The sequence below is a fragment of the Pseudophaeobacter sp. C1-32P7 genome (genome assembly GCF_041008775.1).
Lineage (GTDB): Bacteria > Pseudomonadota > Alphaproteobacteria > Rhodobacterales > Rhodobacteraceae > Phycobacter > Phycobacter gallaeciensis_A.
In genome coordinates, this window is record NZ_JAXGFR010000012.1 from 115,343 (window position 1) to 166,021 (window position 50,679).

Below are 50,679 nucleotides of genomic sequence, written 5' to 3' on the forward strand. Positions count from 1 at the left end.
GCGGGCGGCGGAGGCGATATCACCCGGCAAGACGGGCCGCCTCATGTTAGCGCCGCCCCGGCAGCAAGCCCGGCGCCGAACCGGTCAGAAACCTGCGCCACCTCAACCCGGTCCCCGGGCAATGCCCCATCCGCCACCTGCATCGCTACCGAGTAACTCCAGCCCGGCGCTGATAGGGTTACTTCCCGCAGAACCACGGGCCCGCGCAGGACGCGCAGCAGATATTCCTCACGCGCCTCTCCCAGCGGCACCTCCGGCAGGTCCCAGCTGTCGCCCTCGATCCGGGTGCGGCGGATCCAGCTGACCTGTATCGCCCCGCCCAGCGCGCCCTCTAGGCGCAGATGCACCGGCGCATAGGGGCGCAGGCCGTTGCCGTCAAAGGCCTCGATCCGGTGCACATAGCTTGGGTCTTCATAGCCTCGGCGCGCGGTTCCGATCCGGTAGTGACGCGCCCTTCGCCGCTGCGCCAGCGGCAGGTCGAGCTGGCGCAGGGTATCATCCAGCAGCACCACGAATGAGCCTTCGGGCCAGATATCGGGCATCAGCCCATCGCTGCCCAGCTGGCCGCGCAAACGCCCGCGCAGCAGATAGGTCTCGGGCGCCACCAGTTCGGCACTGCGGAACTGGAAAATCTCCCAATTGCCATTGCTGCCATCGCCGATTGCAGCCGCATTGGCCCCATTCAGCACGGCCAGCATATCGCGGCTTTGCAACTGCCTGAAGATCAGCTTGACCTGCAGGTCGGCGCCCAGATCCCAGCGCCCGACCGGCCCGCGCAGCAAGGGCGCCTGGGTGATCCCGACGACCGACCGGGCTGCGATCACCTCTTCCAGCGTGTAGCCTTCGTCGGCCTGCGCGCCGTAGACCGCGACACTGCCTGGCCAGGGCTGGGCGGTGATGGCCAGGTGCGGCGCATGCGGGGTTTCCTCGCCCGTCAGCAAGGGCAGATCCATGAACAGCGGCAGCACCGGCACGGGCGCTGCGAATTCATTGATGCCGGGCAGCTCCTCGGCGCTGGGGGATGGGATATAGACGCCGGGATCGATCCGCACCGCCTCTACCAGCTGCGCTTCGGCCATGTCGATACGATCCACCCGGTAAAGGGCGGGTGCGGCCTCGGAGCTCTCATTGCCCTGCCTCGCGCTCTCCCCCTCAGCGCCAGGGTCAGCAAAGCTCAGGGCAACCACATCCCCCACCGCTATATCCAACCGCGAGGGCGGCAGCACAAAGCGCGCGCTGTCGCGGGCGATGCGGGCCTCGATCAACCAGCGCTCTGCGATCTGGCGCGCTTCGGCGCGGGTGAGCACCATCGGCAGGTCGTGCTGGCTGATGGCATGGGTCGCCTGATCGGGCAGAACCGCCTCTTGTGCGGCGAGATCGTAATTGGCGCCCCATTCGGCATAGCGCAACCGTACCCTGCCCGTCAGCTCGGCCTCGGCGGCGCGCTGATGGGCAATCTTTCCTTCCACCTCGGAGCTGTCGACCAAATGCTGCGGCTCCAGCAGACACGCATCGGTGCCCGTGCGTGGCAGGAAGCGCAGGAGCCCATCCTGTTCGATCACATCAAAGCCATGGCGCAGCATCAGTGGTTGCAGCGCGGCGCGGGCAGTCTCTGTTCCTTCAAGGCTATAGCCATGCACGATCCCGTAAAGCGAGCTGACATCAGTCTCCCTCACTCCGGAGCGGTCGCAGATCTCACTCACCACCGACGACAGCGTGCGCTGGCCGACACGCCCGTTCAGCCAGTGCCCCCGCAGGTAGTTCTCCCCGTCACTCCAGACGTCGCTCGCGGCGGGAAAGACCGGAAAGGGCCGCGCGTCCCAGGCCCAGACATAGGCGTTATCCATATCCAGCATCGGCGCGTCATATTCTGCCGAGATGGGGTTGTTGGCCGGATCACTCCAATACCCCAGCATTGCGCGCAGGTATTGCAGCTGCATCAGGTCGTCCCGTTGGCCATTGGAATACTTCGGCAGTCTCGATTCCGAGCTTTTGGGATCAAGGAACTTGTTGGGCTGATTGGTACCCCGGTCGATGGCCGCGCAGCCAAGTTCCGTGAACCAGATCGGTTTGCTTTGCGGCTCCCACGCCGTGGGCAGCGGCTGACGCACGCCGCCGATCCGTTCGTGATGGGGATGGCCCCACCAGTTGCGCAGATCCTTGTAGCGCCAGATCCAGGGTTCCTGATGGGCGCCATCCGTGATTGGGGTGCGGATCTGGGCGGCTTCGGCCTCGGGCGAGTGGTAATACCAATCGTAACCTTCGCCGCCCTCGATATTGCCACGTAAGTAATCAAGATCGTAGATCGCGGGCACACCCGCGCGCGCGTCCAGATGGTCCATGCCCTGCCGCCAATCGGACAGCGGCATGTAATTGTCGATCCCAATGAAATCCACCTCCGGATCGGCCCAGAGAGGATCCAGGTGGAAATAGCGGTCGCCTTCCGGGCTTTGGTAGCCCCAGTATTCCGACCAATCCGCCGCATAGCCAATCTTGACTTCTGGCCCCAGGATCAGGCGTACCTCGGCGGCCAGCGCCCGCAGGGCCGTCACAGCCGGAAATCCGCTGACGCCCCGGATCTGGGTCAGTCCCCGCATTTCCGAACTTATGCAAAAAGCCGCCACCCCGCCCGCTGCGGCGCAAAGCGCGGCATTGTGCAGAATGAAGCGTCTCAGCCCCCAGTCCTCGGGTCCACTATAGGTGACCGTGCCATCGCCAATGGTGAAATCACCGGCCGAGGCCTGCCCCATGAAGGCGGCGACTTCGGCATCGGCAGCGGCGCTTTGATCCGGGCTGCCCTCGCGACCCGGCGCCACCGACAGTGTGATGCGGCCCCGCCAGGGCAGATGCGGCTGGTCCGGATTATCGCTCCATGGATCCGGCAGACCATTGCCCTCGGCCTGATCCATCAGGATGAAGGGATAGAACATCACCCGCTGCCCGGCAGCGTTCAGCGCATTGATCGCCTCCACCACCGCCGCATCGGCTGGGGTGCCGCCATAAAGGGGATTGTCGTCTTCGTCCTTCGGCACCTCCTCGGCGCTGCTGCGATCCTGTCCTGAGACTTGCCAGGGCATTCCGACGCCCTCGGCCAATTTCTGCTCCACCTTGGGTTTGATCCGGCACTCTCCGCAGCGCAGGTCATCGCCGAACCACGACACGATCAGCGAGGCGGCCCCGCAAGCCGGGAGTTCTTCTTCAAGCGCCGCAAGCGAGGTCAGAAGGTCGGTCTGCCCCGATGGCGAGTGGGTATTGGCAGCGCGCATATCACCAGGCCCACCGGAGTAGTTCACTGCGCTGCTGGCCAGCGCATATTCGCCCGTCCCGGGCATCAGCGCCACGCCCCGCACCAACTGCGCCGGATCAAGGGCGAATTCCGCACCGCCAGGCTGTGCGCCACGTATCACCTCAAACGAGAACTGCGGCACCCGGTTGCCAAAGCCATCCAGCGCGATGTTCTCCATCACCACATAGGCGGTGCCGCGATAGGCAGGTACCTTGCCCGCGCCCTCGATGGCCTCCATCACTGGATCGGGCGCTTGATCCGGGGTGCCGCGATAGACCGTCATGTTGAGATCCAGCGGCGAGACTTCCTCCCCATCGGCCCAGATCCGCGGCACCGAGGCGATCTCCCCTTCACACAGGGCAATCGCCAGCGAGACCGAATAGCTGTAGCGCGTGACGCTGGGCTGCCTTGGCCCGCCCTTGCCGCCGCCCGTGGTGGTGGTACTTTCCTGAAAGTCAGAAGCCCAGATCACCTGCCCGCCAATACGGGTGCGGCCCAGAACCTGCGCGATGGGTCGGCCTTCGCTGGCCTGGGTCAGGCGGAACTCGCTGACCTTGCCGGTTTCCACCGGGTCCGACCCGGCGCCAAGCAACCGTTCGTCAATAGCCCTCCCCAGCGTTGCGCCCACAGCCCGGCCAATCGCGACCGAGGACAGCCCCGCCACCGTGCCACCCACGGCCCCGCCGATTGCGGCGCCCGCCGCAGAAAGAAGAATGGTCGCCATCAACTCACCTCATCGGGAAATGCAAAACGCGCCACAATACGGCGCTGCCAGGGGCCGGTCAGCGCGCTCTCAACGACGCCGCGCGCGCTATAGGCATGAATGAAACGGGGCTGCCCCTGTGGCACCTCTGGCGCGCCCGTTGCGGATTGAATGCCAAGGTGTTTGGCCACGGCCCCGGCGCGCATGCGAAACAACAAGACATCGCCGACCTCGCAGGCGGAGAGCGGTTTTGCCCGCAGATAACGCTGGGCCGCCTGCCATAGGCGTTCCTCGGCCTGCGGTTCGAACCAGTCCATCGTATAGGGCGGCAGCGGCGCCGGTTCCTGCGCGCAGTGTGCCCGCCAGATCCCCCGGATCAGCCCCAGGCAATCGCAGCCCGCACCCCGGCAACTGGCCTGATGCACATAGGGCGTACCGATCCAGTCCCGGGCGGTCTTGGCAATATCCGCGCCTGTCACCCTTCCGCCCGTCATCGGCGGCTGCCGCCGGTATTGGCGCCAGTCGAGCGCGGCACCGACATCACCCAGTCCTCTCCGGGGATATCGGGAAAGCCCTGAAAGTTGATGAGGTTGTCGAATTTGAGGCGGCAGGTCTCCATCCGCTTGTCACAGCCCGCATCAAGCCGCAGTAGATCACCAGGCGCCACCGGCGCGCGCAGCGGCTCCCACAGTTCGATCAGGCGGCCCGTGGCATCGCTGCGGTCCTGTTTGATCGCGCTCCACAGCCCCTCAGCCGCGCCCGTCAGCACCGTCAGGCGCCCACGGGTAAACCAATCGGGTTCAAAGCCTGCCAGATCCTCCCAATAGAACAGGCGACCTTCCTCGTTGCGCTCTATCGCGCGGGTCTCGCTATAGCCGGGCAAGTCCAGATCGAAGCGGCAGGTGTCATCGCCCAGAACCGCGCTGCAAGGTTTCTGATAGACCCGGCCCAGCGGGCGGTTCAGTGCCTCGCTCAGCCCGCGCAACTCGGCCTCAAAGGCACTGCCCGCGCGGCGCAGCTCTCCGATCGATCCGCGAAACTGCAGCCAGCGCAGCGACAGGTCCTGCCAGTTCACCAGCCAGCAGCGCACATCCGCCGGATCAAACCGTCCCGCCTCGATATCCTCGGCCCGCAGCGTGGTATCGGACAGCGCCCCCAGCGCCTCGGTATTGTCCACCGACAGGCCCGTCGCCTGTTGCAGCGTTCGTGCGGTCAGCCCGCTGCCCGCCTTGAACGTCATCCCGTCAAAAGCCAGATCGCAGTCGTGATCGGTAAAGCCAAAGAATTCGCCATCCCGGCAGGTCAGCCCCCAGGCGCGGCAGAGGGTTGTAACACCAGTGGCGAGGTGATCCAGAAAGGGTTGCGAAGGCCCGGCCATCAGATCCGCACCTCCACAATCGGCACATCCGGCACATCGCCCGCCTGAAAGGAGGCGACGCTGGTCAGGATCTGATCGGTGTCAAACCGCACCGGCACGTCGAATTCAAAGCCCGCGACGACCTCCAGCCCGGATTCGGGCGGATAGGCCAGCGTGATTTCACCCGTCGCGGTGTCGAGTTCGTAATCGACGCTCTCGCGCAATTCCTCCTGCTTCACGCCCACGCGCACCGTTCCAGCCACCGGTTTGGCAATCGGGCGATGATAGAGTGATGTGCCGGAGCGATAGGACTTCACCAGCTGGAACCGCGTGGTCTGCCCGTCGCCTGTGCCGATCACCTCGTCCCGGAAATCGACTTCTGCGCTCGCGCGGGCGGATTTGTAATCCGACCAGTCCTTCCAGCGAAAGCCGTACATCTGCCCCTGACGCGCCTCGAAAAAAGCGATCAGAACCTCGATATCCTCAAGCGAGCGCAGACCAAGCCCGGCATCATAGCGGCGCCGCGAATGCGCCCAGGGGGTGTTGCGCTCCTCATGGCCATTGGCGAGCGTGACGATATCAGTGCGCCGCTGCGGACCGCCGACCGAGCCGAAGCTGAGCGAGGCCGGAAAGCGGACATCGTGGAAATTCATCGGAATACCCCCTTTTGGGATCTGTCGTTGGGTAGATCAGGCGGCGCGCAGATCAGCGATTGCGGTTGCCTCGCGACAGGGCGCGGGACAGGCGCGCGGCGATCTGCCCTTCGCTGCGGCGGAACCCGGCCACATCTGGCGTGGTAATGTTCATCACCACCTGCGTTGCACCGCTGCCGGAACTGGTGACGCCAAGCGATCCGTCGGCGGTGCGGCGCAGTGGCAGAATCGCCTCTGGCCCCGCTTCGCCCATCAGCCCGGTGCCGCCACGCATGGGAAACATCGTGGCGCCACTGACCACGCCGCCCCGGGCAAAGGGCATCACCCGCCCCTGCGAAAAGGCAGCGCCATCGGCAAAAGGCAGTATGTCACTGACCAGATTGCCGACACCGCTGGCCAGAAGCCCACCCACATGATCGGTGACCGGGCGAATAGCGGCGTTATAGCTGGTTCGGATCATCGAGCGCGCAACGGTATCCAGCGCGTCCGACAGGCTCTTGCCATCAAACACCAGCCCCTCAAAGGCGCGACGCAACCCACGTGACATGCCGCGTTCAAGGCTTTGCACATCCTTGCCCGTCGCGGCAAAGGCCTGGCGCACCCGGCGCAATTCCGTGTCGAAACTGGCCGCCATGCCGGCGGCATCCCCCAGCGCATCGCCCAATGCCTCGCTACGCAGTTCCAGTTCGGCGATTTCACTCTCCGCCATGGTCAGGGTCCTTTGCTCTCGGAGTGTCTGGAAAGGCGGCCATCAGATCCTCAAGCCCTGCACGGTCCAGCGCCCCGCCAGCGCCCGCAGGAGTCAGCATCAACCGCAACTCGGCCGGGGTCAGGCGCCAGAAGGTATCGGGGCTAAGGCGCAGACCAACCAGGCCGACACGCATCAACGCGGGCCAGTCAAAGCCGCTCATGCCTCTGTTCCGGGAAGCGAGAAACTGCCCACCAGCAGCTGCGCCGCCACCCGCGCTGCACCCATCGGTCCCGCCGCGATATCGGCCTGGGCCAGTTCCTCGGTGCTTAAGGAATTGCCGCCGCCCTCAAGACCCGCCACCAGCAGGGCAAGGATATCGCGGGCGGAAAACCGCCCCGCTTCGAACCGTTGCACCAGATCGACGAGGCTTCCCTCTGCAAGGCTTTGCTCCAGCCCGGCCAGGGCGCCAAGGGTCAGCTTCAGCACGTAAGGCGCGCCGTTGATGGTGATTTCCACCTCGCCTCTGTAGGGGTTCGCCATGGGTCACACCGCGGTAAAGCTGAGCATCCCGGCGCTGGCCAGCGCCAGCTCGTAGGTTGCCTCGCCATTGTGGGTGCCCGCATAATCCAGCGAGGTCACCTGAAACGGGCCTTCGATGATGCCGAAATCGGGGATCACCACCTTAAAATCCGGGGTGATCCCGTCAAAGAACAGCTGCCGTGCCCGCTCATCCGTTCCCGCATCGCGAAACACCCCAGAACCCGAAATATTAGCCGAGCGCACCCCGGCGCCAGAAAGAAGCTCCCGCCAGCCGCCCTGGCTTTCAAGGCTGGTCACATCGACGCTTTCGGCGTTGAAACTGATGCGGGTGGCGCGCAGTCCCGCGATGGAATCGAATTGCCCATCGCCGGTCATATCCACCTTGATCAATAGATCCTTGCCATTCTGTGCACCCATTAGGTCACTCCACTATTGTTTAAATTAAAGAACCGGCAGAGCAGCGTTCAGCTGTCTTCGACCCGGGCGGAAAACCGCAATACGATGCTACGCCCGCCGCCACTGAGCCGCTGTGCCGCGGCACGGTCGAACCAGAGGCCCACCAGCCGCCCCCGGCTCAGCAGCAGCGGCGCATCGCTCAATGCATCACAAACCGCCGCCGCCACGGATTTTGCATGGGCAAATCCGGCGGTGTCAGAAAACACACGAACCGTGAACCGGTGCCGCGCCCCGGCTCCTGTAGCATCCGAGCGATCCTCGACCTCCTCTGGCCCCAGAGCCACGTAGGTCTGTGGCAGGGTACCCGACGGCAGTGCATCATAAAGATCGCTGCCGATGAGAGCGCTTAGCGCCGGGTCCGCCAGCAGATGCTGATAGACCGCGGCCTGCAGCGCGGCGGAAATGGCATAGCTCATGCGCCCAGCTCCTCGACCGCGAAACAGGTCAGATAGCGCGCGCCGGGATCGGATTCGCTTACCGCATCGATGCGAAACCGGCGGGTGCCTTCGCGAAGCCGCTGATCGGGACGCGGCCGCGCCGTCGCCCCCACCGGGGCGGCCCGGACAGTGATGCGATAGCGTTGCAGCGACAGGCTGCCGCCCTGCTGGTCTGCGTTGCGCCCACTAAGCGCCGTGACCTCGGCCCAGAGGGTGCCAAGCGCACTCCAGCTTTCGACATATCCACCGGCGCCATCGGGCAGACGCCGCGGGTCCTCCAGCACCAACTGCCGGGACAGATGCGGGCGGCGCGACGCCCCGGTCATTGCACCGCCCCCAGGGACAGGCGTATGGCGCGATAGCGTTCGATCAGGCTGGTGACACCAAATGGCATGCAACCGCCGTGCAGGCCGGTATCCCCGCGGTATTCGTAGTAATGCGCCGCCAGCATCAGAACCGCCTGCGCCAGATCGGCAGGCAAGCCGCCCCAGTCCGGCGCCAGCCCGGCCTCGAAAACGACCCGCACCGAACCGCCCTTGACCACGATGGGCAGGAACCCGCGTTGCGGGCAGAGTTTGGGATGATGGGTGTCGCGCTCCAGCCGGTAGAGTGCGGGGTCCACAATCATTTCGCCGCCCTCGGCATCCCGCATCACAATCTCGGTCACCGAGGTCACCGGCGCGACCGGCAGGACCTCTGCCTCTGCGTTGCGCCAGCGCGGCAGCTCCCAGGTGAAGCTGCGTGTTATCAGGACCTTGCCGCACCGCGCCTCGATCGCAGAGAGAGCCGCGCGCAAGAACCCGTTCAGAACACCATCCTGAAGGCTGTCTTCGGAAAACCCGGAGCCCAGCCGCAGGTGCGCCTTGAAGGCCTCCAGCGGCAAGGCGCTGTCCGGCAGCGGCGCCACATCGGTCAATATCATCACATTTCTCCGCACTTCCCGGCGTCCTTATGGCTTTGTCTGATCGCTGCAGCGGGCGCACATCCTCCCTGCCGCTCGGACGGAGGGGGAGCAGCTGGACGACAGGGAGTATCTGACATGCGCCCGCCGACGGGTCCGGGCTGCCGGTCCCGTCATCGGTCCCGGGCGGTTAGCTCAGGCCGAATTTCATCAGTTTGATGGCCGCAAAATCGCTGACATCACCGCCGATGCGTTTGGTGGCGTAAAACAGCACATGCGGTTTGGCGCTGAAGGGATCCCGCAACACCCGGAGGTCGGGCCGCTCGGCAATGGTGTACCCGGCCGCAAAATCGCCAAAGGCCACCGCGTAGCTGTCCGAGGCCACATCGGGCATGTCCTCGGCCACCAGCACCGGATAACCCATCAGCCGCGCCGGTTCGCCCGCCGCCAGACCGTCGGACCACAGGAAGCGGCCGTCAGCGTCCTTCAGCTTGCGGATCACCCCGGCGGTCTTGGAATTCATCACGAAGGTCGCGTTGGCCCGGTAGCGCGCCCCCAGCGCATAGACCAGATCGACAATCGCATCTCCCGTGCCGATGCTGCCATCGGTGCCCGTCGCCACATAACCAAGGCTGCCCCAGCTCCAGCTGCTATTGTCGACCGCCGGGTGCGTCAGAATCCCGGTGGGTTTGTCGATCCCGTCACCGCTCAGAAAGGCCGCCGCCTCGGAGCGGGCGAATTTGTCGGCGATACGCCCGGCCAGCCAGCCTTCGATGTCAAAGGCGCTGTCGTCCAGCAGCCGTTGCGAAGCCTTGGGCAAGGCGCTGAGTTCATGCAGCGGGATGGTGATCCGGTCAATGGAGGGCGTGCCGGTTTCGACCGTGGGATCAGTCTCACTGGCCCAGCCTGCCTCCACATCCGTATGATCGATCAGCACATCGAACGAGGTCGCCTCGACATTCACGACCGAGGCCACGGCCCGGATCGAGGCTGTCGATTGCAGCACCGATTTCACCGTGTCCGCCGTTTGCGGATCCGCCAGGTAGCCGCCATCGCTGTTGACCACGGTGGACAGGGATTTACCGTCGAGATCCAGCCCGCGCAACGCGCTCTCATCCCCTGATCGCAGATAGCTGCCAAAGGCCTTTTGATGCGGGGCGCCAATGTCTTCGCCTGCCGCCAGTTGCGGTCGGTTCACCACCTGAGATTTTCGATCCAGCATTGTCATTCGCGCATCCACCTGTTTCAGTTTTTCCTGCACTTCACCCCGAAACCCCCTGAAGTCTTTGACAAAGCCGGAAACTGCCTGCCGGACTTCCTGCGCCAGAGGCGCCGTTTCTCCGGTGTCAGCCGGACTGTTGTGATTGCTCATCTGCCTGTCCTGTGTTGTGAAAGTCTTGCGAGCCCGGGATCCCCTCGGCTTCCGCGCAGGCACCGCGCAGCTCAGCCGCGAGGGTCCGCAGAGCCTCATCTGCGCCACGCCGCGATTTTGCCGACACCCGGGCCGTCGCCAGCATCGGGAAGGTCACCAGCGAAACCTCCCAGAGATCCAACTCGGTCAGATGCCGTCCGCCCCCGGCCCGCCGGATCGCCTTGACCGTGCGATAGCCAATCGACAGCCCGTCAATGGCCCCGGCCGTGATCAGGGACACCGCTTCTGCGCCGCGGCGGGTATCGGTCAGGACCCGGCCGCTGACCCAAAGGCCACGCGCATCTTCGCGTACCTCGTCCCAGACCCCAATGGGCTGCGCAGGATCGTGCTGCCACAGCATCTTGACCTTGCAGTCCCGCGCGGCCAGCGCCTGTAACGAGGCACCATAGGCCCCGGGCATCACCACATCGCCTCCCTGATCGACCTCACCAAACAGGCTGGCGTAGCCCCGGATGACATTGTCCGCCGCAAGGGCAAGCCCGCCGCCGCCTTGGGCAAACTTATGTTCCAATTCCATTTCAGGTGGCATGCAATACTCCCGATAACACTCTGAATTTGTGATCAAAGACCAACCAGAAAGGATTGAAACGCCTGCGCCAGGATCACCGCGGCGACGCCGTAAACAGTCAGCCACAGGCGTTTTTCCAACCGTTCCATCATCTGCTCCATCCGCTCCAGCCTGCGGTTCATCGCCTGGTTCTGAATCTCGGTGACGCGTTCATGGGCCGACAGCCGCAATCCCGGAGAACAATCAAACGGAGGCAAGGGTATCTCAGACATCCGTCTCTCCCTCTGCTAGCGGCGGCAGGCCCAGCAGGCGGCGTTTTTCATCCCGGCTCAGGAAATCGGCGCGGGAGATCCGGCGCCACTGCGCCTCGCGCTCGGCCGCAAGGGCCGTCACCTGATCAAGATCCGGTTTCAGCACCAGCGCCTCACCCGTGAATCCCGACAGCCAATCCGACAGCGCCGTTGCCACGCGACCCGCAAGCGGCAGCACGGTCAGCCGGTAAAAAGCGCGGTTTGCCTCTTGATAATTGGCGTAGGCAGCGTCACCGGGCAGGCCCAGCAGCATCGGCGGCACCCCGAAAGCCAGGGCGATTTCCCGCGCGGCGGCTTCCTTGGTTTTCTGAAATTCCATGTCCGAGGGCGAAAACCCCATCGGTTTCCAGTCAAGGCCGCCTTCCAGAACCATCGCGCGGCCAGCATTGCGTGCACCCTGGAAATTCGTTTCAATTTCATCGCTTAACCGTCGAAATTGATCCTCAGGCATCATGCCTTGCCCATCGCTGCCGGACCAGACCAGCGCCCCGGATGGACGCGCAGCGTTATCCAGCAGCGCCTTGGACCAGCGCGAGGCGGCGTTGTGAACGTCCACAGCCGTCGCGGCGGCCTGCAAGGGTGCAAGCCCGTAGTGGTCGTCCTGCGGGTGGAAACTGCGGATGTGGCAGATCGGGCTGCGGGTGCCAGTGGCGGCAAACCGGTGCTTGCGCCCGCCCACCGCATAGTCATAGGCCACCGGCCAGCCATCGCCCCCGGGAACGACGCTGATCCGGTCTGGGCGCAGCACGTGCAGCTCCGCCGGTAGTCCCTCCTCCCCGGCTACCGCCTCAACGTAGGCATTGCCAGACAGCAGGATATACCCAATCAGCGCCTCGATCAGGTCCGAGCGGGATTGCGCCGGGTTCGGCCGTGCGAGCAGGGTCAGCAGCGGATGGTGATCATAGCGTTGCGTCGCATCCTGCAAGACCAGCGGCAAAGACGCGGCTGCCTCGGCGATCAGTTTGACGGCGCGAAATCCCACTGGATTGCCTGCAAAACCGCTGCGGGTCAGCGAGACGGCGTCGCGCGGACTCCAGCTGACACCGCCCAGCCCGTGCCAGTTCACCACGCGGGCCGCCGCGCTTGCTTTCTGCTGCACCGGTGGTTCGGCTGCCCGTGTCTTGCGCCGCAGGAGGTCAAAGACCATGCTGCACTCCTCATGCTTGATCGGGCCAATCCGCCCTTTGCTGAGAAACAGTTGTGCCTGAGGGGAATGAAGATCCACGAAGTGCCGCGCCCGCCGGGGGCGCAACACCCCGGCCCCCGGATCAGAGCAGACGCGCCCGTGGCAGGCGCAGAGAGGCGGCAGGACGGATCATCAATTCGTGCAGGGCCCAGACCAGCGCATCCAGCCGGTCAGGCGATCCCTGGCCCAGATATCCCCGCGCCGTCATCTGGCACATCTGATCTTCCAGCGCAGCGAGCCCCTGCAGATGCGCCACCCGTCCCTGTTCATAAAGCGCCGCCACCGGTTCCGCCCGCGCCGCCTTGCCGCGCGCGGCGTGCAGGGCGCGAAAGGGCACCATTGGATCCACTTGCCGCAATACGCTTTCGACCAGTGCGCCGCCCTGATTAACCTCGGCCACCAGCCGGTCGGCGTCGAATTCCTCGCGCGCACGGATCGCCGCCTGGGCCCAGGCCAGCGGCTGCGCGCCCTCCTGTGTGCGGTCGGCCAGCACGAAGGCGCGCCAATCCTGCGGCGGCCCGTCGGTGATGGCACCGGCCACCACAATCCCACAGGCGTCCGAGGATTTTCCGGCGCTGACAGCGGGGTCCACCGCCACCACCACCCGGCTCAGCCGCGGCGCAGTCTCGACCCGGCCCCTCTCCAACTGTTCCGCCGACCAAAGCGCCCCCTCCACATCCGAGAGCAGCACCCCGTCCAGTTCCTGCCGCCCCAGCCGCGACCCGGCATAGCGCGCCCGTACCTCCGTCAGGAATGAGGGCGCCAGATGGGCCCGGTTAGCCTCGGTCGCGGCGTGGCTTTGTACCGTGCTGTCCCGCGCCAGCAAGTCCCGCAGCAGCCGTGTGTTGCGGGGCGTTGTGGTGACGCAGACCTGCGGGTGCGTGCCAAGCCGCAAGGCAAATTGCAGCATGTCCCAGCAATCCCGGCCCTTCTTCCACTTGGCCAGCTCATCCGCCCAGGCCGCATCAAACTGCGGGCCGCGCAGCGCCTCGGGATCATGGGCGGAAAAGGCCTGCGCCATCGCACCATTGGCCCAGATCAACTTGCGCTCGCTCGGCTTCCACGTCGGACGGCGATCCGAGGGAGAGCAAGCCAGCAACCCGCTGTCGCCGTGGATCATCACATCACGCACCTGATCGTATGTCTCGGCAATCAGTGCAACGCGCCGGGACTTTCCTTCGGCCAGGGGCGTCGCCCCCTCGACCTGCGCCCGCAGCCATTCTGCGTCGGCCCGCGTCTTGCCCGCCCCGCGCCCCCCAAGGATCACCCAGCACCGCCAATCCCCCTCTGGCGGCAGCTGATGGGGATGGGCCCAGACCTCAAACAGATAGGGCAGCGCCCGCGTGGCCTGATCACTCAGTCCCTCCAGAAGGCGGCTCTGCAACTGCAGCGGCACGGAGGCAATCCAGGCGGCGGCAGATTTCAGCCCGGGCCTTTTCAAGGTCGAGTTCAGCATCGCCTGCGGCAGTGTCATGGGTTCGCTCTGCAATCAACTTCTCCACTTTCTGGCTGTCCCGGATCAGGCTTTCGAGCTTCGCCACCTGCTGCCGCTCTCCCTGTGTCAGCGCAACTGCACCGTTCTGCATCAGGGAGTCGTGCAAGCCCTCCGCCTCGTTGCGCAGCCGCAGCAGCGAGGCCTGCAAAGACCGCAACAGATCGCGGACAGGCCGATACTCATCGGCGGAGTCTGGTGTTGTCATGGGAATAATCGGGCCTCATACGGAAATGCTCCGGATGAGAGAAAGAAAAGACGGCCGCCGACATGCGCTGCGGGGCCGCCAAGTTTCCTTCCAACTGCAGCTCAACTTATACGGGTTTCCGCCCATCATGTCAAGCGCTGCAGCAGGTTGGCAGAACGGCGGCGCCAATCCTTGTTAGGCTTTGCGGCCCGTCGGATGCAAAGCGACCGGGTATGCCGCGGTACGCACGCAAAGAAAAAGGGCACCGAGGCGCCCTTTTGTATCACTGTGAATTTGTCGTCCGCCGCTGGGTGCCAGCGTCAGATAAAGGACACCTCAATCACTGCTACGCTCTGCCTCGATCTGACGCCACTTGACCACGTTGCGGTTGTGCTCGGCCAGGGTTTCGGCAAAGGCATGGCCGCCCGTGCCATCGGCGACGAAGAACAGGTAATCCGTTTCATCCGGATTGACCGCGGCCTCCAGGCTGGCAAAGCCAGGATTGGCGATCGGGGTCGGCGGCAACCCTTCGATGACATAGGTATTCCAAGGCGTTACCCGGCGCAGCTCGCTTTGACGCAGACCACGTCCCAGCACGCCCTCGCCCTGGGTGACGCCGTAGATCACCGTCGGGTCGGTCTGCAAACGCATGCCGCGTTTCAGACGGTTGGTAAAGACGCTGGCCACCTGCCCGCGTTCCTCGGCAACACCGGTTTCCTTTTCGATGATCGAGGCGAGGATCAGCATCTCTTCGGGCGTTTCCACAGCAGCATCCGCAGAGCGGCCTTCCCAGGCGGCATTGATGCGCAGGACTTGACGTTCTTGCATTGCTGCAAGGATCGCTGCCCGCTCATCACCGGGCGTGACCTCATAGCTGTCCGGCGCCAGCATGCCCTCGGGCGGGCGCTCACCGGGATCACCTTCAAGGATATCCATGGACTTTAGCGCCTCGGTCACCTGCCAACTGGTCACACCTTCGGCCAGTGCGATGCGGAACCGGGTATCGGCTTCGGCCTTTTTCTCAAGGTATTCGGCGGGCGCTTCGTCCTCGGCGGGGTTGAACTCTGCCCGCTCCACGAACCGGTTGCTGGCCGGATCCAATTCGCGCACCTCAGCCAGAACCCGGGTGACGCCGACGCGATAGACGATCTCGGTGCCGCAGGTGCTGGCGCCGCCACGGGTGATCTGATCGACGATCTCCTCCATCGAGGCGCCGGGTTGTACCAGGTAGCTACCTGCCTTCAGCAGCGATGCCTTGTCGCTGTATTTAACACCAACCCGGAACAGGGCCCCGGAGGTCACCGCGCCCTGATCCTCCAGCGTGCGGGACACGCGGGTCATGTTGGAGCCGCTTTTGACGCGCAGGCAGATGGCCTGCTCCAGCGGTCCCTCAGAGGTGTATTGCGACTGGCCCCACATGATGACGCCGCCCAAGAGGAACAACGCCACGATGAGGACCGTCAGCATGTTGGAGGCCAGTGCGCGCCACATTTATTTCGGCTTTCCGAAGATCACCGAAGCATTGGTGCCGCCAAAACCGAAGGAGTTGGACAGGGCCACGTCGATCTTGCGTTCGCGTTTGGCGTTGGGCGCCAGATCGACCCGGCTTTCGATGGCGGGGTTGTCCAGGTTGATGGTCGGCGGTGCCACCTGATCGCGGATCGCCAGGATCGAGAAGATCGCCTCGATCGCGCCGGCCGCACCCAGAAGGTGACCGGTCGACGATTTGGTGGAGGACATGGTGACATTGCCCGCGTGATCGCCCAGCATCCGCTCAACCGCGCCCAGCTCGATGGTGTCGGCCATGGTCGAGGTGCCATGTGCGTTGATGTAATCCACGTCTGTCGGCTTCAGGCCCGCATTGGACAGCGCGGCCCGCATGGCGCGCTCGCCACCCTCACCCGATTCCGACGGGGCGGTGATGTGATAGGCGTCGCCCGACATGCCGTAACCCAGGACCTCGGCATAGATCTTGGCGCCGCGCGCCTTGGCGTGTTCGTATTCTTCCAGCACCACCACGCCGGCGCCCTCGCCCATGACGAAACCATCGCGGTCCTCATCATAGGGGCGGCTCGCGGATTGCGGATCGTTGCCGTATTTGGTGCTGAGCGCCTTGCAGGCGTTGAAGCCCGCGATGCCGATCTCGCAGATTGCCGCCTCGGCGCCGCCGGCGACCATTACATCGGCGTCGCCTGCCCGGATGATACGGCTGGCATCACCGATGGCGTGCGCGCCGGTGGAACAGGCGGTGACGACCGAGTGGTTCGGGCCGCGGAAGCCATAACGGATCGACACCTGACCGGAGGCAAGGTTGATCAGCGAGCCAGGAATGAAGAAGGGAGAGACACGGCGCGGACCGCGTTCCTTGATCAGAACCGCGGTGTCTGCGATCGAGCTGAGCCCGCCGATGCCGGAGCCAATCATCACGCCGGTGCGCAGCAGGCTTTCCTCATCGCTTGGGGTCCAGTTGGCATCCTTGACGGCCATATCCGCAGCCGCCATGCCATAGAGGATGAAATCATCCACCTTGCGCTGTTCCTTGGGGGCAAGGAACTCATCGGGGTTGAAGGTACCATCGGTGCCATCACCGCGCGGGACTTCGCAGGCATAGGTGGTGGCGACGCCGCTTTCATGGGCATCGAACAGGGTGATCGGCCCGGCGCCGGATTTACCTTCCAGCAGACGCGACCATGTTTCTTCTACCCCGCTGGCCAAAGGGGTAACCAGGCCAAGTCCGGTGACAACTACTCGACGCATTCCATGCTCTCCTCTGCCTCGGCATTTTTCGCCCATCCAGATACCTTGGATTTACCAAAAGGTGCAAGAGCGCCGACGCAGGTCCGCGCAGATGGGCCGGTCGGACTGTATTGTCGGAGAGCCACCAAAGAAAAACACCCTACGGCCTGCTGCGCCGAAGGGTGTTTTCATTTCTTTTCAGCAGACTAGGCGACTGACCTATCACCTTGGTAGCCCGGAGCATCCGCCGCCGGAGCCCGCAGAGCGCCGAAATAACGACCGCGTCATCGGTGCTTTAGCGAAATTCCGCGACGGGTTCGGGTTGCGGACGGGCGGTTTCCAGCGCTTCCTCAAGCGTCAGCGTCTTGCGGAACAGCGCCCGCCCGACCAAGGCACCGGCAATATTGGGGATGTATTTCAACCGCGAAATGTCATCCACGTTGCGCACCACGCCGCTGGCGATGACCGGCGCTTTCGCCTCGGCTGCTAGGCCGGAAATCAGACCCAGCTGCGCCTCGACCTCGGACATGTCGCTGTCGATATCGGTGACCAGGATTGCCGCGAAAGGCGCGTTTTCAAAGGCGGCGATATAGGCTTCGGGAGAGAACGCACCGGATTGACGCCAGCCTTCGGTCATCACCTGCCCCTGCCAGACATCCACCGCGAGCACGATCTGATCGGGGTGTTGCTTGGCCAATTCGCTGACCAGCGCCGGATCCCGCGCGGCCAGGGTGCTGACGGTGACCCGCCCGGCACCAAGGTCGATCCAGTGCTCGACCTGCTCGCGGCTGCGCAGGCCACCCCCCAGTTGCACCGGAATGCCGACGCTGCGGATGATTTCCTCGACCAGCGCAGCATTGGAATCATCGCCCTGCACCGCATTGAAGTCGGTCAGATGCATCCATTCCGCTCCGGCGGCCGCAAAATCCTTGGCCGTCTTGACCGGATCCACATGCCAAAGAACCGGTTCCTCCAGGCGCCCCTTGTCCAGCGTTACGCAACCGCCGTTCATCAGCTCCATCGTGGGGTAGATCATCATGGCATAGGTCCTCCTAGCGGGTTGGATCAGGATATCGTCCCCAGCATACCACAGACTGGGAACGTCCATGATCACCTCGCCACAAAACCGTCCACCCTCCATGACGCAAAACGGCGCTTCCCGGTAGGAAAGCGCCGCCTTGGCATTCACAGATATGTGAATGACGTATCTTAGGAAGCTTCAGTGATGAATTTCACTGCGTCGCCGAAGGTCTGGATGGTTTCGGCTGCATCGTCCGGAATTTCGATTCCGAACTCTTCTTCAAAGGCCATAACCAGCTCGACCGTGTCCAGGCTGTCTGCGCCCAGGTCGTCGATGAACGAGGCATTCTCGGTCACTTTGGCTTCTTCAACACCCAGGTGCTCTACAACGATCTTTTTCACGCGGTCTGCGACGTCGCTCATATCCATTCCTCGTTTTTTCTTCAGGGCAATCTGCCCGGTTTTGCCCTTACCCGCTCGGGCTGGCGTGGTTTTGCCCGATCCGGGCGGTTGTGCCCCCGCCGGGCGGGGGCTGACCGAGACAGGGGTCAAACCCCTTCGTCAGCGGAAATATGGGCCGCCTATAGCACAGACGCGCCCAGAGGCAAACGTTTTCGCGCCGTTCCGGGTGATCCAGAGAACGGGTTAAAACGCGTGCTGCACTGGCAAATGGAGGTTGTGGGGAACGCCCACAAGCCCCGCGCCGCGGATTTCACCATAAAGTTTTTGTTAACAGATGCTTGTGAAGGAGATCACCTCTGACAGACGCAAAAAAGGAGCCCGAGAGGGCCCCTTTTTCATCATTCTGCAACGCCGCAATCCGGCGCGGCAAGGCTATTGCCAATCACAGCATCGCCATACCGCCATTCACGTGCAGAGTGCTGCCGGTCACATAAGCGGCCTCGGCGCTGGCAAGGTATAGAACCGCAGCAGCGATCTCTTTCGAATCTCCCATGCGGCCTGCCGGGATCTGGGTCAGGATCGCGTCCTTTTGGTTGTCGTTCAGCTTGTCGGTCATCGCCGTGGCAATGAATCCGGGGGCAACCGCATTGACGGTGATGCCCCGGTTAGCCACTTCATAGGCGAGGGATTTGGACATGCCGACCATACCGGCCTTGGAGGCTGCGTAGTTGGCCTGCCCCGGGTTGCCGGTCGCACCGACCACTGAGGAAATATTGATGATCCGGCCCCAGCGCGCCTTCATCATGCCGCGCAGCACGCCCCGGCACAGGCGCATGGTGGACGTGAGGTTCACGTCCAGAACGCTCTGCCATTCCTCGTCCTTCATGCGCATGAACAGGTTGTCCTTGGTGATGCCTGCGTTGTTCACGAGGATATCAACGGAGCCCATCGCCTCGGCCGCCTGTTTCGGCAGCGCTTCGACGGCATCGGCATCGCTGAGGTTACACGGCAGCACAAAGGCGCGCTCGCCCAGTTCCTCGGCCAGGGCCTTCAACGGCTCTTCGCGGGTGCCCGAAAGGGCAACAGTGGCGCCAGCAGCGTGCAGCGCGCGGGCGATATCGCCGCCAATGCCGCCGGATGCGCCGGTGATGAGGGCAGTCTTGCCAGTCAGATCAAACATGATGGGGTCCTTTGTATCTATGCGCCGGTTCGCTCAAAGGCAGTACAACCGGTTTCGAACAGGGCTTCCCAGACTTTGCCGCGGCATCGCGACATCTGGAGAAGACGGAGCGTGGTCGCCCGGGTGGGCGCAAACGCGCCCGCCTTGGGGCGGGCGGACGCGTTCCGTCGCTGGTGCGACGGATTGAATTATGCCTCAACCGCGGCTTTGACGCCCTCGGCGGTGCCGAACTGACGGCAGGTCAGGCTGCGATCAATCTTGCGGATCATACCGGACAGGGCCTTGCCCGCACCGATCTCCCAGAACTCGGTCACACCCTTGGTGGCCATCGCCTGCACGCTTTCGCGCCAGCGCACGGAGCCGGTGACCTGCTCGATCAGCAACTGGCGGATGGTGTCGGGATCGGTCACCTCATCAGCGCGCACATTGGCGATCAGCGGCACGGCAGGGGCTTTGATCTCAACGCCCGCCAGCGCCTCCGCCATCACATCGGCGGCAGGCTGCATCAGGGCACAGTGGAACGGTGCGCTGACCGGCAGCATCACCGCGCGCTTGGCGCCCTTTTCCTTGGCAATTACCGCGGCGCGCTCAACGGCGGCCTTGGAACCGGAGACCACAACCTGCGTCGGATCGTTGTCATTGGCGGCCTGGCAGACCTCGCCCTCAGCCGCTTCTTCGGCAACCGCCCGAACCGCATCAAGATCCAGCCCCAGAATGGCCGCCATGGCGCCCTCACCGACCGGCACGGCGTCCTGCATTGCAGCCCCGCGGGTGCGCAGCAGCCGCGCGGTATCGGCAACCGAGATCGCCCCGGCGGCGGCAAGTGCGGAATACTCCCCCAGGGAATGGCCGGCGACAAAGGCAGCCTTGTCGACGGTGATGCCTTCGGCCTCCAGCGCGCGCATCGCCGCCATCGAGGTCGCCATCAGCGCCGGTTGGGCATTGCGGGTCAGGGTCAGGGTCTCGATATCGCCCTCCCAGATCAGGCTGCTGAGGGCTTCCCCCAGCGCCGCGTCGACCTCATCAAACACCGCTTTTGCGGCGGGATAGGCCTCGGCCAACTCCTTGCCCATGCCGATTGTCTGGGCACCCTGCCCGGGAAACACGAATGCGACAGTCATCAAAGACCCCATCTTTATTTGCCATTTCAGCCGGTTTAGACGCAGCAGACCCTGCGTACAAGAGATCTGCGCCCGATGCCGCGTCAGCGCACCTGCGCTGTGCACCGGTTGACAGCTGCCTGCATTGCATGCGCGCACCCGCACGGTAGGCTGTAATGGTATCCCGTACCCAAGGAGGGTTTGTCCCCGTGTCCCGCCGCAATTCTTTCTCCAGCTACGGCAGCGTTGCCAAAACGTTTCACTGGCTGACAGCCTTGCTGATCTTTTCCGCCTTCCCGCTTGGCTATTTTGCAAACGAGTTGGCGCATACCATCCAAAGCCCCGGATTCGACGGCGCGCAGGAAACCATTTCCCGCGCCACGCTGTTGTTTTCCCTGCACAAGACGGTCGGCGTTGCCGTCTTCTTTGTGGCCCTGGCCCGGATTCTCTGGGCGGTGACGCAGGAGAAGCCGGGGTTGCTGCACCCGGACAACAAGCCCGAAGCACTGGCGGCCGAAATCGTGCACTGGATGCTCTATATCTCTCTGGTGGCGGTGCCGCTGACCGGCTGGATCCACCACGCCGCGACAACGGGCTTCGCACCGATCCTTTGGCCCTTTGGCCAGTCCCTGCCCTTTGTCGCCAAATCCGAAAGCGTTGCCAGCCTATTTGGCGCGGCACATGGCATTCTGGTCTGGACCCTGCTGGCCGCGCTGGCCCTGCACGTGGCGGGCGCGCTGAAGCATCATGTGATCGACAAGGATTCGACCTTGCGTCGTATGCTGCCCGGATCCGGTGATATGCCCGTGCCCCCGGCGCAAAGCCACAGCGCCCTTCCTGCCCTTGCCGCCATTGTTGTCTTTGCAGTGGTCCTTGGTACCGGTGCGTTCCTTGGTCTCGACGACGACCAAACCGCCACAGCCACGCAGGCCGCAACCTCTGCACCGCAGCCCACCGCGAGTGCGGAAACCGAGACAGCAGATACCTCTGGCTGGCGCGTCGAGAGCGGCACCCTTGCCATCTCGGTTGTGCAGATGGGCAGCAGCGTAACCGGTCAGTTCGCCGACTGGAACGCCGACATCAATTTCGAAGAGCCCGCCGCGCCGGGACCGGCTGGCGATGTTTCCGTCACCATCTCGATCGCTTCGCTGACCCTTGGATCGGTCACGGACCAGGCGATGGGCCCGGATTACTTCGATCAGGCGACCTACCCAACCGCCACCTTCGAAGGTCAGATCGAAAAGACCGCGGACGGCTACCAGGCCGTTGGTCCACTCACCATCCGCGATCAGAGCGTGCCGATCACCCTGCCGTTCGAGCTGACCCTGGACGGTGACAAAGCCAGCATGCGCGGAGGCACAACCGTCAACCGGCTGGATTTCAATATCGGTCAGGGCACCCAGGACGAAGGCACGCTTGCCTTTGCGGTGGAGATTTCAGTGGAGCTGGAGGCAACCCGCAACTAACGCGATATTCCGCAGCCCCAAGCGTTTCCTTGCGCGGGCCACTCCGGTGGCCCGCGTTTTTGTTTGGGCCATCGACAACCGTATGCGGGTACAAAAGGACGGCAGAGCCTCCGCATGGGGGCGGCCCCGACAGGTAGAGCTTCCACGGTGCAATGAGGCCAACGGAATGAAAACCCGTACCTGTTGTCCTCCACGCCATAATCGGGGACGCAGCAGGGATCCTACGGCTCTCGCTGAGATGCCTCCCTGCCCGCGGCTCCTCCGGCCATCGCTAGAGCCTATTGAGCCCCCTAGAGCGCACCACACCAGCGCGCACAAAAAAACCGCCGGTCCCAGACTGGAACCGGCGGCGGATCTTACGATCGAGTCAGTAGCCTATTCAGCTTTCATCGCTTCGATGGAGATCTGAACCTGGACTTCATCGCTGACGTAAGGAGCGAATTTTTCCAGACCGTAGTCGCTGCGCAGCAGCGTGGTGGTTGCGTTGAAACCGGCCCAGGGCTTGCCCGCCATCGGGTGATCACCCGCCTGGTTCAGCTTGGCATCCAGCACGACAGATTTGGTCACACCGTTCAGTGTCAGGTCGCCGGTGATGTGCGCGGTGTTCTCGCCGGACACGTGGATCTCGGTGGAGGTGAAGGTCACCATTTCATCTTCGGTTGCCGCAAAGAAGTCATTGGACATGAAGTGATCGAAACGCGCCTGCCAGCCGGTCAGCATCGACATCACGGGCATCGACACGGAAACGCTGGAGGCTGCCGGATCTTCCTTGTCGAACATGATCTCGCCTTCAAACCCCGAGAACATGCCCCAAGTGGTCGAAAAGCCGAGGTGGTTGTAGTTGAACACCACCTGGCTGTGGCTGGAATCCAGCACGTATTTTTCAGGCGCGGCGACAGCGGCGGTGGCGGCGGCGCCGGTCAGGGCGGCGGCAAGCAGAAGGTTTTTCATCGTCAGAGGACTCCGTTGGAACGAATTTTGTATGCCCAACACCTGTGCCACCGGGAGACGAAATGAAACTGGCAATTTTCCACATTGTCTGTTCCTAACCGAACAGTTACCCGTGCCTCGGAAAGTTGTCTGTTTGATTGCAAGACCTTACCGAGCAACCGCGAAAATTCTGCGCCTATTTTTCAAGCGGTTTTCAGGTCAGCAGCGGCACAGATCCGCTGAGCTGATCGCGCAACAGGCTGCGGGACTGCACAGTACTCAGCGGCACCTCGAACAACAGGCTGCCATCCGCCTCGAACAACTGAACCGTGGCCGAGGTCAGCCGTGCTGCACCAAGGCTGTCGTAGCGGCGGCGCAGAATAATCCGGACCGCGCCTTGGCTATTGGTTCTCAGGACCCGCAATTCCCGCCGCACCGGATCGAAACACACTTCTGTGCCGGGCCGCAGGGGCCGTATGGTCAGCAGAACCATCCCCAGAAAGAAAAAGACCACGCAAACGCCCACCCGGATCACTTTGTCCCCCGGGTGCATCATTTCCGCGTTCATCATCCACAGCCCTGCCGCGCAGAGCAGTAAAGCCACGCCCAGCATCTGCAGCAGCATCCGCCGCATCGGCCAATTCGCTTTGAACCCCAGCACAAGCGACCCGCCCCTCATGGCGCCAGGGGCTGTGGCAAAGGATCCGGGAATGACGGGGTGCGGGATCTGGGCTAGGCGCATGGGGTCCTCACTGTAGCTGGCCGGGCAAACCGACGCTCGTTAATGCTTGATTAACCACGTTGAAGCCGATGAATGCGGCAGTATTTTGACCAAACCAAGGGGGTTTCCCGCACGCCACAGTGGCCTTAAGCATGTCCTTAGGCCGGGCCCCCAGTGATTGCAGGCTTAGCACTGCGTTTATCCCTTGCTCTTATCGGTAAAGCCTGTATATCGGGGCTTCCTTCCGCACGACATTCGATCCGCGCAGACTCTCGTGACAGGGCCGCGGAAGGCTACATCGCCCCGTCTATGAAATGCGCCTAGACACAAACAGGAGTTCGCATGCCCCTCTATGAGCATGTAATGATTGCGCGTCAGGACCTGTCCAACTCGCAAGCTGAAGGCCTCATCGAACACTTCGGTGCTGTTCTGTCCGACAACGGCGGTAAGCTGGTCGACCAGGAGTACTGGGGCGTCAAGACGATGGCCTACAAGATCAACAAGAACCGTAAAGGCCACTATGCCTTCCTGAAGACCGACGCACCGTCTGCGGCGATCCAGGAAATGGAACGCCTGATGCGCCTGCATGACGACGTCATGCGTGTTCTGACCATCAAGGTCGACGAACACGACGAAGGCCCCTCGGTCCAGATGCAGAAGCGTGACGACCGTGAAGGTCGCCGTGAACGCCGCTGATCAACGCTTGAGAAAAGGACGCTAAACCATGGCAGCCAAACCGTTTTTCCGCCGCCGCAAAGTGTGCCCCTTCTCGGGCGACAATGCGCCGAAGATCGATTACAAAGACACCCGTCTTCTGCAGCGCTACATCTCTGAGCGCGGCAAAATCGTTCCCTCCCGTATCACCGCCGTTTCGGCGAAGAAGCAGCGTGAACTGGCCCGCGCCATCAAGCGCGCCCGCTTCCTCGCCCTGCTGCCCTACGCCGTGAAGTAAGGAGACCTGACATGCAAGTTATCCTTCTTGAACGTGTGGCCAAGCTGGGTCAGATGGGCGACGTCGTAGACGTCAAACCCGGTTACGCCCGTAACTACCTGCTGCCGCAGAGCAAGGCCAAAGTTGCTTCCGAAGCCAACATCGCCTCTTTTGAAGCCCAGAAAGCGCAGCTGGAAGCGCGCAACCTGGAGACCAAGAAAGAAGCCGAAGCCCTGGGCGAAAAGTTCGACGGACAGCAGTTCATCGTGATTCGCTCCGCTTCCGATGGCGGCAACCTCTACGGCTCGGTCACCCCGCGTGACGCAGCCGACGTTGCCACCGAGGAAGGCTTCTCGGTCGACCGCAAGCAGGTCATCATCCGCGAGCCGATCAAGACCCTTGGTCTGCACGTGGCCGAAGTGCACCTGCACCCGGAAGTCATGGTCACCATCAAGCTGAACGTGGCCCGCTCGCCGGAAGAAGCCGAACTGCAAGCCTCGGGTAAATCGATCCAGGAGCTGGCCGCCGAAGAGGAAGCCGCTGCTGAATTCGAAATCTCCGAGCTGTTCGACGACATCGGTTCCGCTGCCTCCGACGATGAGGACGAAGGCGAAGCCGCTCCGGCCGCGACCGGCGACGAAGAGACCAACGCCTGATCCCAGCGGATCACAGCGAGAGAACACGAAGGCCGCGCCCCATATGGGCGCGGCCTTTTCCTTTGCCAGACAGCACACTGGCCATGATGGACCTTCCTGCCTACAGTGAATGGGTAAGAGATGCATTTGGACAAAGGAGAAACCCGATGATGCTGAGAACCATCGCGATTGCAGGGCTATGCGCCGCGACCCTTTCCGGATGCGACACGCCATCGGTTGACGCGCCCTTGTCGCTGGCCGGAACTCCGGGCCCGAACTATCAAACGGATCTGGCACAATGTCAGGCCTCGGCCCGTCAGATCGGACAAGGTCACATCGGAACAAGCGCCGCACTTGGAGGTGCAGGCGGTGCCTTGGTGGGGGCGACCGAAAATAGCGACAAGGCGCTTGTTGGCGCGATTGCCGGCGCCATGGCTGGTGCCGCCGTAGGCGACATCCAGGTCAAACAGGCCCAGCGTGACTACGTGATCCGCTGCATGCAGAACCGCGGCCATCCGGTGACCGGCTGATCGCGGATTTCCGCCACATGGGCTGATGAGGTCGGCGGGAACCAGCTGGGTCCCGCCCCCGGCAAGCGCGCCTGCTGCGCTGCGCGGGGGCCTTGCACGCCCTTTCAGTTCTCGGGCGGCGTCTGCTCTGGCGGGTTTGGCTTTGATTCAGCCGGTGCTTCAGCCAATGATGCGAAACTCATTTGCGCTGTTATTATGGACCGCTCAGCTTATTGGGACCGCGGAAAGTGGGAAACGGCCGCGGCCCCTTTTTACTGCTCGTTTACGGGCACCGCTACAGGCGAAAGCAGGGCACCCTTCCTGAGGTATTATTTTTGCCTCAATGCGCATGGGTATTCTGGCGTTTCCAGCGAAAATTAACAAAGCCTTATAAATTAGAATTGTTTGCACTTTTCCGCATATCGGCGGAGGCCTGCCAAAGCTGCCGACGGAAGGTGCGAATGGCTCGATAACGGGACTTTTGCGCGCCTGAAACGGGCGCTCAAACCCCTCTCAGCGGCCTTGCCCCCCTCATGGATCGGTGAAGATTTGCCGATGAAACAGCGCTGCGCTTCCGCCCGATTGTGGTCATTCTCAAGCATGACTAGTCTGCCGTGACGGATCCCCCTGTGCCCATCGCCTCCCCAGACGGAGCGCCCTTCACGGATCCATTCTGTTCCTGTTGCCCGGAGTTCCCCGATGCACCGACGTCATGTCTTCTCTCTGCTGGCCTTGCCGCTGCTTGCCGCGGGCTGCGGCTCTGCCCCTCAGGCCGTCAGCCGCAACGAGCCGCCACTGTTTCCAAATGAAACCCCGGACCTGCGCAAGAAGATCAATTACTGGTCCGACCACTACGAGGTGCCGCGCTCTCTGGTGCACCGGCTGGCGGTACGGGAGAGCACCCATCGCCCAACAGCCGTCAACCGGCCCTACTACGGCCTGTTGCAGATTCTGCCCGCCACCGCGCGTTCGATGGGCTTCAAAGGCAAGCCACAGGACCTGTTGGACGCAGACACCAACCTTGAATTCTCGGTGAAATACCTGCGCGGCGCCTGGCTGCTTGCCGATGGTAGCGAGGACACCGCCGTCAAACATTACTCGCGTGGCTACTACTACGAAGCCAAGCGCCGCGGCATGCTGAAGGAAACCGGCCTGAGGACCTGAACCGGCTTGCGGTGTCCATGTGGCCCGCACTCCCTGTACCAGAATGAAAAAGGGCCGCCCCTGACGGGCGGCCCTTTCAACAACTACTGGAGAGAGAGGATTACTCCTCGTCCAGCTCTTCAACAGCTTTCTGCAGATCGTCTTTCGAGACTTCTTTCTCGGTCACGGTCGCCTGATCAAAGACGTGGTCGATGACCTTGTCTTCGAAGATCGGCGCACGCAGCTGCTGCTGCATCTGAGCGTTCTGCTGAATGAATTCAAAGAACTGGCGCTCCTGACCCGGGTACTGACGCGCCTGCGCCATGATCGCCTGGGTCATTTCCGCGTCGGTCACTTCAACCTCTGCCTTCTGGCCCAGCTCGGCCAGCAGCAGGCCAAGGCGCACGCGGCGTTCGGCCAGTTTGGTGTGCTCTTCGGTCGCTTCGATCTCACCGTGGTTGTGGTCGTGGACGTCCGGGTTGTCCTCGTGCCACAGTTGGTGCGCGATCTGCTGTGCTTCGGCCTCGACCAGCGACGGCGGCAGGTCAAAGGAGACCAACTCGTCCAGCTTGTCCAGGGTCGCGCGCTTCATCACGGCGCGGGCTGCACCAGCGTATTCCGCTTCCAGACGCTCACGGATCTGAGCCTTCAGGCCTTCCAGATCTTCGGCACCGAATTTCTTCGCCAGTTCGTCGTCGATCTCGGCGGCCTTGGGCGCCTTGACCTCTTTGATGGTGCAGGAGAACACGGCTTCCTTACCCGCCAGGTGATCGGCCTGGTAGTCTTCGGGGAAGGTGACGGTAACGTCTTTTTCCTCACCGGCCTTCACGCCGACCAGCTGCTCTTCGAAGCCGGGGATGAAGGAGTTGGAGCCGAGCGCCAGCGGGTAATCTTCGGCGGAACCGCCTTCGAAGGCTTCGCCGTCAACCTTGCCGACGAAATCGATCACGACCTGATCGCCATCTTCCGACGCAGCGCCCTCTTCGCGGGCTTCGAAATCCTTGGCGGTGTCGGCCAGGTTCTGCAGCGCTTCCTCGACGGCTTCGTCTTCGGCTTTGACAACCATTTTCTCAACCGAGATGACGGAGAGGTCGACTTCGGGAATCTCAGGCAGTGCCTCGTAGGACATCTCGACGTTGACGTCGTCGCCTTCTTTCCAGTCTTCGTTGGTCATCTTGACTTCGGGCTGCATCGCCGGACGATCACCGCTGTCTTCGAAGTGCTTGTTCATGGCGCCATCGACGGCTTCCTGCATCACTTCGCCCAGCATACGCTGACCAAACTGCTTGCGCAGCAGGGCCATCGGCACCTTGCCCTTGCGGAAGCCTTTCAGCTCCACTTCGGGCTGCGCTTCTGCCAGCTTCTCGTTGACCTTCTCGTCCAGCTCGGCGGCTGTGACAGTGATGGCGTAGCCGCGTTTCAGACCTTCGTTCAGCGTCTCGGTGACCTGCATCCTATACCTCATAGAGATTCGGGGCGCGCGCGCAGGCTCCGCCCCCAGACAATTTGAGGCCTTCTATGTGTCTGGGGCCTTCGGTGCAAGAGGCATTGCCCGCTTCGGTGCGACATTGGGCAGGTTTATGAGGGTTTCGTTGGGTGAAACCGACCCCGAAATGAAAAACACGCCCCGCGGGGCGTGTTCTCGTCTTTTGGCAGTCCGGATACCCGGGACTTAGAATTTCCAGCGCGCACCCGCCAGGATCACGTTGCTGTCCTGGTAGTTGGTCGCGGAAGTGTCCGCATAGGAATAATCGCGGTAGGCCAGATAAGCTTCGACGTTGTACTTGTCGACTTTCTGAACGGCTGCGATGCTCCAGGATTCAGCAGAATCGCCCGAAGTAACCATGTCCGAACCATCGTAGTAGTCGACGGAGACGGAGGTGGAACCAGCCGAAATCAGGTTCGCGCTGTAGCCCAGTTTGGCGTAGGCATAGCTGCCAGCAATGTCACGCTCGCCTGCAGCAACGGTCAGCGACAGGCCGGTCGGCTTGTGCTCGACGCCGAAGGAGCCCGCGACGTCACGGATGTCTGCCTTGCCGGTTTCCTCGGTCCAGGCTGCGCCCAGAGCTGCGTCGAACCCGAAATCACCCAGCTCGTCGTTGCTGTAGCGCACAGCGACGTCATAGGTTTCGCGGTCGTTGTTGGTTTTCAGGATGTCGGTACCGTAGGACGCCGAGAAGGTGAAACCGTTGAAGTTCACGGAGTCATAGCGCACACGGCCAAGACGGCTGCCGTCATAGTCCTTGAAGGCGTCGCCGACGGACACAGTGCTCAGAGCACCACCTGCGGTGCGGAACGCATATCCGCCAGCCGGGTCGGCAACCGCTGTGCCAGCAGCCAGACCGGTGCCGGAGGCATCGGCGAATGCAATGCCGTCAGACGCCATCGAGCCCTGACCAGCCGAGAAACGGCCGTAACGCGCGGTATCGAATTGGAAGTCCACGTGGCGCAGGTTGGTACGGGACCAGCTGACGTTGTCGCCCTTGGACGTCTGGTTGACGCTGCAGGACGAGCGCAGACCAAATGCGGTTTCGAAGGCGAAGGTCAGCGTGTTTTCGCCATAGGCCTGCTTCAGGCGGAAGCCGATGCGGGAGTTGGAGCCGGAGTTGTCCACGAGGCGGCTGTAGGTTTCCGCGCCATCATCGTACTACTGGAAGGCCGGGTCGAACTGGCCGTACCAGGTAAACGACCCGCCGGTGCTGTTTTCATAAGTCGGGCCTGCAAATGCAGGAGCGGCAAGCATCGCAGCCACAGTGGCAGCAATGGCTCTGGTTGTGAGTGTGGTGGTCATAAAGATGTCTCCTGACGTTTCGACGCGGCACGGCAGCCCCATCCCCGGCGGCTGCACCTCATACGTTGATTACCAAGGGCGTCTTCGCCGCAGCATCCTTGAAATTCCGGATGGACTGACGGCTGGAAACCCACGGCATGAACTGCGCGGAATGTTGCCAATCGCGCCCAGTGCCCGGCACCTTTAGGCCGATATCGCGTCTGTTTATGTGAGGAAGATCACACATCGCATGCGCTCAGCGCATTCCTGCCTTGATGGAAAAGCAGAGCTCCTCGCGACACATCAACTGTGCGTTATCACACTGAAAAATATCACGAAAAAGTAATCTCCTCCAAGGCCCGATTCAGCCCCGCCTCACCCCGCCAGACCGTCTAAGGGGAGATGCCATGAGACGTGCCCCCAGGTCGGCCCCATGCAAACCCTGACCGCAAATAAAAAGGGGGCGGAGGCCATTTCCATAGCCCCCGCCCCCGGCATGTCATCTGACCCGATCGGGCCCGGTTAAGTCCAGCGCTAGATCCGGTCTGCCTGCGACAACACAAGCGTGCCGAGATCGCCCCCCCGGACCAGAGCGATCGGCGCGCGTGGCGGTGCCGCCTGCTCCGCAGCGATATCCTCTATGTCGTCAAGAAAGCTTTCCATAGCTTGGGTCGGCTGGCCAAAGGCCTTGGACATCTTCAGCTGGTCGCGGGTCACCTCAATCAGGTCCATCTTTGCGTTGCTGTTTCCACGGGAAACCTCATATCCGGACTGCGCGAAGTCCTCTTGTAGATGGGCCTGGAACGCCGCGCCCTTGGTCGTCAGCATCATAATAAACTTCATGTCGTCGAAACCTGCCGCCACCAATTCATCGGCCATCTGGTCAATTTCCTGCGGGGAGATATCGCTCAGGTCGTAGTTAGCGAAGATTGCATCAATCGCCTCTGCGTCAGGCGACTGCGGTGCAACATGGCTGGCAAAATCTTCTGTTTTCGCCTCTTTGGCCCCCCCTTGCCCCGCCAGAACATTGACAGACCTTGTGCTCGCCGGTGCATGGGTGGCAATCGTTGAAACCTGTGCGTAGCTCATATTGAAAACCTTCTGCCATTCAATGAACCGCACACTCAGCCGATATGGTAAAAACCCCCTAAAGCGCGCGGGTATAATCGGCGATTTTCCAAGAAAATTATTGTCCCGCCACAGAGGAACCCACGCCAGCCGCCCCGGGTCCTTCCCTCAGCTGCTGCAGAAACGCCTCGGCAGCCATCGTGGGCTGCTTTCCCTTTGGCCAAGCCACATACCAATGACGCATAATCGGAAAGGACTTCACGTCTAGCTCCGTCAGATAGCCATGGCGCAGCTCCAGCGCGACGGTAGCCCGGCTGAGCACAGACCAACCGAGGCCCGCAATCACCCCTTGTTTGACGGCCTCATTGGCGCCCAACTCCAACCGCACGGCGGGGGCTTTCCCTGCCTCTTCGAAACAGCGCTCGGCCGCCAGCCGGGTGCCTGATCCACTTTCCCGGGTCAGGAATGGATAAACGGACAGGTCCGCCACGCTCAGCCCCTGCCGGGTGGCCAGAGGATGATCAGGCGGCGCAATGACGATCAGCGGGTTTTCGGCAAAGCGTTCCACCTCGGCAGCCATATTTTGCGGCGGCGTGCCCAGAATATAAAGGTCATCCGCATTCTGAGCGAAACGGGCCAGGATTTCCTCGCGATTGCAGACGGTCAGGGCAACCTCGATCCCGGGATAGTCGCTGTTATAGGCCCCGATGCGGGCGGGGATGTCGTACTTCGCAGTCGACACAACCGCCAGCCGCAACCGTCCCCGCGCCATACCGCGCAACTCCGCCAGGCGCATGTCCAGATCCTCGGCCTCGCCCAGCATGCGCTGCGCCGACAACAACACCACCTCTCCCGCCTCGGTCAGGAACAGGGTCTTGCCCATCCGCTCGATCAGCTTGTGACCGGTCTGTTCTTCCAGTTGACGCACCTGCGCAAACACGGCCGGCTGCGTCAGATGCAGCGCCTCGGCAGCGCGAGTGTAGGAGAGGTGCTGCGCAACCTCTTGAAATATCTGCAATTGTCGAAGGGAATATCGCATGTATACAGAATACCTTATTCTGAAACTAAAAACTATTCATTTCACTATATTTACCCTTTGTGGCCTTCTGATCCCAATGAAGTGGCCCGCCCCCGTCGGCGGCCAGGAGGAGGAAACAAGCCCATGAACATGCAAGCCCCAGCCAAGAAATACGATGCCGGCGTCAAGGACTACCGGTCAACCTACTGGGAACCCGCATACACCCCCAAGGACACCGACGTTCTTGCGGTCTTCAAGGTGATCCCGCAGGACGGTGTGCCGCGCGAAGAGGCCGCCGCAGCCGTGGCCGCCGAAAGCTCGACCGGCACCTGGACCACGGTCTGGACCGACCTTCTGACAGATCTCGACCATTACAAAGGGCGCGCCTACCGGATCGAGGACGTGCCGGGACAGGACGAAGCCTTTTATGCCTTCATCGCCTATCCGGCAGATCTGTTCGAGGAAGGTTCGGTCGTCAATGTCTTTACCTCCATCGTCGGCAATGTCTTCGGCTTCAAGGCCGTGCGCTCCTTGCGCCTGGAAGATGTGCGCTTCCCGATCTGGTTCGTGAAAACCTGCTTTGGCCCGCCGCATGGCATCCAGGTCGAGCGCGACAAGATGGACAAATACGGTCGTCCGCTCCTGGGCTGCACCATCAAGCCGAAACTGGGTCTGTCGGCCAAGAACTATGGCCGTGCCGTTTACGAAGTGCTGCGCGGTGGTCTCGATTTCTCGAAAGACGACGAGAACGTCCACTCGCAGCCCTTCATGCGCTGGCGCGACCGCTTCCTGTTCTGCCAGGAGGCCATCGACAAGGCGCAGGCCGAAACCGGTGAGCGCAAGGGCCACTACATGAATGTCACCGCCCCCACGGTGGAAGAGATGTTCCAGCGCGCCGAATTTGCCAAGGAAATCGGCACGCCCATCATCATGTCCGACTATCTGACCGTCGGCTGGGCCGCCCATAATTCGCTGTCGAAATGGTGCCGCGACAATGGCATGCTGCTGCATGTCCACCGCGCCATGCACGCGGTGATCGACCGCAACCCCAACCACGGCATCAACTTCCGCGTTCTGACCAAGCTTCTGCGCCTTCTGGGCGGCGATCACCTGCATTCGGGCACCGTCGTCGGCAAGCTCGAAGGCGACCGCAACGCGACCTTGGGCTGGATCAACCTGATGCGCGACAAATTCGTCAAGGAAGACCGCGAGATGGGCGTCTTCTTCGATCAGGACTGGGGCAGCATGCCGGGCGTCTTCCCGGTGGCCTCGGGCGGGATCCACGTCTGGCACATGCCCGCGCTGGTCTCAATCTTCGGCAATGATAGCGTCCTGCAATTTGGCGGCGGCACCCTGGGCCACCCCTGGGGCAATGCGGCAGGTGCTGCGGCCAACCGCGTCGCGCTTGAGGCCTGCGTTCAGGCCCGCAACGAGGGCCGCGAGCTGGAAAAGGAAGGCAAGGACATTCTGATGGCGGCGGCGAAACATTCGCCCGAGCTGAAATCCGCGATGGAGACCTGGAAGGAAATCAAGTTCGAGTTCGACACCGTCGACAAGCTGGACGTGCAGCACCGCTGATCTCTGCTCAGCCCTCGAACATATCACAACAAGGACCAAGACCAATGAGTACCATTCAGGACTACCCCTCCCGCCTGTCGGATCCCGCCTCGCGCAAGATGGAGACCTTCTCTTACCTGCCGGAAATGACCAAGGATCAGATCCGCAAACAGGTGGAATGGATCGTCTCCAACGGCTGGAACCCGGCGATCGAACACACCGAACCCAGCAACGCCACCGGCTATTACTGGTACATGTGGAAGCTGCCGATGTTCGGCGAAACCGACGTGGACGCGATCCTGGCAGAGCTGGACGAATGCCACGCCACCAACCCCAAGCACCACGTGCGCCTGTTGGGATATGACAATTTCACCCAAAGCCAGGGCGCCAACATGGTTGTCTACCGCGGCGAGATGGTCTGATGCCCCTTTGCTGCCCGGCGCTCCCTCGTGCTGGGCAGCACATCCCAAAGCCCGGCCAGCAGGAGGAGCCCGCCATGAAAGACATGCTTGACGACTTCCGCGTCACCGATGCGCCCTTCTGGCGGCAGACCGGCGACGAGGTGGAGCTGTTCACCGCCGCCTGGGATGCCCGCATCCCGGTGATGCTGAAGGGCCCAACCGGCTGCGGCAAGACGCGGTTCGTGGAACATATGGCCTGGAAACTGGGCCGCCCGCTGGTCACCGTCGCCTGCAACGAGGATATGACCGCCTCGGATCTGGTGGGCCGCTATCTCTTGGATGCCGACGGCACCCGCTGGCAGGACGGCCCGCTGACCTTTGCCGCCCGCCACGGTGCGATCTGTTACCTCGACGAGGTGGTGGAGGCCCGCCAGGACACCACCGTCGCCATTCACCCGCTGACCGATGACCGCCGTGTTCTGCCCCTGGAAAAGAAAGGGGAGCTTCTGCAGGCGCATCCCGACTTCCTGATCGTGATCAGCTACAACCCCGGCTACCAGTCCCTGATGAAGGACCTGAAACAGTCGACAAAACAACGCTTTGCGGCGATGAACTTCACCTGGCCCGAAGGCGAGACCGAGGCCGAGATCCTGGCCCATGAGGCAGGCATCGACAGTGAGACCGCCGGCAAGCTGGTCGAGATCGGCGCGCGCTCACGCAATCTCAAGGGGCACGGGCTGGACGAAGGGGTGTCCACCCGGATGCTGATCCACGCCGGTCGTCTGATCAAGGGCGGGATCGCGCCGCGCGCCGCCTGTTCGATGGCGCTGGTCAACTCCATCACCGATGATCCGGATATGCGCGATGCTCTCGATGCCGCTGTCGCAACCTGGTTCTGAGACCCTGCCCGAAGACCGTGCAGAGCTGCTGAACAGCCTGCCGGCTGAGGTTGCCGAAGTCCTGCTGACCGCCCTGCCCGATGCGCGGCGTAAACTGTCGCCCCGCGCGCTCGATACATGGCTGCGCGGCTGTGACGCGCTGATGCAACTGGGCCGGGGGGCGGATCCGGTCGTGGCCTGGATTGAGGCCGCGCCAGCCCTTGCTCGTGATCTGGGCGAGGATGTGCTTGGCGATCTTCTGCCGCTGCTGCTGGGCTTTGCCTCGCGCACCTCGGGCGCGGTGATTGCCCGGCTGCTGGAGACATCTCCGCAGGCGGCGATGCGGCTCGGCGATGCCACGCTTTTCATGGCTTACCTTCGCTTTCTGGAGCATCTTCTGGCCCGCGCGCCGCGTGCCGTGCGCCCCATGCTGGATCACCTTGGCGATCTTCTGGAGGTTCTGACCCTTGGGGGCTTACGCCGCTGGGCCGATTGGGGCGTGGAGGCGCATAGGACCAACTTCAAGGAACTGCTCGCCTATTTCTCGCTTAAGACCGAGGAAAGCCGCGCCGTCATTCAGCGTGAGCGCAAGGGCACCCTGCTGGTCGATGTGCAGCGGCGGCTGATGATGTACCTGCGCGCCCTATGGGGGCGGGATTTCATGCTGACGCCAACGGCGGGCGATTTCGAGGATCGCGCGGGCCTGCGCCCCTACTATGAGGCCTACAGCCTGCACCTGCCCGATGCGCTGGATGATTGGCAGGATCAGGCCGCGCTGGATCTATACCGCGCCCAGGCCGCCCATCTGGCTGCGCATCTCGCCTGTCTGCGCAAACCCATTCAGGGCGAAGGGCTGAACGCCTTACAGACGGCCATGATCGGCCTCATTGAGGATGCCCGTGCAGAGGCCCTTGCCATCGCCCGCCTGCCCCGGCTGCGCGATCTTTGGGCACCGTTTCATCAGGACACCGCCCCCGGCATCGCCGGAGAATTCGACCGCATCGCCCGCGCGCTATTGTTGCCGGATCAGGCCCCGGCTAGCGATCTTGCCGCCTGGGTACAGGGCGAATTCGCGCTGTTTGACTTGGCAGATGCGGAGGCTGCCCGCAATCTGGGCCTGCGCCTTGCCGAACGCCTGCGCGGCCAGCCCTATTCTGCATATACCGATCATCCCTCCTGCCCCTACCGCTGTGACAACCGGCTCTTGTGGGAGTTCGAGGAGCTGGAGTTCGACACGGAATTCGCCCCGCCGCCACAGGTGCGCAAATACGTCTCGGTCAGCGAAATGGTAAACGAGGTGGAGGTCGAAACCGCAGGCGAGGACGCACAGGAAATCTGGGTGCAATCGGCGGAAATCTTTGATGACGACGGTCAAAGCTTCAACGAGAAGGAAGGCCGGGAGCCGCTGGCGCCGCCGGTGATGTATGATGAGTTCGACCACACGATCCAGATGATGCGCCCCGCCTGGGCCACGGTGCTGGAACGGCGCCCGCGTCTGGGCGACCCGACCGGTGCGGAGGCGATCCTCGCCGAACATCGCCCGGTGATGGAACGGCTGAAGCACCGGCTGGACGCGATGCGCCCGCAAGGCATGCAGCGCATACGCAAGCTGGAGGATGGCGATGTGATCGAGATCGGTGCCGCCATCACCGCCGCCATCGACATCCGCATGGGCCGCCAGCCCGACCCGCGTGTGATGATGCGCCAGGTGCACAAGACGCGCGACACCGCCGTAATGGTGCTGCTCGACCTATCTGAATCGACGAACGACCCGGTGGGTGATGGCTCCACCGTGATGGATCTGACCAAATCGGCCTGTGTGCTGTTGTCAGAGGCGATCAACCGGGTCGGTGATGCCTTTGCCATCCATGGCTTTTGCTCGGACGGGCGCGCGCAGGTCTACTATGAACGGTTCAAGGATTTCGACCAGCCGTGGGAGGATCTGGCAACCGCGCGCCTGATGGGTGCCGAAGGGCGGCTCTCGACCCGCATGGGAACGGCGATGCGCCACGCGACGGCGCAGATGAAGCGGGTGAAGGCCACGCGCAAGCTGATGCTGGTGCTGACCGATGGCGCGCCCGCAGATATCGACGTGCGCGATCCGCAATACCTGCGCGCCGACACCCGCCGCGCGGTGGAGGAAGCCACGCAAAGCGGCATCACCCCCTTCTGCCTCACGCTGGACCCCGGCGCCGATGCCTATGTGCAGCGGATCTTTGGCCCGCGTGGCGCGATGATCCTGGACCGGGTGGAACGCCTGCCGGAACGCCTGCCGCAGCTTTATGCGGCGCTGACCCGCTGAGATCACGGCACCGAACGCTACAAGTCGAACTTTGGCAGGTAAACGCCTGACAAGGCGTCGATTTCCTGCGCGCACATTTCCGTCGCCGGAGACACATGATCTGCCTCTGCGGCGCCGGTGATCAGATACCAATGCCGCATCACCGGCAGATCCCGCCCGCGCAAGAGCGCCAGCCGCCCCGATGTGACCTCGTCATGCACGGTGTGCAGCGACAGGAACGCAATTCCCAGCCCTGCCAGAACCGCCTGCTTGATCGTCTCGTTCGAGGGCATCACCACCTTGTTGGGACTATGCCCCTCCGCCAGCCGTTCAATGAACCGCTCCATCAAGATCCGGGTGCCTGACCCTTCCTCGCGGCTGAGGAAGGTTTCCTGCAGCAGCCGGTCCGGATCATATCCGTCTTCCTGCGCCAGTGGATGATCCGGCGGCAGCACGATGCCATGCGGGTGCGGCCCCAGCGGGATCGCCCGGTGGATCACCCCGCGCGGTGGCCGCCCCATGATTGCCAGGTCATAGTCCCCCCGGTTCAGCGCCTGCATCACATCGGATCGGTTGGCCACCCGCAGCGAGATTTCCACGTCAGGGATTCGGTCCTGCAACAGCCGCACCAGACGGGGCACGAAATACTTCGCCGTAGATACCGTTCCCAGCACCACATGGCCGCGCCGCCCCTGGGTCAGAGCGGTGATCTGCCGCTCTGCATGCGACAAATTCGCTTCGATCCGCTGCGCGGCGGCCAGCATCTCCTGCCCCGCCAGAGTGGGTTGAAACCCCGAACCATCGCTAGCCTTCTGTAGCAATGCCTCTCCAACTGCGCCTTCCAGGTTCTTGATTTGGCTGTGAATTGTCGGCGGCGTCTGATGCAAAATATCAGCCGCCATGGTCAGGGAGCCTGTGTCCGCCACCGCCAGAAGCGCGCGCAATTGTTTGAGAGTGATGGCGTCGAACCGCAAATTCGAAAACTCCTAATCGTTATTTCTATTTTTTAAATTCCTTAAAAAATCATTTTTTGCAAGCTTTGTCGCGTCAGGGAGGACAACCACATGAAAACTCTTGATCAGGTGCCCCAGGGGGCCGAGCCTGCGCTTGTTGCAGAACTGGACCGGCTGGCCGGTGTTGCTGCCGAGCTTGCCCAGCGCATTGCGCGCGGCGGCATCGACGAAAACCTTGCCGGAGCGGCGGGCACCAACACCGATGGCGATGCGCAAAAAGCGCTGGATGTGATCGCCGATGAGGCCTTCATGGCCGCCCTGCGCGAAGGCGATGTCCGCCACTACGCCTCGGAAGAGCAGGACACGGTCGTCACCATGAACCCCAAGGGGCAATTTGCCGTGGCCATCGATCCGCTGGATGGCTCCTCAAACATCGACACAAATGTGTCCATCGGAACCATCTTTGGCATCTATCCGGCTGCGGACACGCCCGAGGCGTCGTTTCTGCGACCCGGCCGGGATCTTCTGGCCTCAGGATATGCGATCTTCGGGCCGCAATGCGCGCTGATTGTCACCCTGGGCGACGGGGTGCTGAAATACGTGCTGGATCCGCAGAGCGGCACTTTCCGTCTGCTGGGACAAGTCGCCGAGATCGCGCCGGATTCCAACGAATACGCCATCAACACCTCGAACTACCGCCACTGGAGCAAACCGATCCGCGCCTATATCGACGACCGCGTGGCAGGGACCGAAGGGCCGACCGGCGCCGATTCCAACATGCGCTGGATTGCCTCTTTGGTGGCCGAGACCCACCGTATCCTGACCCGTGGCGGTATCTTTCTGTACCCCGCTGATGGTCGGCAGGGCTATGGCCAGGGACGGCTGCGCTATGTCTACGAATGCGCGCCCATCGCCTTTCTGATCGAACAGGCAGGCGGACGGGCCACCGACGGGCAGGACCCGATCCTGGATGCGGTCCCCGATACACTGCACATGCGTACCCCCTTTGTCTTCGGCTCGTCCAACAAGGTGGCACGGGTCGCCACCTATCACGACCTGCCGGACGAGGAGACATCCGCTCTCTTTGGCTTGCGCGGACTGTTCCGCGCCTGATCCCCACACCTTCAGGACATCGACATGAGCACCAAACACCCGATCATCAGTGTCACGGGGTCTTCCGGCGCGGGCACCTCGACCGTGAAAAAGACCTTCGACCAGATTTTCCGCCGTGAAGGCATTACGTCCGTTTCGATCGAAGGCGACGCCTTTCATCGCTACAACCGCGCCGATATGCGGGCCGAGCTGGAACGCCGACAGGCCGACGGCGATCACACGTTTTCGCATTTCTCCCATGACGCCAATGAGCTCGGGGAGCTGGAGCGGGTCTTTCGCGAATACAGCCAGACTGGCAAAGGTCGCACCCGCACCTATGTGCACGACGCCGAAGAGGCCAAGCGGACCGGCGTCCCCCCGGGGGAATTCACCGCCTGGGCACCCTTCCCCGATGATTCCGACCTCCTGTTCTACGAAGGGCTGCACGGATCGGTGGTGAACGACGATGTGAACCTTGCCGCGCTGGCTGATCTCAAGATCGGCGTGGTGCCGGTGATCAATCTCGAATGGATCCAGAAGATCCACCGCGACCGGGAATCGCGCGGTTATTCCACCGAGGCGGTGACCGAGACCATCTTGCGCCGGATGCAGGCCTATGTGCATTGCATCTGCCCGCAGTTTTCCGAAACCGACATAAATTTCCAGCGCGTGCCGGTGGTGGATACCTCCAACCCCTTTGTGGCGCGCTGGATCCCCACCCCGGACGAAAGCCTGGTGGTGATCCGGTTCAAGAACCCGCGCGGCATCGATTTCCCCTATCTGATGTCCATGATCGAGGGCAGCTGGATGACCCGCGCCAACAGCCTGGTGATCCCCGGCGGCAAAATGGATCTGGCGATGCAGCTGATCTTTACGCCGATGGTGATCCGCCTCGTCCGCGAAGCCAAACGTACCTGAGGAGACTTCTCATGAATGTTCAAACCCCGGTGAAAGCCGATGAAACCCTGATGGCCAATGCCATCCGCGCGCTGACCATGGATGCGGTGCAGGCTGCGAACTCCGGTCATCCCGGTGCGCCGATGGGTCTGGCGGATGTGGCAACGGTACTGTTCAACCGCTTCATCAGGATTGACCCAAGCAGCCCCGACTGGCCCGACCGCGACCGTTTCGTGATGAGTGCGGGACATGGCTCCATGCTGGTCTATGCGATCCACCACCTGCTCGGCTACACGGATATGGACGCCGATCAGCTGCGCAACTTCCGCCAGATGGGCGCGCGCACGGCGGGGCATCCCGAATACGGCCATGCCGCAGGGATCGAGACCACGACCGGCCCCCTGGGCCAGGGGATCTCGACTGCCGTCGGCATGGCCTTGGCAGAACGCATGATGCAGGCGCGGTTCGGGGACGATCTGGTCGATCACTACACCTATGTTCTGGCTGGCGATGGCTGCCTGATGGAAGGCATCAGCCACGAGGCCATCGATCTGGCCGGACACCTTGGCCTGTCGCGGCTGATCGTCTTTTGGGACGACAACCGGATCACCATCGATGGGCCCACGGATCTGTCGACCTCGATGAACCAGAAACAGCGGTTCGAGGCGGCAGGCTGGCACGTGCAGGCCGTGGATGGCCACGCACCCGAGGCGATCGCCGCCGCGATTGCTGCCGCCCGCGCCGATGACCGCCCGTCGATGATTGCCTGCCGCACGGTTATCGGCAAAGGCGCGCCCAATATGGGTGGCAGCCACAAGGTGCACGGCGCCCCCTTGGGCGCCGAGGAGATCGCAGCCACCCGTGACGCCCTTGACTGGCCCCATGCGCCGTTTGTTATCCCCGATGGTGTGCGCAACGCCTGGGAAGACGTGGCAAAACGCGGCGCCAAGACCCGGAAAGACTGGCAGGCACGCAAGGAAAACTCACCAAAGGCAGCGGAGTTCGACGCGGCCATGGCCCCGCCGGATGCAGAGGCGCTACACGCCGCGATCACCGCCTACAAGGCCCGCCTCAGCGCCGATGCGCAAAAGGTCGCGACCCGCAAGGCCTCCGAAATGGCGCTGGAGGTGGTCAATGCCACCCTGCCCAACAGCGTGGGCGGCTCGGCGGACCTCACGGGATCGAACAACACCCGCAGCAGCGCCATGCGCCCGGTGACGGCACAAGATTCCAGCGGCGATTACATCCATTACGGCATCCGCGAACACGCCATGGCCGCCGCGATGAACGGCATCGCCCTGCACGGCGGGTTCAGAACCTATGGCGGTACTTTCCTCGCCTTTGCCGATTACTGCCGCCCCGCCATGCGGCTCTCGGCCCTGATGGGGGTGCCCGTCACATACGTGATGACCCATGATTCCATCGGCCTTGGCGAGGATGGCCCCACGCATCAGCCGGTGGAAACCATCGCCTCGCTGCGCGCGATGCCCAACATGAACGTGATCCGCCCCGCCGATGCGGTGGAAACCGCCGAGGCCTGGGAAATGGCGGCCACTTCGGACACCACCCCCACGGTCCTGTGCCTGTCGCGCCAAGGCCTGCCCACCCTGCGCCGCAACCACAGCGCCGAGAACCTGACGGCGCGCGGCGCCTATGTGCTGCGCGGCGGCGGCGCGCGGGACGTGACCCTGATTGCCACCGGATCGGAAGTGGAAATCGCCATGGAAGCCGCCGACCTGCTGGAGGCGGACGGAATCCGGGCCGCCGTGGTCTCTGCCCCCTGTTTCGAGGCTTTCGCGGCCCAATCCCCGGACTACCGCGCGGCCGTGCGCGGCAGCGCCCCCCGTATCGGTGTCGAGGCTGCCATTCGCCAGGGCTGGGAGCTGTTCCTGGAACGCAGCGACGGCTTTGTCGGGATGCGCGGCTTTGGCGCCTCCGCCCCCGCCGAGGAGCTTTACCGCCACTTCAACATTACCGCCGGGGCCGTCGCCGCCGCGGCCCGCCGCCACATCGAGAAAAGGACGAAGGCATGACCACGAAAGTCGCCATCAACGGCTTTGGACGCATCGGACGCTGCACCCTGGCCCATATCATCGAAAGCGGTCGCAACGACATCGAGGTGGTGAAAATCAACGCCACCGGCCCGATCGAGACCAACGCGCATCTTCTGCGCTATGACAGCGTGCACGGGCGATTTCCACATCCGGTTGCGGTCAATGACGACACGCTGGATCTGGGCCGTGGCCCGATCAAGGTCTTCTCCACCTACAATCCCGAGGAACTCGACTGGGACGGCGTGGACGTGGTGCTGGAGTGTTCGGGTGTGTTCAATTCCAAGGAGCAATCCTCGGTCCACCTGAAACAGGGCGCGCGCAAGGTACTGATATCGGCCCCTGCCAAGAACGCCGACCGCACCGTGGTTTACGGCGTCAATCACCGCGATTTGCGCAGCGATGAGTTGGTGGTTTCCAACGGCTCTTGCACCACCAACTGCCTTGCACCGCTGGCCAAGGTTCTGAATGACGCCATCGGCATCGACAGCGGCATCGTCACCACGGTGCATTCCTACACAGGCGATCAACCCACCCTGGATCGGCGCCACAAGGATCTCTATCGCGCCCGTGCGGCCTCGATGTCGATGATCCCCACCTCCACAGGTGCGGCCAAGGCCATTGGGGAGGTTCTGCCGGAACTCTCGGGCCGTCTGGATGGATCCGCCATTCGGGTGCCCACCCCGAATGTGTCTGCCGTCGATCTCACTTTCATGGCGGGTCGCGATGTGACCGAGGACGAGGTGAACGCCATCATGGCCGAAGCCGCAGCAGGAAACATGCAGCAGATCATCAGCTACGAGACCGAGCCGAAGGTCTCGATCGATTACAACCACGACAGCCATTCCTGCAATTTCGCCGCCGACCAGACCAAGGTTCTGGGCGCGCGTCTGGTGCGGGTGATGGCCTGGTATGACAACGAATGGGGCTTTTCCTGCCGCATGGCGGATACGGCCAATGCCATGGGGAGACTTCAGTGATGGACCTGCCGCAGATTGACACATCCTCGGTCAAGGGCCGCCGCATCCTTGTGCGCGCCGACCTCAACGTGCCGATGAATGAGGACGGCACGGTCAGCGATGACACCCGCATTCGCCGCTTTGCCGATGGGATGAAGCCCCTGCTGGCCGCAGGCGCGCGGCTGGTGATCCTGACCCACTTTGGCCGCCCCGAGCCGGGCGCCGAGGCCGGGCCGCATTCCGTCGAACCGCTGATCCCAGCCCTGGCACAGGCGCTGGGCCGACCGGTCCGCTTCTGCCCGCACCTAATCGGAGAAGAGCCAGTCGCCCGCAGCCGGGGTCTGACGGATGGCACGGTCATGCTCTGCGAGAACCTGCGCCTGGATGCCGGGGAAACCGCCAATGATCTCGCCTTTGCCGCGCAACTGGCCAAGCTTGGCGATATCTACATGAACGATGCCTTCTCCTGTGCGCATCGTGCCCATGCCTCGACCGAAGCCTTGGCGCATCTGCTGCCCGCCGTGGCAGGCCCGCTGATGATCGAAGAGATCGAGGCCCTGTCGGCGGCTCTGGAATGCCCCAAGCGCCCGGCTGTGGCGGTGGTGGGCGGTGCTAAGGTCTCCAGCAAGATCGCAGTGCTGAAAAACCTGGTTCAGAAGGTCGATCACATCATCATCGGCGGCGGCATGGCGAACACGTTTCTTTTCGCCGATGGCGCGCCCATGGGCCGCTCGCTGCACGAGGCCGATCAGATCGACACGGTACGCGAAATCCGCACGCTTGCGCAAAAGGCAGGCTGCACCCTGCATCTGCCCGAGGATTTGGTCGCCGCCTATGATTTTGCTGCCGGGGCAGCCCATGACATCACCGCCGCAGATGCCTGCCCGGCAGGCGCCATGATCCTCGATGCAGGCCCGCGTGCGTTGAAACGGTTCCAGTCGGTGCTGACCTCCTGTAAGACGATCCTGTGGAACGGGCCGCTGGGGGCGTTTGAACTCTCTCCCTTTGACCTTGCGACCCGGCATCTGGCACAGACAGCCGCCGATCTGACCCGGCAAGGGCTGGCTGTTTCTGTCGCAGGTGGCGGGGATACGGTTGCGGCCCTGAACATGGCCGGTGTATCTGGCGATTTCACATATGTCTCCTCCGCCGGGGGGCTTTTCTGGAATGGCTGGAGGGTAAGACGCTCCCCGGCATTGCGGCGCTGCAAGGCGCGGCAGAAGCGGCCTAAGAGGTTTTCATGGCACTTATCACTCTTCGTCAACTGCTCGATCATGCCGCCGAACACGGCTACGGCGTGCCCGCCTTCAACATCAACAACATGGAGCAGGGTCTGGCGATCCTGAAGGCCGCCGCGAAATGCGACAGCCCGGTGATCCTGCAGGCCAGCCGCGGCGCGCGCTCTTATGCGGGCGACATCATGCTGCGCCACATGATCCAGGCGCTGGTGGAAATGTACCCCCATATCCCGATCTGCATGCATCAGGACCATGGCAACAACGAACAGACCTGCCTGTCGGCGATCCGCCACGGCTTCACTAGCGTGATGATGGATGGCTCGCTTGAGGCGGACATGAAGACGCCGGCATCTTACGACTACAACGTCGATATCACCGAGCGCGTGTCGCGCATGGCCCATTGGGTCGGTGCCTCGGTCGAAGGCGAGCTGGGCGTGCTTGGATCGCTGGAAACCGGTGAAGCGGGTGAAGAGGACGGATCAGGTGCGGTTGGCAAACTCAGCCAGGAACAGCTTCTGACCGATCCCGATCAGGCCAAGGATTTCGTGGCGAAAACCCAAGTGGATGCGCTTGCCATCGCCTGCGGCACCAGCCACGGCGCCTATAAGTTCAGCCGCAAGCCCACCGGCGATATCCTGGCGATCAGCCAGATCGAGGCGATCCACGCCAAGATCCCCAATGTCCACCTGGTGATGCACGGATCGTCTTCGGTGCCGCAGTACCTGCAAGACCTGATCAACGAATACGGCGGCGAGATGCCCCAGACCTATGGCGTGCCGGTCGAAGAGATCGAGCGCGGCATCAAGTCGGGCGTGCGCAAGGTCAATATCGACACGGATAACCGCATGGCCATCACCGGCCAGTTCCGTAAGGTCGCGCAGGAAAAACCGACCGAGTTCGACCCGCGCAAGTTCACCATCCCCGCGATGGAAGAGATGGAAAAACTCTGCCTTGACCGTTTTGAACGCTTCGGCACCGCAGGCAATGCCGCGAAGATCACGCCGATCGATCTGGATGAGATGGCAAAACGCTACAGCAGCGGCGCGCTGGCGGTCTGATCCCGCCGAGACGCAGCACATTCGGGGGGCGTTCGCGCCCCCTGCCCCTCCCCGATATGACGAGGCTCCCGATGTCCTTTGACCGCAGCGTGAAGATCGCGCCCTCCATCCTCTCTGCCGATTTCGCCAACTTCGGCCAGGAGATTCAGGCAATCGAGGCCGAAGGCGCAGACTGGGTGCATGTTGACGTGATGGATGGTCACTTCGTCCCCAACCTCACCTTTGGCCCGATGGCCGTCAAAGCCTTCCGCCCGCATGTGAAAACCGTGATGGACGTACACCTGATGATCGCGCCGGTCGATCCCTATATCGAGGCCTATGCCGATGCGGGCGCTGACGTTCTGACCGCCCATATCGAAGCAGGTCCGCATATTCACCGCACCCTGCAGGCCATTCGCGCGTCGGGCATGAAGGCAGGCGTCGCCCTCAATCCCGGCACCCCGGCCGAGGCGGTGGCGCATCTTCTTGACCTCACCGATCTGATCTGCGTGATGACGGTGAACCCCGGTTTTGGCGGGCAGAAGTTCATCGACATGACGGGTAAGATCACGGCCCTGCGCCAGATGATCGGCGACCGCCCCGTGCATATCGAGATCGACGGCGGCGTTGATCCCACCACCGCGCCCAAGGTGCGCGCCGCGGGCGCCGATGTGCTGGTGGCGGGATCCGCCGTCTTCAAGGGCGGCACGGTCGACAACCCGGGCGTTTACGGCACCAACATCCGCGCCATCCGCGAAGCGGCCAATGCCGCTTGAGGCGTTGATCTTCGACGTGGATGGCACCCTTGCGGAAACCGAGGAGCTGCACCGGCGCGCCTTCAACGAGACATTCGCCAAAGAAGGCCTCGACTGGCACTGGAGCCAAGACGACTACCGCCGCCTGCTCCAGACCACCGGCGGCAAGGAACGCATAGCCCACCACATGCGTAACCTGAGCCTTGCGTCCGACGCTATCGACATTGCCGCATTGCACAGGGCCAAGACGGAGCGCTATGTGCGCCTGATGAGCGACGGCGGTTTGAATCTGCGCCCTGGCATTGCCGCGCTGATCACAGAGGCAAAGGATGCAGGGCTGACCACGGCCATTGCCACCACCACCAGCCGCCCCAATGTCGATGCCCTTTGCCATGCCTGTTTCGGCGCGCCTGCCGACAGTATTTTCCTTGTCATTGCCTGCGGCGACGAGGTCGCTGCCAAGAAACCCGCCCCGGATGTCTATGAGCTGGCCTTGAAACGTCTGGACATCGCCCCGGAAAACGCCCTGGCGTTTGAGGACAGCAGCAACGGTTTGCGCAGCGCCGACGCCGCCGGGCTGGCCTGTATCGTCACCCCCTCGATCTACTCAGGCGGCGATGATTTCTCCGGCGCCGAATGCGTGGTCCCGGATGTCACTCACATCGGCGGCACTGAGGCGCTCGCACCCCTTCTGCCCACGCCGCAAACCGTCTGACAAAAGGATCAAAATATGGCCGTCTCCCCTCCCGTTTGCGATTTCGGCTGGCGCGCGCCGGATTTCCGCCTGCCCGCCACCGATGGCAAGACCTACAGCCTTACGGATATCGCAGGCCCCAAGGGCACGCTGGTGATGTTCATCTGCAATCACTGCCCCTATGTGATCGCGGTTCTGGACCGGATCGAGCGCGACGCGCGCGACCTTCAGGCACTGGGCATCGGTGTCGCGGCAATCTGCGCCAACGATCCCGTCACCTATCCGCAGGACAGTTTCGCAAACATGGCCGCGCTGGCCCGTGACCGAGCCTTTCCCTTTCCCTATCTGCATGACACAGATCAAAGCGTCGCTCGCAGCTGGAATGCCGCCTGCACACCGGATTTCTTTGGCTTCAACGCCGCAGGCGCGCTGCAGTACCGGGGCCGCCTCGATGCATCGGGGCGCAATCTGGCGCCGGAAGGCGCCCGGCGCGAATTGTTTGAGGCCATGCGACAGATCGCAGACACCGGCCAGGGCCAGGCGGATCAAGTGCCGTCGATGGGCTGTTCGATCAAATGGAAGGATCCCGCATGAGCCGCGCAATCGTTTTCGACCTTGACGGAACGCTGGTGGACAGTGCCGCCGACATCCACGCCGCCGTGACCCAAATGCTGACAGAGTTTGGCAAGCCGCCGCTGACGCTGGCGCGGGTGACCAGCTTTATCGGCAATGGCATACCGAACCTTGTCCGGCTGGTCATGCGCGACAGCAGCATCCCCGAAGCCGATGAGAACCTAGCCATCACCCGGATGATGGCGTATTACGCAGCGCATCCCGCCGACCTGTCGCAGCCCTACCCGGGCGTGACCGACTGCCTTACGCGCCTGCAGGAGGCTGGCATTCGCCTTGGCGTCTGTACCAACAAATTCCGGGCCCCGGCCCTGCAGATCCTCGAAGCGCTGGATCTGATGCAATATTTCGACATCGTCGTAGGCGGCGATACTCTGCCCGTCCGAAAACCCGACCCGGCCCCTTTGCACCACGCCTTTGAAACCCTGGGCGGGACCTCGCGGATGTATGTGGGCGACAGCGAGGTCGATGCCGAAACGGCGCAACGGACGGGCATCGACTTTGCCCTTTTCACGCAGGGATACCGGAAAACCCCGGTGGATCAGCTGGTCACGGCCTGCTCCTTCGACGCCTTCCCGCATCTGCCCGCTATCGCAGACCGCGTCATGACGGTCAAAGCCGGGTCGGTCTGACCTGCCCCGCCGCCGCGCCCGGCAGGTGCTTCACCCGCCAAATGCCCCGGCCAGATGATCGATCAGCGCCCTGATGCGCGTGGTCAGATGCCTGTTGGGCGGGTAGACCGCATAAAGCGGCATATTCACCGTGCCCCGATCCGCAAAAAGCTCCTTCAGCTCGCCGCTCTCCAGAAATGGGCGTGCCGCGTATTCCGGGACCCGGCCAATGCCCCGCCCCAGCGCTGCCATATTGACCACCGCGCGGGGGGAATTCGCCCTGAAATCCCCGGTGACCGTGACAGCAACCTGCCGACGCCCCTGGCTGAAGGTCCAGACCTCGGGCTGCGACGAGGCCGTCATCAACAGGCAATTGTGGGTCGACAGCGCGTGGGGTTCCTTTGGCTCGCCATGGGCCGCCAGATAGGTGGGCGATGCGGCCACGACCACCGGCATGTCGGTCAGCTTGCGCGCCACCAGCGAGGAATCCTTCAGCGTGCCGAACCGCACCGCAAGATCGACGCCTTCCTCAAGGATCGAAATATGCTGGTCAGAGAGCACAAGTTCGATCCGCACATCCGGATGCTCGGTTTGGAACGGCTGTAGCGCCTGCACCAATTCGCGGCTACCAAGCCCGGTCGGGGCCGTGATGCGGATCGGACCGACAAGCTGCTGCTGGCGCTGCTGCACCACGTCCTCCAGCTCTTCGAACTGATCAAGCAAGGCGATGCAGCGTTCCAGATAGGCCTGTCCGGTGTCGGTTAGAGTGACGCTGCGCGTGGTCCGGTGCAGCAATTGCGCGTCCAGTCTTTCCTCAAGCCGGGCCACATATTTGCTGGCCAGTTTGGTGCTGATTCCCACCTGCCGGGCACCCGCGGTAAAAGAGCGTTGCGCCGCCACGGCAGCAAAGGTGCGCATACAATCCAGCGTGTCCATTCTATAGAGTTCCTTGCATATTTTTTGTCGTCAATTCGTACATTATACTTCGTCAAATTCACCGGTTATCCTCACAATATGGCGAGTTCACCTTTGCCTTGTCCATAAGCCGCACAGGCATCAGACAAAGGAAGGAAACCCCAAATGTCCAATTCAATCCGTATTCACGGCTTCCCGCTCTCCGGCCACTCCCACCGGGTAGAACTGCTTGCGAACCTCGCCGGCATCGCACATGAGGTCATCACCGTTGACCTCGCTGCAGGCGCCCACAAGGAAGAGCCGTTCCTGTCGCTGAACCCCGCCGGTCAGGTGCCGGTAATCGAAGACGGTGACACCGTGATCGCTGACTCCAACGCCATCCTGGTCTACTTGGCGCGCAAATACGCACCGTCCTTCCTGCCCACCGATCCGGTGCTGGAAGCCGAGGTGCAGAAATTCCTCAGCCTGGCAGCTGGCGAAATCGCCTTTGGCCCGGCAGCAGCCCGCCTGATCAACGTCTTCAACGCACCCTTTGACGCAGAGTTCTGCGCGGCAACCGCCGCTGCCGTCTTTGGCAAGATCGAAGCGCATATGGAAGGCCGTGAATTCCTGGTTGGCACCGAGCCGACCATCGCAGACATCGCCATCTACTCCTACAGCGCGCATGCACCCGAAGGTGGCATCTCGCTGGAGGCCTACCCGAACCTGCGTCGCCTGCTGGCCAATGTCGAAGGTCTGAAAGGCTTCAAAGCCATGCCCGTGACCAAGGTCGGCCTCGCAGCCTGATTGGTTTGGCCGTGGCGTCTTTTTCGGCGTGGCGCCACGCCCCCCTCCATATGTCCGCCCCACTATCGGGGCATGTCTTGTAGGCAAACCGACATCTACGTCACCCAAATTGGCTGCTCCGTGGTGGTCCATTGGCCGATATCCAGACGCAAGGGTACCGCTCAACAACTCAGTTACCGCTCATTTCCGAACCGGTCGAAGGTCGCTTGAAGGTCCGGCAACCTTCCCTATAACGCGCGGCATGTCAGCAAAGATCTTTTCAATGGAGCCGCGAGAAGGCGGCGGCGCCCGGTTTGTGCTCAACTACAAACACATCGGTCGCAGCGGCATTCAGCGAATTTCCTGTGATCTGACACAGACCGACCTTCTGCAAATGGTGCTATTCGCCGAAGCGCTCAACCTGCGCAATCGCCTCGGCCCCCCGGCTGCATCGGATGTAGCAATCGATGGGTTGCAGGTCTCCTTTGTCCCGGCGCAGCGGGAGCTCATTCTTGAGCGGCAAGCTGGCTACTCCCAAAAGACCGCCCGCATGCCGGTTGACGTCTTTCTCTCCGAAATGGCGGGCATGACCGACATTTGCCTTGCCCGCGCCGAGACGTCAAAGAATGGACCTGCCCTGAAGAGCATGCTGGCGGAGTGCAGACCGCCAGCAGAGTTCGAAAGGCTGTTGGGGTTAGACCTAGCTGATCTGGCTATGCACCAGCTGCGGGAGATTGCGCTGCTGATCCTTGCGCAGGACGCCGCCACCCGCGGCTCTGCGCTCGCCCGCAAGCTGCGCGGAAAGAAATCACAGGATCAAGCGCGTGAGGCGGTCATCAGCCTTGTATTGACGCTCGCCGCTGAATGTATGCCCGGCTCGACCTAGATAAGCCACCCCAAGGCGAGCAGCCCGCTCTCGGCTCAGGCGCCGCCCAGCGTTTCTCTGCTCTGCGGTGCCATAACCCCAACGAGTAATACCGCCGCAAACGACCGTCGTATGCCGCGGTTAGGGTGAAAGGTCGATGCACCGCCGGGGTGTACGTCGCGGTGCACAATTGAAACGCCGACATATCCAGAGTAAGCGCCGTCTCAACCCCACATTGCTGCTAATGGCTTCGGCTGCGATGTGATCTCCATCTCATGATGGGGAGTGCGTTTCGCAATGTGCGCTACAAATTCGTTTCTCAAATCTCTGG

54 protein-coding genes and 1 pseudogene (1 of these 55 running past the window's edge) are annotated in these 50,679 nt (G+C 62.7%); 22 read left to right on the forward strand and 33 right to left on the reverse strand.

Annotation, left to right across the window (positions count from 1 at the left end; genetic code table 11):
* The 24 genes from SM763_RS16915 to fabD form a co-directional block, all read right to left on the reverse strand.
* A protein-coding gene (locus SM763_RS16915; protein WP_368999254.1) for a DUF7742 family protein crosses the window boundary here: on the reverse strand, window positions 1-45 show its beginning. 240 nt of this gene lie to the left of the window's left edge; only the first 45 of its 285 coding nucleotides appear in the window; the start codon lies at window positions 43-45; the stop codon falls past the left edge of the window.
* On the reverse strand, window positions 42-4,010 hold the full coding sequence (locus SM763_RS16920; protein WP_368999255.1) for a baseplate multidomain protein megatron: 3,969 nt from the start codon (window positions 4,008-4,010) through the stop codon (window positions 42-44). Before SM763_RS16920 ends, SM763_RS16915 begins: the two co-directional genes overlap by 4 nt.
* Entirely contained in the window at window positions 4,010-4,483 is a 474-nt protein-coding gene (locus SM763_RS16925) for an NlpC/P60 family protein (RefSeq protein WP_368999256.1), read from the reverse strand. Before SM763_RS16925 ends, SM763_RS16920 begins: the two co-directional genes overlap by 1 nt.
* Window positions 4,480-5,367 carry a DUF2163 domain-containing protein gene (locus SM763_RS16930; RefSeq protein ID WP_368999257.1) on the reverse strand — a complete coding sequence of 296 codons (888 nt, stop codon included), beginning with the start codon at window positions 5,365-5,367 and terminating at the stop codon, window positions 4,480-4,482. Before SM763_RS16930 ends, SM763_RS16925 begins: the two co-directional genes overlap by 4 nt.
* On the reverse strand, window positions 5,367-5,999 hold the full coding sequence (locus SM763_RS16935; RefSeq protein WP_368999258.1) for a phage distal tail protein, Rcc01695 family: 633 nt from the start codon (window positions 5,997-5,999) through the stop codon (window positions 5,367-5,369). Before SM763_RS16935 ends, SM763_RS16930 begins: the two co-directional genes overlap by 1 nt.
* 52 nt (window positions 6,000-6,051) lie before the next feature.
* Window positions 6,052-6,708 (reverse strand): phage tail tape measure protein, encoded by a 657-nt coding sequence (locus SM763_RS16940; RefSeq protein WP_368999259.1) that lies wholly within the window; start codon window positions 6,706-6,708, stop codon window positions 6,052-6,054.
* Entirely contained in the window at window positions 6,695-6,910 is a 216-nt protein-coding gene (locus tag SM763_RS16945; RefSeq protein WP_368999260.1) for a rcc01693 family protein, read from the reverse strand. The genes SM763_RS16940 and SM763_RS16945 overlap by 14 nt, the downstream gene beginning before the upstream one ends.
* Window positions 6,907-7,230 carry a gene transfer agent family protein gene (locus SM763_RS16950; protein WP_274837143.1) on the reverse strand — a complete coding sequence of 108 codons (324 nt, stop codon included), beginning with the start codon at window positions 7,228-7,230 and terminating at the stop codon, window positions 6,907-6,909. Before SM763_RS16950 ends, SM763_RS16945 begins: the two co-directional genes overlap by 4 nt.
* A 3-nt stretch (window positions 7,231-7,233) precedes the next feature.
* The gene (locus tag SM763_RS16955; RefSeq protein ID WP_368999261.1) at window positions 7,234-7,647 is read right to left on the reverse strand and encodes a phage major tail protein, TP901-1 family; all 414 of its coding nucleotides are present in this window, start codon (window positions 7,645-7,647) and stop codon (window positions 7,234-7,236) included.
* Window positions 7,648-7,694: 47 nt separating this feature from the next.
* Window positions 7,695-8,102, reverse strand: a complete 408-nt coding sequence (locus SM763_RS16960) for a DUF3168 domain-containing protein (protein WP_368999262.1) — start codon at window positions 8,100-8,102, stop codon at window positions 7,695-7,697.
* On the reverse strand, window positions 8,099-8,449 hold the full coding sequence (locus SM763_RS16965) for a head-tail adaptor protein (RefSeq protein ID WP_368999263.1): 351 nt from the start codon (window positions 8,447-8,449) through the stop codon (window positions 8,099-8,101). The genes SM763_RS16960 and SM763_RS16965 overlap by 4 nt, the downstream gene beginning before the upstream one ends.
* Complete coding sequence (locus SM763_RS16970; RefSeq protein ID WP_368999264.1) at window positions 8,446-9,045, reverse strand: head-tail connector protein; 600 nt, start codon at window positions 9,043-9,045, stop codon at window positions 8,446-8,448. Before SM763_RS16970 ends, SM763_RS16965 begins: the two co-directional genes overlap by 4 nt.
* A 169-nt stretch (window positions 9,046-9,214) precedes the next feature.
* Window positions 9,215-10,396: a phage major capsid protein gene (locus SM763_RS16975; RefSeq protein WP_368999265.1), complete on the reverse strand. Its 1,182-nt coding sequence runs from the start codon at window positions 10,394-10,396 to the stop codon at window positions 9,215-9,217.
* Complete coding sequence (locus SM763_RS16980) at window positions 10,371-10,985, reverse strand: HK97 family phage prohead protease (RefSeq protein ID WP_368999266.1); 615 nt, start codon at window positions 10,983-10,985, stop codon at window positions 10,371-10,373. Before SM763_RS16980 ends, SM763_RS16975 begins: the two co-directional genes overlap by 26 nt.
* A gap of 32 nt (window positions 10,986-11,017) precedes the next feature.
* Window positions 11,018-11,236, reverse strand: a complete 219-nt coding sequence (locus SM763_RS16985) for a GTA head formation protein, RCAP_rcc01685 family (RefSeq protein WP_065270415.1) — start codon at window positions 11,234-11,236, stop codon at window positions 11,018-11,020.
* Window positions 11,229-12,422: a phage portal protein gene (locus SM763_RS16990; RefSeq protein WP_368999267.1), complete on the reverse strand. Its 1,194-nt coding sequence runs from the start codon at window positions 12,420-12,422 to the stop codon at window positions 11,229-11,231. The genes SM763_RS16985 and SM763_RS16990 overlap by 8 nt, the downstream gene beginning before the upstream one ends.
* Window positions 12,423-12,543: 121 nt before the next feature.
* On the reverse strand, window positions 12,544-13,917 hold the full coding sequence (locus tag SM763_RS16995) for a DNA-packaging protein (protein WP_368999291.1): 1,374 nt from the start codon (window positions 13,915-13,917) through the stop codon (window positions 12,544-12,546).
* Entirely contained in the window at window positions 13,814-14,161 is a 348-nt protein-coding gene (locus tag SM763_RS17000; protein WP_368999268.1) for a recombinase, read from the reverse strand. Before SM763_RS17000 ends, SM763_RS16995 begins: the two co-directional genes overlap by 104 nt.
* Window positions 14,162-14,476: 315 nt before the next feature.
* Complete coding sequence (gene mltG, locus SM763_RS17005; protein ID WP_368999269.1) at window positions 14,477-15,631, reverse strand: endolytic transglycosylase MltG; 1,155 nt, start codon at window positions 15,629-15,631, stop codon at window positions 14,477-14,479.
* The gene (fabF, locus tag SM763_RS17010; RefSeq protein ID WP_065270418.1) at window positions 15,632-16,897 is read right to left on the reverse strand and encodes a beta-ketoacyl-ACP synthase II; all 1,266 of its coding nucleotides are present in this window, start codon (window positions 16,895-16,897) and stop codon (window positions 15,632-15,634) included. It lies immediately after the preceding gene.
* Window positions 16,898-17,171: 274 nt separating this feature from the next.
* Complete coding sequence (locus tag SM763_RS17015; RefSeq protein ID WP_065273473.1) at window positions 17,172-17,915, reverse strand: 1-(5-phosphoribosyl)-5-[(5-phosphoribosylamino)methylideneamino]imidazole-4-carboxamide isomerase; 744 nt, start codon at window positions 17,913-17,915, stop codon at window positions 17,172-17,174.
* A 170-nt stretch (window positions 17,916-18,085) separates the two neighbouring features.
* Window positions 18,086-18,319 (reverse strand): acyl carrier protein, encoded by a 234-nt coding sequence (locus SM763_RS17020; protein ID WP_065273474.1) that lies wholly within the window; start codon window positions 18,317-18,319, stop codon window positions 18,086-18,088.
* A gap of 421 nt (window positions 18,320-18,740) precedes the next feature.
* Window positions 18,741-19,478, reverse strand: a complete 738-nt coding sequence (gene fabG / locus SM763_RS17025) for a 3-oxoacyl-ACP reductase FabG (RefSeq protein ID WP_065270419.1) — start codon at window positions 19,476-19,478, stop codon at window positions 18,741-18,743.
* A gap of 188 nt (window positions 19,479-19,666) precedes the next feature.
* Window positions 19,667-20,599, reverse strand: coding sequence for an ACP S-malonyltransferase (gene fabD / locus SM763_RS17030; protein WP_368999270.1), 933 nt, complete (start codon window positions 20,597-20,599; stop codon window positions 19,667-19,669).
* A 188-nt stretch (window positions 20,600-20,787) separates the two neighbouring features.
* On the opposite strand from fabD, the gene SM763_RS17035 reads away from it, so the two are divergent.
* Complete coding sequence (locus SM763_RS17035; protein ID WP_368999271.1) at window positions 20,788-22,044, forward strand: cytochrome b/b6 domain-containing protein; 1,257 nt, start codon at window positions 20,788-20,790, stop codon at window positions 22,042-22,044.
* A gap of 375 nt (window positions 22,045-22,419) precedes the next feature.
* Here the strand turns inward: SM763_RS17035 and SM763_RS17040 are convergent, their stop codons facing one another.
* Window positions 22,420-22,995, reverse strand: a complete 576-nt coding sequence (locus tag SM763_RS17040) for a YceI family protein (RefSeq protein ID WP_274834298.1) — start codon at window positions 22,993-22,995, stop codon at window positions 22,420-22,422.
* 193 nt (window positions 22,996-23,188) lie between these two features.
* Window positions 23,189-23,716, reverse strand: a complete 528-nt coding sequence (locus SM763_RS17045) for a hypothetical protein (RefSeq protein ID WP_274834300.1) — start codon at window positions 23,714-23,716, stop codon at window positions 23,189-23,191.
* 321 nt (window positions 23,717-24,037) lie between these two features.
* Here SM763_RS17045 and rpsF point away from each other — a divergent pair, with 321 nt between their 5' ends.
* The 5 genes from rpsF (at window position 24,038) to SM763_RS17070 (ending at window position 26,934) form a co-directional block, all read left to right on the forward strand.
* Window positions 24,038-24,391: a 30S ribosomal protein S6 gene (gene rpsF, locus SM763_RS17050; protein ID WP_065270423.1), complete on the forward strand. Its 354-nt coding sequence runs from the start codon at window positions 24,038-24,040 to the stop codon at window positions 24,389-24,391.
* Between the two features lie 28 nt (window positions 24,392-24,419).
* Entirely contained in the window at window positions 24,420-24,647 is a 228-nt protein-coding gene (gene rpsR, locus SM763_RS17055) for a 30S ribosomal protein S18 (protein ID WP_005982441.1), read from the forward strand.
* Between the two features lie 11 nt (window positions 24,648-24,658).
* Window positions 24,659-25,282: a 50S ribosomal protein L9 gene (rplI, locus tag SM763_RS17060; RefSeq protein ID WP_065270424.1), complete on the forward strand. Its 624-nt coding sequence runs from the start codon at window positions 24,659-24,661 to the stop codon at window positions 25,280-25,282.
* A 146-nt stretch (window positions 25,283-25,428) separates the two neighbouring features.
* Window positions 25,429-25,791, forward strand: a complete 363-nt coding sequence (locus tag SM763_RS17065; RefSeq protein ID WP_274829187.1) for a hypothetical protein — start codon at window positions 25,429-25,431, stop codon at window positions 25,789-25,791.
* Window positions 25,792-26,469: 678 nt separating this feature from the next.
* Window positions 26,470-26,934: a lytic transglycosylase domain-containing protein gene (locus tag SM763_RS17070; RefSeq protein ID WP_274829185.1), complete on the forward strand. Its 465-nt coding sequence runs from the start codon at window positions 26,470-26,472 to the stop codon at window positions 26,932-26,934.
* 100 nt (window positions 26,935-27,034) lie between these two features.
* Here the strand turns inward: SM763_RS17070 and tig are convergent, their stop codons facing one another.
* The 5 genes from tig to SM763_RS17095 all read right to left on the reverse strand — a co-directional run bounded on the left by tig (window position 27,035) and on the right by SM763_RS17095 (window position 31,790).
* On the reverse strand, window positions 27,035-28,366 hold the full coding sequence (gene tig, locus SM763_RS17075) for a trigger factor (RefSeq protein ID WP_065270427.1): 1,332 nt from the start codon (window positions 28,364-28,366) through the stop codon (window positions 27,035-27,037).
* 219 nt (window positions 28,367-28,585) lie between these two features.
* Window positions 28,586-29,527: a porin gene (locus SM763_RS17080; RefSeq protein ID WP_368999272.1), complete on the reverse strand. Its 942-nt coding sequence runs from the start codon at window positions 29,525-29,527 to the stop codon at window positions 28,586-28,588.
* Window positions 29,528-29,560: 33 nt separating this feature from the next.
* Window positions 29,561-29,704: a hypothetical protein gene (locus SM763_RS17085; RefSeq protein WP_368999273.1), complete on the reverse strand. Its 144-nt coding sequence runs from the start codon at window positions 29,702-29,704 to the stop codon at window positions 29,561-29,563.
* Between the two features lie 513 nt (window positions 29,705-30,217).
* Window positions 30,218-30,772: a hypothetical protein gene (locus SM763_RS17090; RefSeq protein WP_368999274.1), complete on the reverse strand. Its 555-nt coding sequence runs from the start codon at window positions 30,770-30,772 to the stop codon at window positions 30,218-30,220.
* Window positions 30,773-30,869: 97 nt separating this feature from the next.
* The gene (locus tag SM763_RS17095; RefSeq protein ID WP_274834308.1) at window positions 30,870-31,790 is read right to left on the reverse strand and encodes a LysR family transcriptional regulator; all 921 of its coding nucleotides are present in this window, start codon (window positions 31,788-31,790) and stop codon (window positions 30,870-30,872) included.
* A 123-nt stretch (window positions 31,791-31,913) separates the two neighbouring features.
* Here SM763_RS17095 and SM763_RS17100 point away from each other — a divergent pair, with 123 nt between their 5' ends.
* From SM763_RS17100 to SM763_RS17115, 4 genes are all read left to right on the forward strand, one after another.
* Window positions 31,914-33,347, forward strand: coding sequence for a form I ribulose bisphosphate carboxylase large subunit (locus tag SM763_RS17100; protein WP_368999275.1), 1,434 nt, complete (start codon window positions 31,914-31,916; stop codon window positions 33,345-33,347).
* 44 nt (window positions 33,348-33,391) lie between these two features.
* Window positions 33,392-33,748: a ribulose bisphosphate carboxylase small subunit gene (locus tag SM763_RS17105; RefSeq protein ID WP_274866456.1), complete on the forward strand. Its 357-nt coding sequence runs from the start codon at window positions 33,392-33,394 to the stop codon at window positions 33,746-33,748.
* A 74-nt stretch (window positions 33,749-33,822) separates the two neighbouring features.
* Entirely contained in the window at window positions 33,823-34,626 is an 804-nt protein-coding gene (locus SM763_RS17110) for a CbbQ/NirQ/NorQ/GpvN family protein (RefSeq protein ID WP_368999276.1), read from the forward strand.
* Window positions 34,592-36,907, forward strand: a complete 2,316-nt coding sequence (locus SM763_RS17115; protein ID WP_368999277.1) for a nitric oxide reductase activation protein NorD — start codon at window positions 34,592-34,594, stop codon at window positions 36,905-36,907. The genes SM763_RS17110 and SM763_RS17115 overlap by 35 nt, the downstream gene beginning before the upstream one ends.
* Window positions 36,908-36,924: 17 nt before the next feature.
* Here SM763_RS17115 and SM763_RS17120 read toward each other — a convergent pair whose 3' ends face one another.
* On the reverse strand, window positions 36,925-37,860 hold the full coding sequence (locus SM763_RS17120) for a LysR substrate-binding domain-containing protein (protein ID WP_368999278.1): 936 nt from the start codon (window positions 37,858-37,860) through the stop codon (window positions 36,925-36,927).
* Between the two features lie 90 nt (window positions 37,861-37,950).
* Here SM763_RS17120 and SM763_RS17125 point away from each other — a divergent pair, with 90 nt between their 5' ends.
* The 10 genes and pseudogenes from SM763_RS17125 (at window position 37,951) to gph (ending at window position 47,824) form a co-directional block, all read left to right on the forward strand.
* Window positions 37,951-38,952 (forward strand): class 1 fructose-bisphosphatase, encoded by a 1,002-nt coding sequence (locus SM763_RS17125; RefSeq protein WP_368999279.1) that lies wholly within the window; start codon window positions 37,951-37,953, stop codon window positions 38,950-38,952.
* A gap of 24 nt (window positions 38,953-38,976) precedes the next feature.
* Complete coding sequence (locus SM763_RS17130; protein ID WP_368999280.1) at window positions 38,977-39,849, forward strand: phosphoribulokinase; 873 nt, start codon at window positions 38,977-38,979, stop codon at window positions 39,847-39,849.
* An 11-nt stretch (window positions 39,850-39,860) separates the two neighbouring features.
* Complete coding sequence (tkt, locus tag SM763_RS17135) at window positions 39,861-41,861, forward strand: transketolase (RefSeq protein WP_368999281.1); 2,001 nt, start codon at window positions 39,861-39,863, stop codon at window positions 41,859-41,861.
* Window positions 41,858-42,859, forward strand: a complete 1,002-nt coding sequence (gene gap, locus SM763_RS17140) for a type I glyceraldehyde-3-phosphate dehydrogenase (protein WP_065270436.1) — start codon at window positions 41,858-41,860, stop codon at window positions 42,857-42,859. Before tkt ends, gap begins: the two co-directional genes overlap by 4 nt.
* Window positions 42,859-44,069, forward strand: a pseudogene (locus SM763_RS17145) (phosphoglycerate kinase). The gene gap and the pseudogene SM763_RS17145 overlap by 1 nt, the downstream one beginning before the upstream one ends.
* A 9-nt stretch (window positions 44,070-44,078) precedes the next feature.
* Complete coding sequence (gene fba / locus SM763_RS17150; protein ID WP_368999282.1) at window positions 44,079-45,134, forward strand: class II fructose-bisphosphate aldolase; 1,056 nt, start codon at window positions 44,079-44,081, stop codon at window positions 45,132-45,134.
* A 71-nt stretch (window positions 45,135-45,205) separates the two neighbouring features.
* The gene (rpe, locus tag SM763_RS17155; RefSeq protein WP_368999283.1) at window positions 45,206-45,889 is read left to right on the forward strand and encodes a ribulose-phosphate 3-epimerase; all 684 of its coding nucleotides are present in this window, start codon (window positions 45,206-45,208) and stop codon (window positions 45,887-45,889) included.
* The gene (locus SM763_RS17160; protein WP_368999284.1) at window positions 45,879-46,583 is read left to right on the forward strand and encodes an HAD family hydrolase; all 705 of its coding nucleotides are present in this window, start codon (window positions 45,879-45,881) and stop codon (window positions 46,581-46,583) included. The genes rpe and SM763_RS17160 overlap by 11 nt, the downstream gene beginning before the upstream one ends.
* 15 nt (window positions 46,584-46,598) lie before the next feature.
* Entirely contained in the window at window positions 46,599-47,156 is a 558-nt protein-coding gene (locus tag SM763_RS17165; protein WP_368999285.1) for a thioredoxin family protein, read from the forward strand.
* The gene (gene gph, locus SM763_RS17170) at window positions 47,153-47,824 is read left to right on the forward strand and encodes a phosphoglycolate phosphatase (protein WP_368999286.1); all 672 of its coding nucleotides are present in this window, start codon (window positions 47,153-47,155) and stop codon (window positions 47,822-47,824) included. Before SM763_RS17165 ends, gph begins: the two co-directional genes overlap by 4 nt.
* Before the next feature lie 30 nt (window positions 47,825-47,854).
* Here gph and SM763_RS17175 read toward each other — a convergent pair whose 3' ends face one another.
* Window positions 47,855-48,739 carry a LysR family transcriptional regulator gene (locus tag SM763_RS17175; protein ID WP_368999287.1) on the reverse strand — a complete coding sequence of 295 codons (885 nt, stop codon included), beginning with the start codon at window positions 48,737-48,739 and terminating at the stop codon, window positions 47,855-47,857.
* 144 nt (window positions 48,740-48,883) lie between these two features.
* Between SM763_RS17175 and SM763_RS17180 the strand changes: the two genes are divergently transcribed.
* Window positions 48,884-49,504: a glutathione S-transferase family protein gene (locus SM763_RS17180; protein ID WP_368999288.1), complete on the forward strand. Its 621-nt coding sequence runs from the start codon at window positions 48,884-48,886 to the stop codon at window positions 49,502-49,504.
* Window positions 49,505-49,766: 262 nt separating this feature from the next.
* Window positions 49,767-50,369, forward strand: a complete 603-nt coding sequence (locus SM763_RS17185; RefSeq protein ID WP_368999289.1) for a hypothetical protein — start codon at window positions 49,767-49,769, stop codon at window positions 50,367-50,369.
* Window positions 50,370-50,679 lie beyond the last annotated feature (310 nt).

Coding starts and splice junctions, on each gene's coding strand:
- SM763_RS16920 (WP_368999255.1), bottom strand. CDS start 4,010: ATGGCGACCATTCTTCTTTCTGCGGCGGGCGCCGCAATCGGCGGGGCC.
- SM763_RS16925 (WP_368999256.1), bottom strand. CDS start 4,483: ATGACGGGCGGAAGGGTGACAGGCGCGGATATTGCCAAGACCGCCCGG.
- SM763_RS16930 (WP_368999257.1), bottom strand. CDS start 5,367: ATGGCCGGGCCTTCGCAACCCTTTCTGGATCACCTCGCCACTGGTGTT.
- SM763_RS16935 (WP_368999258.1), bottom strand. CDS start 5,999: ATGAATTTCCACGATGTCCGCTTTCCGGCCTCGCTCAGCTTCGGCTCG.
- SM763_RS16940 (WP_368999259.1), bottom strand. CDS start 6,708: ATGGCGGAGAGTGAAATCGCCGAACTGGAACTGCGTAGCGAGGCATTG.
- SM763_RS16945 (WP_368999260.1), bottom strand. CDS start 6,910: ATGAGCGGCTTTGACTGGCCCGCGTTGATGCGTGTCGGCCTGGTTGGT.
- SM763_RS16950 (WP_274837143.1), bottom strand. CDS start 7,230: ATGGCGAACCCCTACAGAGGCGAGGTGGAAATCACCATCAACGGCGCG.
- SM763_RS16955 (WP_368999261.1), bottom strand. CDS start 7,647: ATGGGTGCACAGAATGGCAAGGATCTATTGATCAAGGTGGATATGACC.
- SM763_RS16960 (WP_368999262.1), bottom strand. CDS start 8,102: ATGAGCTATGCCATTTCCGCCGCGCTGCAGGCCGCGGTCTATCAGCAT.
- SM763_RS16965 (WP_368999263.1), bottom strand. CDS start 8,449: ATGACCGGGGCGTCGCGCCGCCCGCATCTGTCCCGGCAGTTGGTGCTG.
- SM763_RS16970 (WP_368999264.1), bottom strand. CDS start 9,045: ATGATATTGACCGATGTGGCGCCGCTGCCGGACAGCGCCTTGCCGCTG.
- SM763_RS16975 (WP_368999265.1), bottom strand. CDS start 10,396: ATGAGCAATCACAACAGTCCGGCTGACACCGGAGAAACGGCGCCTCTG.
- SM763_RS16980 (WP_368999266.1), bottom strand. CDS start 10,985: ATGCCACCTGAAATGGAATTGGAACATAAGTTTGCCCAAGGCGGCGGC.
- SM763_RS16985 (WP_065270415.1), bottom strand. CDS start 11,236: ATGTCTGAGATACCCTTGCCTCCGTTTGATTGTTCTCCGGGATTGCGG.
- SM763_RS16990 (WP_368999267.1), bottom strand. CDS start 12,422: ATGGTCTTTGACCTCCTGCGGCGCAAGACACGGGCAGCCGAACCACCG.
- SM763_RS16995 (WP_368999291.1), bottom strand. CDS start 13,917: ATGCTGAACTCGACCTTGAAAAGGCCCGGGCTGAAATCTGCCGCCGCC.
- SM763_RS17000 (WP_368999268.1), bottom strand. CDS start 14,161: ATGACAACACCAGACTCCGCCGATGAGTATCGGCCTGTCCGCGATCTG.
- mltG (WP_368999269.1), bottom strand. CDS start 15,631: ATGTGGCGCGCACTGGCCTCCAACATGCTGACGGTCCTCATCGTGGCG.
- fabF (WP_065270418.1), bottom strand. CDS start 16,897: ATGCGTCGAGTAGTTGTCACCGGACTTGGCCTGGTTACCCCTTTGGCC.
- SM763_RS17015 (WP_065273473.1), bottom strand. CDS start 17,915: ATGATGATCTACCCCACGATGGAGCTGATGAACGGCGGTTGCGTAACG.
- SM763_RS17020 (WP_065273474.1), bottom strand. CDS start 18,319: ATGAGCGACGTCGCAGACCGCGTGAAAAAGATCGTTGTAGAGCACCTG.
- fabG (WP_065270419.1), bottom strand. CDS start 19,478: ATGTTTGATCTGACTGGCAAGACTGCCCTCATCACCGGCGCATCCGGC.
- fabD (WP_368999270.1), bottom strand. CDS start 20,599: ATGACTGTCGCATTCGTGTTTCCCGGGCAGGGTGCCCAGACAATCGGC.
- SM763_RS17040 (WP_274834298.1), bottom strand. CDS start 22,995: ATGAAAAACCTTCTGCTTGCCGCCGCCCTGACCGGCGCCGCCGCCACC.
- SM763_RS17045 (WP_274834300.1), bottom strand. CDS start 23,716: ATGCGCCTAGCCCAGATCCCGCACCCCGTCATTCCCGGATCCTTTGCC.
- rpsF (WP_065270423.1), top strand. CDS start 24,038: ATGCCCCTCTATGAGCATGTAATGATTGCGCGTCAGGACCTGTCCAAC.
- rpsR (WP_005982441.1), top strand. CDS start 24,420: ATGGCAGCCAAACCGTTTTTCCGCCGCCGCAAAGTGTGCCCCTTCTCG.
- rplI (WP_065270424.1), top strand. CDS start 24,659: ATGCAAGTTATCCTTCTTGAACGTGTGGCCAAGCTGGGTCAGATGGGC.
- SM763_RS17065 (WP_274829187.1), top strand. CDS start 25,429: ATGATGCTGAGAACCATCGCGATTGCAGGGCTATGCGCCGCGACCCTT.
- SM763_RS17070 (WP_274829185.1), top strand. CDS start 26,470: ATGCACCGACGTCATGTCTTCTCTCTGCTGGCCTTGCCGCTGCTTGCC.
- tig (WP_065270427.1), bottom strand. CDS start 28,366: ATGCAGGTCACCGAGACGCTGAACGAAGGTCTGAAACGCGGCTACGCC.
- SM763_RS17085 (WP_368999273.1), bottom strand. CDS start 29,704: ATGACCACCACACTCACAACCAGAGCCATTGCTGCCACTGTGGCTGCG.
- SM763_RS17090 (WP_368999274.1), bottom strand. CDS start 30,772: ATGAGCTACGCACAGGTTTCAACGATTGCCACCCATGCACCGGCGAGC.
- SM763_RS17095 (WP_274834308.1), bottom strand. CDS start 31,790: ATGCGATATTCCCTTCGACAATTGCAGATATTTCAAGAGGTTGCGCAG.
- SM763_RS17100 (WP_368999275.1), top strand. CDS start 31,914: ATGAACATGCAAGCCCCAGCCAAGAAATACGATGCCGGCGTCAAGGAC.
- SM763_RS17105 (WP_274866456.1), top strand. CDS start 33,392: ATGAGTACCATTCAGGACTACCCCTCCCGCCTGTCGGATCCCGCCTCG.
- SM763_RS17110 (WP_368999276.1), top strand. CDS start 33,823: ATGAAAGACATGCTTGACGACTTCCGCGTCACCGATGCGCCCTTCTGG.
- SM763_RS17115 (WP_368999277.1), top strand. CDS start 34,592: ATGCTCTCGATGCCGCTGTCGCAACCTGGTTCTGAGACCCTGCCCGAA.
- SM763_RS17125 (WP_368999279.1), top strand. CDS start 37,951: ATGAAAACTCTTGATCAGGTGCCCCAGGGGGCCGAGCCTGCGCTTGTT.
- SM763_RS17130 (WP_368999280.1), top strand. CDS start 38,977: ATGAGCACCAAACACCCGATCATCAGTGTCACGGGGTCTTCCGGCGCG.
- tkt (WP_368999281.1), top strand. CDS start 39,861: ATGAATGTTCAAACCCCGGTGAAAGCCGATGAAACCCTGATGGCCAAT.
- gap (WP_065270436.1), top strand. CDS start 41,858: ATGACCACGAAAGTCGCCATCAACGGCTTTGGACGCATCGGACGCTGC.
- fba (WP_368999282.1), top strand. CDS start 44,079: ATGGCACTTATCACTCTTCGTCAACTGCTCGATCATGCCGCCGAACAC.
- rpe (WP_368999283.1), top strand. CDS start 45,206: ATGTCCTTTGACCGCAGCGTGAAGATCGCGCCCTCCATCCTCTCTGCC.
- SM763_RS17160 (WP_368999284.1), top strand. CDS start 45,879: ATGCCGCTTGAGGCGTTGATCTTCGACGTGGATGGCACCCTTGCGGAA.
- SM763_RS17165 (WP_368999285.1), top strand. CDS start 46,599: ATGGCCGTCTCCCCTCCCGTTTGCGATTTCGGCTGGCGCGCGCCGGAT.
- gph (WP_368999286.1), top strand. CDS start 47,153: ATGAGCCGCGCAATCGTTTTCGACCTTGACGGAACGCTGGTGGACAGT.
- SM763_RS17175 (WP_368999287.1), bottom strand. CDS start 48,739: ATGGACACGCTGGATTGTATGCGCACCTTTGCTGCCGTGGCGGCGCAA.
- SM763_RS17180 (WP_368999288.1), top strand. CDS start 48,884: ATGTCCAATTCAATCCGTATTCACGGCTTCCCGCTCTCCGGCCACTCC.
- SM763_RS17185 (WP_368999289.1), top strand. CDS start 49,767: ATGGAGCCGCGAGAAGGCGGCGGCGCCCGGTTTGTGCTCAACTACAAA.